The organism is Rathayibacter sp. AY2B9 (genome assembly GCF_002931595.1).
Taxonomy (GTDB): Bacteria; Actinomycetota; Actinomycetes; order Actinomycetales; family Microbacteriaceae; genus Rathayibacter.
The window spans coordinates 53,862-103,679 of the sequence record NZ_PSUB01000012.1 but is presented as its reverse complement, the minus strand read 5'-3'; the positions used below and the strand labels follow the sequence as shown (position 1 = coordinate 103,679).

Here is a 49,818-nt window from a genome sequence, read left to right as displayed (position 1 = left end):
TCCCCGGCGGCAAGGCGGTCTACCCGTCGAGCGTCGTCATGAACGCCGTGCCCGCGCAGGCCGCCGGAGTCGCCTCCATCGCCCTGGTCTCGCCGCCGCTCCGCCATCACTCGACCACCAGAAGGACACCGGCGGCCGCATGCCCCCGATCCCCCACCCGCTCGCCGCACCCTCCGAGGCGAACCGGCGATCCCTGTCAGCGGATCGTCGTAGCCGTACGCAGGACGCTCTTGAGAACCCGGCCACCCTCCCCAGCCGACCGCGCCGAGCCGGGCAAGGACCGGCTCGCCACAGACACAGCGAACCGGCGATCCGCGTGCCAGCGGATCGTCGTAGCCGGACGCACGACGCTCTCACGAACCCGGCCACCCTCCCCAGCCGACCGCGCCGAGCCGGGCAGGGACCGGCTCGGAATTCAATACAGACAGTTCGGCCCCAGCAGGCTCTTCAGCTCGCCGAAGAGGTCCGGGGTGATGCGCACGGGGAACGGCACCTCGAACACGCGGGCCGTGTCGCCCTTGATGAGCTTCAGGCGCACCTCGGTCTGGCCGGAGTGGCGGATGAGCACGTCGCTGAGCTGCGAGACCGTGTCGGTGGTCGCGCGCGATTCGGGCATCGAGACGGTGAGCGGTCCCGAGTCGCCGTCCTGGCTCATCTCGGGGGCGAACAGGCTGAACGCGTGCAGGTTCATCCCGTCGTCGCGCATGCTGACGCGGCCTCTGACGACGACGATGGAGTCGTTCGTGAGCGCCGGGGCGAACTCCTGGTACGCCTTCCCCATGAACATGCAGGTGATCTCGCCGCCGAAGTCCTCGACCTGGATCATCCCGTACTGGTTGCCGGACGCCTTGGCCATGCGGTGCTGGACGCTCGTGACGAGGCCCGCGACGACCACGGTCTCGCCGTCGGCGATCGTCTCCGAGATCAGCAGGTCGGCGATCGTGGTGCTGTAGTGCTTGGCGAGCTCGGTCTCGAGTCCGGCGAGCGGATGGTCGGACACGTAGAGCCCGAGCATGTCGCGCTCGAAGGCGAGCTTGTCGCGCTTGGCCCATTCGGGCCGCTCGGGCACCTGGATCGCGGCCTGCGGCTCGTCCCAGAGGCTGTCGAAGTCGAAGCCGACCTGGCCGTTCGCCTCGTTGCGCTTCTCCCCCACCGCCGCCTCGACGGCGTCCTCGTGCACCTCGACCAGGGCGCGGCGCGTCGAGCCGAGCGAGTCGAAGGCGCCGGCCTTGATGAGCGACTCGATGGTGCGCTTGTTGGTCACCTGCAGCGGCACCTTGCGGAGGAAGTCGTGGAACGTCTCGAAGCGGCCCTTCTCCTCGCGGGCGGCCCGGATGCCCTCGACGACGTTCATGCCGACGTTGCGGACGGCGCCGAGGCCGAAGCGGATGTCGGTGCCGACGGCGGTGAAGAAGCCGATCGACTCGTTGACGTCCGGCGGGAGCACCTTGATCCCCATCCGCCGGCACTCGTTGAGGTAGGCGGCCATCTTGTCCTTGGAGTCGCCCACGCTGGTGAGCAGCGCGGCCATGTACTCCGCGGGGTAGTGCGCCTTGAGGTACGCCGTCCAGTAGGAGACGACGCCGTACGCCGCCGAGTGCGCCTTGTTGAAGGCGTAGTCGGAGAAGGGCAGCAGGATGTCCCAGAGGGTCTTGACGGCCTCCATCGAGTAGCCGTTGGCGATCATGCCGCCCGAGAAGCCCTCGAACTGCTTGTCCAGCTCGGACTTCTTCTTCTTGCCCATCGCGCGCCGCAGCAGGTCGGCCTGCGCGAGCGTGAAGCCCGCGAGCTTCTGCGCGATCGACATGACCTGCTCCTGGTACACGATCAGGCCGTAGGTCCCTCCGAGCACCTCCGAGAGCGGCTCCTCGAGCTCCGGGTGGATCGGGGTGATCTCCTGCACGCCGTTCTTCCGCAGCGCGTAGTTGGTGTGGGAGTCGGCGCCCATCGGGCCCGGCCGGTAGAGCGCGAGGACTGCGGAGATGTCCTCGAAGTTGTCGGGCTTCATCAGTCGGAGAAGGCCGCGCATCGGGCCGCCGTCGAGCTGGAACACGCCGAGCGTGTCGCCGCGGGCGAGGAGGTCGTAGGCGGCCTGGTCGTCGAGCTCGAGGTCCTCGAGCACGAGGTCCTGTCCGCGGTTGGCGCGGATGTTGTCGAGGGCGTCGTCGATGATCGTGAGGTTCCGCAGCCCCAGGAAGTCCATCTTGATCAGCCCGAGCGACTCGCACGCGGGGTAGTCGAACTGCGTGACGATCTGGCCGTCCTGCTCCCGCTTCATGATCGGGATGATGTCCAGCAGCGGATCGCTGGACATGATGACGCCGGCCGCGTGCACGCCCCACTGGCGCTTGAGGTTCTCGAGCCCGAGCGCGGTGTCGAAGACCAGCTTGGCCTGCGGGTCCTCGGCGATGACGTTGCGCACGTCGAGCGCTTCCTTGTAGCGCGCGTGGGCGGGGTCGTTGATGCCGCTGAGCGGGATGTCCTTGCCCATGATCGCGGGCGGCATGGCCTTCGTGAGCTTCTCGCCCATCCCGAACGGGAAGCCGAGGACGCGCGAGGCGTCCTTGAGAGCCTGCTTCGCCTTGATGGTGCCGTAGGTGACGATCTGCGCGACGCGCTCGTCGCCGTACTTCTCGGTGACGTAGCGGATGACCTCGCCGCGGCGACGGTCGTCGAAGTCGACGTCGAAGTCGGGCATGGAGACGCGGTCGGGGTTGAGGAAGCGCTCGAAGATCAGGCCGTGCCGCAGCGGATCGAGGTCGGTGATCTTCATCGCGTAGGCCGCCATCGAGCCGGCACCGGAGCCGCGGCCGGGACCGACGCGGATCCCGTTGCGCTTGGACCAGTTGATGAAGTCGGCGACGACGAGGAAGTAGCCGGGGAAGCCCATCTGCAGGATGACGCGGGTCTCGTAGTCCGCCCGCTCGCGCACTTCCTGGGAGATGCCGTCCGGGTAGCGCTCGCGCAGTCCGGCCTCGACCTCCTTCACGAACCAGGTGTCCTCGGTCTCGCCCTCCGGCACCGGGAAGCGCGGCATGTAGTTCGCCGAGGTGTCGAACTGGACGTCGCAGCGCTCCGCGATGAGGAGCGTGTTGTCGCAGGCCTCGGGGTGGTCGCGGAAGACCTGGCGCATCTCGCGCGGCGACTTGAGGTAGAACTCGTCCGCGTCGAACTTGAAGCGCTTGGGGTCGTCGAGGGTGGTTCCGGACTGCACGCAGAGCAGCGCCGCGTGCGAGGTCGCGTCGTGCGCGTGCGTGTAGTGCAGGTCGTTGGTGGCGACCAACGGGAGGTCGAGGTCCTTCGCGAGCCGGATGACGTCGCCGATCACCCGCCGCTCGATGTCGAGGCCGTGATCCATGATCTCGGCGAAGAAGTTCTCCTTGCCGAAGATGTCGCGGTAGTCGGCGGCCGCCTGGCGGGCCTCCTTGTACTGGCCGAGGCGCAGGCGTGTCTGGACCTCGCCGCTCGGGCAGCCCGTGGTGCCGATCAGGCCCTCGGAGTACTGCGAGAGGATCTCGCGGTCCATGCGCGGCTTGAAGTAGTAGCCCTCGATCGACGCGCGCGAGGAGAGGCGGAAGAGGTTGTGCATGCCCGTCGTGGTCGAGCTGAGCAGCGTCATGTGGGTGTACGCACCGGAGCCGGACACGTCGTCCCCTCCGCCGTCGCCCCAGCGGATGCGGGTCTTGTCGGAGCGGTGCGTCCCCGGGGTGAGGTAGGCCTCGGTGCCGATGATCGGCTTGATCCCCGCCGCCGTCGCGGTGCGCCAGAAGTCGAAGGCGCCGAACACGTTCCCGTGGTCGGTCACGGCGATGGCCGGCATGCCCTCCTCGACCGCCGCGTCGATCAGCGGCTTCACCCGCGCTGCACCGTCGAGCATCGAGTACTCGCTGTGCACGTGGAGGTGGACGAAGGAATCGTTACTCGGCAAGGATGCGCCTCCGGCGGACTGCGGGCAGGGGAGGGATGGCCGGCGACCCGGGAGGGCCCGTGGACACGGCGGGAAGAAGTCTAACCGCGCCGGACGCGGGTCCGGCCGGGAGAGCGCGGATCACTCCCCGCGCAGCACTTCGAGGGCGTGCACCAGGTCGTCGGGGTACGACGCCTCGAACTGCACCCACTCCCCCGAGCCCGGGTGGGTGAAGCCGAGCCGGACTGCGTCGAGCCACTGGCGGGTGAGGCCGAGCCGCTTCGAGAGGGTCGGATCGGCGCCGTACATCGCGTCGCCGACGCACGGGTGGCGCTGGGCGGCCATGTGCACGCGGATCTGGTGGGTGCGGCCGGTCTCGAGGTGGATCTCGAGGAGGGAGGCGAACGGGAAGGCCTCGATCGTCTCGTAGTGGGTCACCGAGGGCTTGCCGTCGGCGCGGACCGCGAACTTCCAGTCCGAGGACGGGTGGCGGCCGAGCGGGGCGTCGATCGTGCCGGCGAGCGGGTCGGGGTGGCCCTGCACGACCGCGTGGTAGACCTTCTCGACCGTGCGGTCGTGGAACGCGCGCTTGAGGTGCGTGTAGGCGCGCTCGGACTTCGCGACGACCATGAGGCCGCTCGTGCCGGCGTCGAGCCGGTGCACGATGCCCGCGCGCTCGGCCGCACCGGAGGTCGACACGGTGAAGCCCGCGGCGGCGAGGGCGCCGAGCACCGTCGGTCCGTCCCAGCCCACGGCGGGGTGCGCGGCCACTCCGACGGGCTTGTCGATCACCACGATGTCGTCGTCGTCGTGCACGATGCCGAGGCCGGGGACCGCCATCGGCACGATCCGCGGCTCCTCGCGCGGGTTCCACTCGACGCTCAGCCAGGTGCCGGCGCGCACGCGGTCGCTCTTGTCGAGGACCCGTCCGTCGGCGCTCACTCCGCCCGCCTCGGCGACCTCGGCCGCGAAGGTGCGTGAGAAGCCGAGCAGCTTCGCGACGGCCGCGTCCACGCGGAGGCCGTCGAGCCCGTCCGGGACCGGCAGCTCTCGGGACTGCACCATCAGCGTCCGCCGGGGCGGTCGGCGTCGCGGGCCGCCTCCTCGACGGAGGAGGCCGCTGCGGGGGCGCCCGCTCCGGGGGCGGCGGGAGCGCCGTCCTCGGACGCGACCTGCTCGACGCGGCCCGCGCGCTCGCGGGTGCCGTCGAGGCCGACGCCCCGCACGCTCAGGAGGACGAACAGCGCCATCGCCGTGCAGATCGCGATGTCGGCGACGTTGTAGATCGCCGGGAGCAGCCACGGCGTGAAGAGGAAGTCGACGACGTGTCCGAGCCCGAAGGAGGGCTCTCGGAACAGCCGGTCGAAGAGGTTGCCGAGGGTGCCGCCGAGCAGCAGGCCGAAGAAGACGCCCCACGCGGTGGAGCGGATCCGGCGCGAGAACCAGATCACGGCGACGACGACGCACGCCGCGATGATCGAGAAGATCCAGGTCGACCCGCTCGCGAGGGAGAAGGCGGCACCCGGGTTCTTCACGTAGTGCAGGATCAGGACGTCGCCGAGGACGTGGACGTCCTCGCCCAGGGTCAGGTTCGTCGTGACCAGGAACTTCGCGGTCTGATCGATCGCGAAGACCGCGAGCGCGACGAGGCCGAGGGTGACGAGCACCCTCGGCCTGACGTCCGCTGCGGCGGGACTACGCCCCAAAACCAGACAGCGAGGACTCCGTCGACGCCGGCTGGGTGTCGAGGTCGCGGAGCTGGCCCTCGATGTAGCTCTTCAGCTTCTGGCGGTACTCGCGCTCGAAGGTGCGCAGCTCGTCGATGCGGTGCTCGACCGTCGCGCGCTCCTCCTCGAGCTTCGCGACCTGCTGGCGCTGCTTGGCCTCGGCCTCGGCGACGATGCGGGCGGCCGTGGCACGACCCTCGGCGACGAGCGCGTCGCGCTTCTCGGCACCCTCGCGCACGTGCTCCTCGTGGAGGCGGCGGGCGAGCTGCAGGAGTCCGCTGGAGCTCTCGGCCTCGTCGACCGGAGCCGACTGCGAGGAGCTGACGGGAGCGACGACCGGTGCGGGAGCCGGGGTGGGCTCGGGCTCGGGCTGCGGCTCCGGCTCGGGTGCCTCATCGACCACCGGGGCGGGAGCAGGAGTGCTCTCGCGCGGGGCGTCGGAGACTCGGGCGTCCGAGGGGCGGCTGTCGCCGGAGGAGAGGCGCTGACGAAGCTCCTCGTTCTCCTGGTTCAGGCGGCGGAGCTCCACGACGACCTCGTCGAGGAAGTCGTCGACCTCGTCCTGGTCGTATCCCTCACGGAACTTGGTCGGCTGGAACCGCTTGTTGACAACGTCTTCGGGAGTGAGCGCCATGGCTTTCCACCTTCGATTTCAAGTAGGTACACGTTTAACAACGCGCGACTAAAGCTAGCAACTTCAGGCGCACGGCGCAGTGCTGACACCGCGGGGAACGTCCGGACGTGCCAACGATACAGGGACGGTCAGGCGCGCTGGAGCCACGTGGCGATGTACATGCCCACGATGACGCAGAGCATGGTGAGGCTCCAGCCGAAATCGAGGGCGATCGGACCGATCGAGACCGGCTTGATCAGGCGTCGGAAGAAGCCGATCGGCGGGTCCGTGACGGTGTAGACGCCCTCCGCGGCGACGAGGCCGGCACCGCGGGGGCGCCAGTCGCGTCGGATCACGCGGACGAGGTCGAGCACGAACCGCGCCCACATCGCGAAGAAGTAGAGCAGCAGCACGAAGTACAGGACGCTCCCGAGGAGCGAGACGACGGAGGTCACCGGGGGCCAGGGCTCCCCGGGATCAGGACTTCGCGAAGAACGACGCGTCGGCGTCGCTCTCGGCGGAGGCGGAGTCGCCGGCGACGGTGATGTGCGACGGCGAGAGCAGGAAGACCTTGCTCGTCACGCGCTCGATGCGGCCGTAGAGGCCCTGCGAGAGTCCGCTCGCGAAGTCGATGAGGCGGCGGGCGTCCGCATCGCTCATCTGCGAGAGGTTGATGATCACGGGGATGCCGTCGCGGAAGTTCTCCGCGATGACCTGCGCGTCGCGGTACTGCTTCGGGTGGACGGTGAGGATCTCGTTCATCTCGGCGGGTGCCGTCGCCTTCGGGGTCTGGGGGGTGGGCTTGCGGAGCGGGGTGACCGTCGCGCGGGGCTGCTGCACCGGCTCGACGGGAGGGACGGGCTGCACCGGGGAGACCGGTGCGCGGTGGGCCGTCGCCGGGGCCGCCTCGACGGGCTCTGCGCGCTCGTACTCGACCTCTTCGTCGGCGAGTCCGAGGTAGACCATCGTCTTCTTCAGCGGGTTGGCCATGGGGTGTCCTCCGTGTCGTGTGTGCTCCCACAGGTGGGTCACCACGAGGTTAGGTGCGGGCGGGGCGTTCTCCGGTGATTGCCGATCCGATTCGCAGGTGTGTCGCACCCTCCGCGATCGCCTCGGCGAAGTCGTTCGACATGCCCGCCGAGATCGCCGTGGCGGAGGGCTCGACGGCGCGCACGCGGTCGGAGATCGACCGGAGCCGGGCGAAAGCCGGACGGGGCTCCTCGTCCAGCGGAGCGACCGCCATCACGCCGCGCAGCGTGAGGCCGGGCGCCCCGGCGAGAGCCTCGGCGAGGGGCTCGACGTCGGCGGGCGACGCTCCCCCGCGGTCGGGATCCTCGGTGAGGTTGACCTGCAGGAACACGTCGAGCGGCTCCTCCCCCGCCTCCAGCAGCGGGACGAGCGCGAGCCGGTCGACGGAGTGGACCGCGTCGGCGTAGCGCCGCACCTGGCGCGCCTTCTTGCTCTGGAGCTGCCCGATGAAGTGCCAGCGCGCAGCGGTCCCCGCCAGCTCGGCCGACTTCTCCTGCGCCTCCTGGTGCCGGTTCTCGCCGAAGTCGACGACGCCCAGCTCGAGGAGGTCGCGGAGCAGCGACACGGGGTGGAACTTGGTCACCACGATGGTCGTGATCGAGGACGCCTCGCGACCGGCCGAGCGGGTCGCGTCGGCGACCCGCTCGGAGACCTCGGCCCAGCGCGCGGCCAGCTCCGGATCCGGCACGACTACTTGAGGAAGTCGGGGATGTCCAGGTCGCTGTCGTCGTCGTCGAAGGACGGGTCGGCGACAGGGGCCGGGGCGGCGACGGGGGTGCTCGACCAGATCGAGCCGGCCGCAGGGGCGGCGGCGGGAGCCGGGACGGGCTCGGCGGCCGACTCGCTCGCCGAGCTCTGCTGCTGGCGCGGCTGGGCGATCGCGGCCTGAGCGGTCCCGCCCGGCTCTCCGCCGTCGAAGCCCGCGGCGATGACGGTGACGCGCACCTCGTCGCCGAGCGTGTCGTCGATCACGGCACCGAAGATGATGTTCGCCTCGGCGTGCACCGCCTCCTGGACGAGGCGCGCCGCGTCGTTGATCTCGAAGATGCCGAGGTTCGAGCCGCCCTGGATCGAGAGGAGCACGCCGTGCGCGCCGTCGATGCTGGCCTCGAGCAGCGGTGAGGCCACGGCCAGCTCGGCCGCCTTGATCGCGCGATCGGCGCCGCGCGACGAGCCGATGCCCATCAGCGCCGAGCCCGCGCCCTGCATGACCGACTTCACGTCGGCGAAGTCGAGGTTGATCAGGCCGGGCGTGGTGATCAGGTCGGTGATGCCCTGGACGCCGGCGAGGAGCACCTGGTCGGCGGTCGCGAAGGCCTCGAGCATCGAGATGCCGCGGTCGCTGATCTCGAGCAGGCGGTCGTTCGGAACGACGATGAGCGTGTCGACCTCGTTCTTCAGCGTCGCGACGCCGGCCTCGGCCTGCGTCTGCCGACGGCGTCCCTCGAACCCGAAGGGCTTGGTCACGACGCCGATGGTGAGGGCGCCGATCGACTTGGCGATCCGCGCGACGACGGGCGCGCCGCCGGTGCCGGTACCGCCGCCCTCGCCCGCGGTGACGAAGACCATGTCGGCCCCCGCGAGGACCTCCTCGATCTCCTCGGCGTGGTCCTCGGCGGCGCGGCGGCCGACCTCGGGGTCGGCGCCGGCGCCGAGTCCGCGGGTCAGCTCGCGGCCCACGTCGAGCTTGACGTCGGCGTCGCTGAGCAGGAGCGCCTGGGCGTCCGTGTTGATCGCGATGAATTCGACACCGCGCAGGCCGAGCTCGATCATGCGGTTGACGGCGTTGACGCCGCCACCGCCGATGCCGACGACCTTGATCACGGCGAGGTAGTTCTGGTTTGAAGTCACGTCTCCGGCCTCCGGGCTGAACCTTAAACCTGTAGTTGAGGCTTAAAGTTATGCTGAGTATGCATTTGGGGTTCGGCTCCGACGGTAGGCGGAGTCCGGTCGCGCTCCCAGCAGACACGCCCGCAACGCTCGAAAGAACGCGCGGAACCGCCGCCGGTCAGGGCCGGGGCGCCACGACGGCGGCCTGGGGCGAGGACACGTCGTAGGTGCCGACGACGGCGGGGTCGGTCGCGGCCATCAGCTTCTCGAGCACGACGGCCTTGAGCGCCGACTCATCCGACCCGCCCCAGACGACTTCCGTGCCGTTCTGCAGGGTGAGCGAGACGTCGTCGCCGGTCGTGGCCGTGGCGGCCGTCACCTGCGGAGCGAGCGACGCGGGCAGGGAGCGCAGCACCCGTGCGGTCGCGCGGAAGCCGGCTCCCGAGGCGTCACCGGACGCGGTGGTGAGGACCGGGTAGCCGGGCTGCGCCGAGTCCGCCGTCTCGATGACGACTCCGGCCGCGTCCACGAGCTCGAAGCGGCCCCCCGCCGCGATCACGCCGAGGGGCGTGCGCTCGACGATCGACACCACGAGGGTGCTCGGCGGCCGGGTCTGCACCGAGTAGCTCTGGATGAGCGGGGACGCGCCCAGCACGCGGCCGACCTCGTCCCGGTCCACCAGGGTGAGCGGGACGCCGAGCTGGTCGTCGAGCTCGCTCTGCAGGGCGGCGGCGTCGACGCGCTGGGTGCCCGAGATCTCGATCGTGCGCACGGCCATGAGCGGCGAGAAGGCCGCGACTCCGACGATCAGGGCGAGGGCGACGAACGACCCGGCCACGACCAGGGCGATCAGGCGGCGCCGACGCGCGCGCTTCGTGAAGCGGCGGACCTCCCCCCGCTCGTAGCGCCTCCGCTCGCGGGCGGCCCGGGAGACGGCCCGGTTCTCGGCACCGGGCAGGCGCAGGCCCGAGAGGGTGCGGCGGACCGCGCCCGCGCGCGACGGAGTGCGCTCGGCCGGCTCCGGGTCCACGCGGATCGCGGAGACGATCCGGATCGGCTCGGTGTCCGGCTCCGGCTCGCCGCCGCGCGTGGGGACGCTCCGACCGGGCGCCGGAGGGCGTCCGCCGTCGGGCCGCTTCACGGCCGCTCCCCCGCTTCGGGCGCGAGGACCGCGGTCATCGTGCGACCGGCGCGGCCTCGCTCGCGCCGAGCGACTCGAGCACCTGCGGGATGATCCGGTAGACGTCGCCGCAGCCGAGGGTGATGACGAAGTCGCCCTCGCGCGCGATGCCGGCCGCGAGGCGGGCCGCCTCCGCCCAGTCCGGGACGAACGAGACGTGCGACGGGTCGGCGAACTTCTCGCTGACCAGCGCTCCGGTCACTCCGGGCTCCGGATCCTCGCGCGCCCCGTAGACGTCGAGGACGATCGTCTCGTCGGCGTAGCGCTCGAGCGTCTCGGCGAACTCGCGGGCGAAGAGGCGGGTGCGGCTGTAGAGGTGCGGCTGGTGCACGGCGATGATGCGGCCCTCGCCGACCACGGTGCGCGCGGCGGAGAGGGCGGCGGCCACCTCGGTGGGGTGGTGGGCGTAGTCGTCGTAGACGCTGACTCCGCGGACCGCTCCGTGCAGCTCGAAGCGGCGCTCCGTGCCTCCGAACGCCGACACGGCCTCGAGCGAGGCGGCCGGATCGAAGCCCAGGCCCACCAGCACTGCGAACGCGCCGGCCGCGTTGATCGCGTTGTGCCGGCCGGGGATGCGGAGGCGGGCCGAGTAGCGCCTGCCCTCGTACTCGACCGAGAAGCCGACGGGGCCGACGAGGTCGAGGTCGACGACGCGGACGTCCGCCCCCTCGGCCTCGCCGAAGGTCAGCACCCGTCCGCCGTCCAGCCGCTCGGTGACGCGGACGGCGCCGGGGTCGTCGGAGGAGATGACGACGAGCTCGCTCGCGGAGGAGGCGAAGGTGACGAAGGCCTCCTCGAACGCCTCCAGCGATCCGTAGTGGTCGAGGTGGTCCGGGTCGACGTTCGTGATGAGGGCGACCGCGGTGTCGTAGAGGAGGAAGCTGCCGTCCGATTCGTCGGCCTCGACGACGAAGACCTCGCCGGAGCCGGCGGCGGAGGAGGTGCCGAGGCTCTCGATGATGCCGCCGTTGACGAAGCTGGGGTCGGCGTCGACGCCGAGCAGGCCGGTGACGATCATGCCGGTCGACGTGGTCTTGCCGTGCGCTCCGGCCACCGCGACCAGGCGCTTGCCGCGCACCAGCCAGGCGAGGGCCTGCGAGCGGTGCAGCACGGGCAGGCCGCGCTCCTTCGCGAGCAGGTACTCGGGATTGTCGGGCCACAGGGCGGAGGTGACGACGACCGCCTCGGCGTCCCCGAGGTTCGCCGCGTCGTGGCCGATGGCGACCGGGACGCCGAGCTCCCGCAGCTGCTCGATGGGGTGGGACTCGCGGACGTCGGAACCGGTGACCCGGTGCCCGGCGTGGTGGAACAGCCGGGCGATCCCGCTCATCCCGGAGCCGCCGATGCCGATGAAGTGGACCGAGCCGAGCTCGTCGGGGACGGTGATGCCGAGGTCGGGCTTGATCACGGGGCTCTCGCTTTCGGGTGGGTCGCGGCGGGCGGGAGGGGCCTCCCGCGGTGCGCCGGATCAGTGTAGACGGTGGGCGGGAGTGCTCTCCCGAGCCGCGCGGAGCGGGCTCAGCGCGGCTCGGAGAGGGTCGACTCGATCAGGTCGACGAGCCGCCCGGAGCCGTCGCGGACTCCCACGCGGGCGGCCCGGCGCGCCATCTCGTCGCGACGGGCGGTGTCGCCCAGGAGCGGTACGAGCTCCCGCTGGACCCAGCCGGGGAGGAAGGCGGCGTCCTCGACGAGGACCGCTCCCCCGGCGTCGACGACGCCGCGCGCGTTGTAGCGCTGCTCGCCGTTGCCGACCGGGTACGGGACGTAGACCGCGGGCAGGCCGAGGGCTGTCAGCTCGCTGACCGTCGCCGCCCCCGCGCGGGAGACGGCCACGTCCGCGGCGGACAGCGCGAGGTCCATCCGGTCGCAGTAGGCGAGGAGGTGGTAGCCGGCCACCCCCGGGTCCGTGATCTCGGCGCGGTCGCCCGTGATGTGGAGGACCTGGAAGCCGGTGGCGACGAGATCCCGGGCGGCGACATGCACCGTCGCGTTGATCCGTCGAGCGCCGAGGGAGCCGCCGGTCACCAGGAGGGTCTGCCGGGACGGGTCGAGGCCCAGCGCCGCCATCGCCTCGTCGCGGCGCGCGGCCCGGTCGAGCTCGGCGATCTCGCGGCGCAGCGGCATGCCGACGACCCGCGCGTGCGGCAGGGGCGTGCCCTCGAAGGCCACGCCGACCGAGCGGGTCGCGCGCGCGCCGAGGCGGTTGGCGAGCCCGGGGCGCGCGTTGGCCTCGTGGACGGTGAAGGGGACGCCGGCGCGGCGCGCCGCCAGGTAGGCGGGTGCTGCCGCGTACCCGCCGAAGCCGACCACCGCGTCGATCCGCCGGTCGCGGATCGTCCGGACGATGCCGGCGATGGTCGCACGGAAGGCTCCGGGGAACCGCAGCGCCGCCGCGTTCGGACGGCGTGGGAACGGCAGCCGCGGGATCACCGAGAGCTCGTAGCCGCGGAGGGGGACGAGGCGGGCCTCGAGCCCCTCGGCGGTGCCGAGCACGAGCACCTCGTCGTCCGGGTTCCGCCTGCGGATCTCGTCGGCCGTCGCGAGCAGCGGATTGACGTGGCCGGCGGTGCCGCCGCCGGCGAGGAGGTAGCGGGTCACTCCGCCGCCGCCTTCCTGCGGCGCAGCACGCCCGCGCCGGGCAGGGGCGCGGTCTGGGTGCGGGCGAAGGAGAGGACGACGCCGATGGCGAGGAGCGAGCTGAGCAGGGCGGTGCCTCCGGAGGAGATCAGCGGCAGCGGGACTCCCAGCACCGGAAGCACCCCCAGGACCACGCCGATGTTGACGAACGCCTGGCCGATCAGCCAGACCATGATCGCGCCGGTGCTGATCCGCACGAACGGATCGGAGGACGCGTGGATGACGCGGAAGAAGGCGACCGCGAGGACCACGAACAGCGCCAGGACGACGATCGCTCCGATCAGCCCGAGCTCCTCGCCGATGATGGCGAAGATGTAGTCGTTGTCCGCGGCGGGCAGCCAGGACCACTTGGCCTTGGAGTTGCCGAGGCCCACGCCGAAGATCCCGCCGGAGGCCATCGCCCAGGTGCCGTGCACCGGCTGCCAGCACGAGTTCTGGTACTCCTCGACGTTGGAGCAGTCGCCGAGGAAGGACATGATCCGGGTGAGGCGGTTGTCGCTGGAGACGGCGAACAGCACCGCTCCGATCGCGCCGACCACCACGATCGGCACGAGGACCTTCATCTGGACGTTCGCGTAGAAGAGCGCGGCGAGGACGATGCCCGCCATGATCACGACCGTGCCCAGGTCGCCTCCGATGAGGACCAGTCCGATCGCCGCGCCGCCGACGATCAGGACGGGGATGAGCGCGTCCTTCCAGTCCTTCGGCGACCGGTAGCGGCGGGCGAGCAGGAGCCCCAGCCAGAGGGCGAGCGCGAGCTTGATGATCTCGGAGGGCTGCATGCTGAAGGCGCCGAGGCGGATCCAGTTGCGGTTCCCGCCGACGGAGTCGCCGAGCGGTGTGAAGAGCACGAGGCACTGGAGGACGCAGCCGGCGATGAGCAGGATCGGCGTCACGCGCTTCCAGACGCCGAGGGGCAGCCGCGAGACCACCAGCATCATCGGGATCCCGAGGAGGGCGAACCCGCCCTGGCGCAGGAAGCCCCCGAAGGAGTCGTCGCTCGACACGTAGGAGGTGACCGACGAGGAGGAGAGCACCATCGTCAGTCCGAACAGCACCAGGAAGAGCGTGGTGCCGAAGAGGAGGTAGAAGTTCGGCGAGTGGGAGGCGAAGACCTTCGACAGGACGATCCGCGCGGAGCGGGCCCCGCTCCGGTCCTTCCCGCGCGGCTCACTGCGCGAGCGGCCCGCGGGGCGGCTCGTCGTCGGAGCGGTCATCGGCTCCCCCTCCCAGGTGTGTCGCCACGGCGGCCGCGAAGGAGCGGCCCCGAGCCGCGTAGTCGAGGAACTGGTCCATCGAGGCCGCGGCGGGTGCGAGCAGGACGACGTCCCCCGAGCGGGCGAGCGTCGCGGCCGCCTCGACGGCCGCCTGCATCACCGCACCAGTGTCGTCCGGCACCGCCTCGCTCACGGGGAGGGCGGGCGCGTGTCGTCGGAATGCCGCGAGCAGCGCCGAGCGGTCGGCGCCGATCACCACGGCGCCCCGCAGGCGGCCGACGTGCGCGGCCACGAGGGCGTCCACGTCGACGCCCTTGAGCAGCCCGCCGACGACCCAGACGACCGACGGGTACGCCCGCAGCGAGGCGTCGGCGGCGTGCGGGTTCGTGGCCTTGGAGTCGTTCACCCAGGTCACCCCGTCGCGCTCGGCGACGACCTGGATGCGGTGGGCGTCGAGCTCGAAGGACGCCAGCGCGGTGCGGACGGCCGCGACCTCGATCCCGCACGCTCGGGAGAGCGCTGCCGCGGCGAGCACGTTCTGGACGATGTGCGGAGCGGCGAGGTTCCGAGCGGCGAGCTCGTCCACGGTGGTGATCTCGAGGGCACTGGTGCGGCGGTCCTCGAGGAAGGCGCGGTCGCAGAGGATGCCGTCGACGATCCCGAAGTCGCTCGGGCCGGGCACGCCGAGGCCGAACCCGATCGCCCGGGCGCCCTCCACCACCTCGGCGTCGAGGACCATCTGCTCGGTCGCCGCGTCGGCGCGGTTGTACACGCAGGCGACGCGGGTGCCGGCGTAGACCTTGCCCTTGGCCGCGCGGTAGGCGTCGAACGAGCCGTGCCAGTCGAGGTGGTCGTCGGCGATGTTGAGGCACGCGCTCGCCATCGGCTCGATCGCGCCCAGGTAGTGCAGCTGGTAGCTCGAGAGCTCCACGACGAGGACGTCGAAGCCCTGCGGGTCGCGGACCGCGTCGAGCACGGGCACGCCGATGTTGCCGCACGGGGCGGCGCGGAGGCCGCCGGCCACGAGCATCGTCGCCGTGAGCTGGACGGTCGTGGTCTTCCCGTTGGTGCCGGTGACGGCCACCCAGTCGGCCGGAGTGCCGTCGGCGCGCACGACCTTGTCGCGGACACGCCAGGCGAGCTCGACGTCGCCCCACACGGGGATCCCGGACTCCGCCGCCCACACGAGGATCGGGTGCGTCGGCCGGAAGCCGGGCGACACCACGACCAGCTCCGGTGCGAACGCGTGCAGCTCCTCCGGAGCGGAGTCGAGGCGGTCGGCCCGGTGCAGGCGGGCGCCGATCACCTCGAGCAGGCGCTCGCGCTCCTCATCGGCGCGGTCGGCGAGGACCAGCACCTCGGAGCCGAGCTCGGTCAGGGTGTCGGCCACCGAGAACCCGGTGACGCCCAGGCCCAGCACGGCGACGCGCAGGCCGCGCCAGTCCGAGTGCCAGCTGCGGAGGGAGTCGGGACGGGCGGGATCGGTCATGCCAGCGACAGCCATTCCAGGTAGAAGAGCCCGACTCCGGCGGCGACGAAGATGCCGGCGATGATCCAGAACCGGACCACGACGGTGATCTCGGCCCAGCCCTTGAGCTCGAAGTGGTGGTGGAGCGGGCTCATCAGGAAGATGCGCTTGCCCCGGGTCAGCTTGAAGTAGATCCGCTGGAGGATGACCGAGCCGGTCACGATGACGAACAGGCCGCCGATGAGGATGACCAGCAGCTCGGTCCGGGTGAGGATCGCCAGGGCCGCGAGCGCGCCGCCGAGGCCGAGCGAGCCGGTGTCGCCCATGAAGATCTGCGCCGGCGAGGTGTTCCACCAGAGGAAGCCCACCAGGGCACCGGAGACGGCCGCCGCGATGATGGCCAGGTCGAACGGGTCGCTCACCTGGTAGCACTTGTCGACGACCTCGGGGTTGAGGTGCTGGTCGAAGCACCACTGGTTCGACTGCCAGAACCCGATGATGACGTAGGAGCCGATCGCGAGGATCGAGGACCCGGTCGCGAGTCCGTCGAGCCCGTCGGCGACGTTCACGCCGTTCGACGTGCTGGTGACGATGATGCAGATCCACAGCACGAACAGGCCGATGCCGATCCAGCCGAGGGAGGCGAAGTCGAACGGCAGGTCGCGGATGAACGAGATCGAGGTGGACGCGGGGGTGAGCCCGTTGGAGTCGCGGACCACGATCGCGATCACCGCGAAGGCCGCGGCGACGATGACCTGCCCGGCGATCTTCGCCCAGCCGCCGAGGCCGAGGCTGCGCTGGTTGCGGGTCTTCAGGAAGTCGTCGACGAAGCCGACGAGTCCGAGCCCGACCATCATGAAGAGCACCAGCAGGGCCGACGGCGCGATCGCCCGGTTGCCGAACAGCATCCCGAGGAAGTAGCCGACCACGGTGCCGATGATGATGACGATGCCGCCCATCGTCGCCGTACCGTGCTTGACGTGGTGCGACTTCGGTCCGTCCTCGCGGATGAACTGGCCCCACTGCAGGCGGTGGAAGAGGCGGATGAACAGGGGCGTCATCAGGAGCGTGAAGGCTCCCGAGAACGCGCCGGACAGGAGGAGTGCCCTCATCGGTGACGCTCCCCGAGACGGTCGGCGAGGAAGCGCAGCCCCGCGGAGTTGGACGACTTGACCAGCACGGTGTCGCCGGGTCGCAGGTAGTCCTCGAGGAGGTCGAATGCCTCGTCGGAGGTCTCCGCGAAGACGGACTCGCCGCTCCACGACCCCTCGCGCTCGGCCGCGACGTGGATCCGGCGGGCGCCTCGGCCCACCACCACGATCTGGGAGATGTTGAGGCGCACGGCCAGCAGGCCCACGCGCTCGTGCTCCTCGTCGGCCCACTCGCCGAGCTCGCTCATCTCTCCCAGGACGGCGACGGTGCGCCCCCCGGGCTTCGCGATCTGGGCGAGGGTGCGCAGGGCGGCCGCGGTGGAGTCGGGACTCGCGTTGTACGCGTCGTTGATGACGCGGACGTCCTCGCCGCCCAGGACCTCCATGCGGCCGCGCTCGGCGAGGGTGACGGTCGCGAGAGCCTCGACGATCGCGGGCAGCGCCACTCCGACAGAGAGCGCGGCGGCGGTCGCCGCGAGGGCGTTCATCACGTGGTGCTCGCCGAGGACGCGCAGCAGGAGCTCGGCGCGAGCGGCCTCGCGGCCCTCCCCCGCCGAGACCTCGATGGCGAAGCGGGTGCCGTCGGCGGTCGCGTCGATGTCGACGGCGCGGACGTCCGCGCTCTCGCCGCGGCCGAACCAGAGGACCCGGGCGGCGGTGCGGCCCGCCATCGAGGCGACCCGGCCGTCGTCGGCGTTCAGCACGGCGACGTCGTCGGCGGTGAGGTCGGCGACCATCTCTGTCTTGGCCTCGAGCGTGCGCTCGATCCCGCCGAACTCGCCGGCGTGCGCGAGGCCCACGGCGAGGACGACGCCGACGTCGGGCCTGGCCATCCGGACGAGGCGGCGGATCTCGCCGACCGCGCTCGCGCCCATCTCGGCGACGAGGAAGCGCGTCGACTCGGACACCTGGAGCATCGTGATCGGCGCGCCGACCTCGTTGTTGAAGGATCCGCGCGGAGCGACCGTCTCTCCGACCCGCTCGAGGACGGTGCGGAGGAGGTTCTTGGTCGTCGTCTTGCCGTTCGAGCCGGTGACGCCGATGACGGTGAGCCCGCCCTTCGCGCGGACGCGCCGGACGACCTCGGTCGCCAGCGCTCCGAGCGCCTCGACGGAGTCGTCGACGAGGACCTGCGGCACGTCGAGGTCGAGCGGGCGCTCCACGATGAGGAGCGCGGCACCGCGCTCGAGAGCGGCGGGAGCGAAGAGGTGGCCGTCGGTGTGCTCGCCGCGCTTGGCGACGAAGATCCCGCCGGGCGCGATCTCGCGGGAGTCGGTCTCGGTCGCTCCGTCGATCACGGTGGCGGCCGTGGCGGACGAGCCGGCCAGGTGGAGGCGTCCGGAGACGGCCTCGGCGATCTCGATGAGGGTGAGGGCGATCATCTACAGCCAGCCCGCCTCGCGCAGCGCGTGACGGACGTCGTCTCTGGCCGAATACGGCATGTGCACTCCTGCGATCTCCTGGTGGTCCTCGTGGCCGGGCCCGGCGTAGAGGATCGAGTCCCCTTCGCGCGCGAGGGCGACGGCGGCACGCACGGCGGCGCGCGGGTCGGCGATCTCGTGGATCTCCCGGTCGGGCACGGCGGCCCGGGCGCCCTGGAGGAGCGCGGCGCGGATGGCGGCCGGATCCTCCCAGCGCGGGTGGAAGTCGGTGACGACCACGACGTCGGCGAGGCGGGCGGCGATGGCGCCCATGTCGCTCCGCTTGGTCGTGTCGCGGTCCCCGTCCGCCCCGAACACCATGAACAGGCGGCCGGGCGTGATGGACCGCAGCGCCTCGAGCGCGTTCTGGAACGCGTCGGGGGTGTGGCCGTAGTCGACGTAGACGCGCGGTCCGCGCTCCCCCGAGACGAGCTCTGCGCGGCCCGGGATGTAGACGTCGAGACGGCTGTCCTCGAGCGCGTGCGCGACGGCGTCCAGGTCGAAGCCCGACTCCACCAGCATCACGATCGCCAGCGCGGCGTTGGACGCCATGTACCAGCCGATCAGCGAGACGGTGACGACGACGGAGCGGTTCTCGGGCCCCTCCAGGCGGAAGGTGGTGCTGTCGGGCGTCGCGTCCAGCACCGTCATCGACCAGTCGGCGGGCGTCGTCGGGGCGACTCCGACGACCGGCGAGCCGGCGAGTGTCGCGACGGGGATGCGGCTGCGCTCGGCGAGCTCGCGCCCCCAGGCGCTGTCGACCGTGACGACGCCGCGGCGTGCGCGCTCCGGCTCGAAGAGGTCGGCCTTGGCCTCGAAGTACTCGCGCAGATCGGAGTAGTCGTCGAGGTGGTCGTGGCTGAGGTTCGTGAAGCCGACGACGTCGAAGACGAGGCCGTCGATCCGGTGCCGCGTGAGCGCCTGCGCCGACACCTCGATGGAGACCGCGCGGACGGCGGACTCGCGCATCCGCGCGAGCAGGCCGTGCAGCTCGCTCGCCTCGGGAGTGGTCAGCGAGCTGACCACGGCGACGTCGCCGATCCGGCGCTCGGCGGTGGAGCTGAGGCCGGAGACGACTCCGAGCCGGCGCAGCAGCGCGTCGAGGATGTAGACGACGCTCGTCTTGCCGTTGGTCCCCGTCACGCCGAAGAGCGTCGGGACGTCCTCGCGGGTGCGGTGGATCCACGCGGCGACGTCGCCGAGGGCGGCCCGCGGGTCGGGGGTCACCAGCACGGGCAGGCCGCTGTCGGCGGCGAGCTCCGCTCCGGCCGGGTCGGTCAGCACGGCGACGGCTCCGGACGCCGCGGCGGCCGACGCGAAGGCCGCGCCATGGGCACGGCGTCCTGCGACACCGACGTAGAGGTCCCCGGACTCGACCTGGTTCGAGTCCAGCGTGACTCCGCTCACCTCGACGCCCTCGAGGCCGCGGACCGGGCCGAGGGAGAACTCGGCCACGAGCTGCGAGAGGCTCCGCGGCACGGGGTGCTCGGGGCGGAGGGAGGACTGCGGGCGAGGGTCGTGCACTGCCCGCTCTTTCTCTCGTTCTGGTGCGTGGATCGTGGTCCCGGCGGGGCTCACCACGTCGTCGGGTACTCGACGGGCGGCACCGTGGACGGCTCCACCCGGTTGGTCTTGAGCACCTGGGTCATGACCTGCTGGAAGACGGGAGCCGTCGCCTGGGACGTGTTCATCTTAACCGGATCGGCGATGGTGACCGTCACGACGTACTCCGGGTCCTCCGCCGGCGCGAGCCCGGCGAGCGAGACGGTGTAGCTCTTCGAGTAGCCGCCCTTCCCGTCGGGCTGCTGCGCGGTACCGGTCTTGGTGGCGATGTTGTAGCCGTCGACGTGGATGTCGTTCGCCAGCCAGCCCTCGTTGTAATGGGTCTGCAGCATGTCGACGACCTGCTTCGCGGCCGAGCTCGACACCACCTGGGTGCCCGTCGCATCGGGGACGTCCACGACGGAGCCGTCGGCCGTGGTGCAGCCGTCGATCAGCTGCGCTGGGAGCCGCACTCCGCCGTTGCCGAGCGTCTGGTAGATGCTCGCGACCTGCACTGCGGTCGCCGAGACGCCCTGGCCGAACATCGTCGTGTAGTTCGTCTGGTTGTCCCAGTCCTGGTAGTCGGCGAGCAGGCCGCCCTCCTCGCCGGGGAAGCCGCTCGTGGTGGGCGTGCCGAGACCGAACTTCTGCAGGTAGTCGTAGCGGGTCTGGGCCGACAGGCGGGAGCCGAGCATCGAGATGCCGACGTTCGACGAGTCCTTGAGGATGCCGGTCAGCGTGTAGTTCGTCGGGGTGTGCGCGAAGTCGTCGCTGAACGAGGCGCCGTCCTTCTCGAAGGAGTCCGGGACGACGACCTGGGTCGTCGGGCCCGCCTGGCCCTGGTCGATCAGCATCGCGGCCGTCATCGGCTTGAAGGTCGAGCCCGGCTCGAACGGCGCGCGGAAGGCGCGCGAGCTGCGGTCTGCGGAGGCGCTCGCCTCGACGTTGTTGGGGTCGACGGTCGGCGTCTCGGCCACGGCGAGCAGCTTGCCGGTCTTGACCTCCTGCACCACGACGATCCCGTAGCTGCCGCCGACCTCGGCGACGCGCTGCGAGAGGACCTGCTGGGAGTAGTACTGGAGGTCGGAGTCGATGGTGAGCTTCAGCGTCCCGCCGTCGACGGCCGGGGTCTCCGAGACGGTGCTGCCCGGGATCCGGACGTAGTCGGCGCTGCGCTCGTAGCTCTCGGACCCGTTCTGCCCCGCGAGGCAGGTGTTCTCCGCATACTCCATGCCCTCCTGGGCCGCTCCGTCCGCCCCGACGTAGCCGACGAGGTTGCCGGCCACCGCGCCGTTGGGGTAGCTGCGTCCCTGCTGGGTCTCGAAGTAGGTCCACGGGATGTCGAGCGCGACGAGCTTCTGGTAGGCCTCGAGGTCGAGCCCCTCCGAGAGGATAAGGTAGTTGGCCTTGGCGTCCTTCGCGAGCGCGGCGTCCACCGCTCCGGTGATCTGCTCGACCGACTGCCCGGTGATCGCGCCGATCTCGGAGGCGGCCTGCTGCACGCTGACCATGACCTTCTGGTCCTCGCCCAGCTCGCGCGGGAACTCGGCCACGTTCTTCGGCGAGGTCGTCAGCCGGTAGCGCGTGGTGGTGTCCGCGAGCACCGTCCCGGAGCGGTCCACGATGGGGCCGCGCTGGCCGTAGGTGACGACGCTGTTCGACTGGTTCTGGGCGGCCGCATCGGTGAGCTCGTTCGCCCGCACGATCTGGATGTCCACCAGCTTGCCGATGAAGAGTCCGACGACGGCGACGATGATGACGAACGTGACGGCCGTGCGGCGTCTGCTCGAGCGGTGGTGTCTCACTGCGGCGTTGTCCTTCTTGCTCCGGGCGGGCGGGCCGCCGTTCGTCGGGTCCGGATGGTCGTCGTGCGCCCCGCGGGGCGGGTGCCCGCACGGAGGCGGACCGCGACGCCGTGCGTCAGTGCGTGATGGGCGCGGGCAGCTCGCCCTGCAACGGTACGGCCGCGCCGTCGACAGCCGGGGAGGACGCGCTCGCGCCGGGCTGGAGAGCCGGGACGAGGGCGTTGGGCACGAGCGGCGCGGAGGCGGTGCCCGTGACTTCGCTCGACGCGGCGGAGGAGGGGTCGCCCAGCACGGCGCCGTCCGAGAGGCGGAGGTAGACCGGCGCGGTGTTGGCGACCATGCCCAGGCCCTGAGCGGCGGTGGCGAGGTTCTGCGGCGAGCTCAGCGTGTCGACGGCGTCCTGCTTCTCCGCGTTGCTGCGGGTGAGCGACTTCTGCTCGGTCTGCAGCGCCGAGATCTGGTAGGCCCCCTGCGAGAGGCCGACGCTCACCAGGAGCTGGACGACGATGATCGCGAAGAGGCCGGCGACGGCGACGATCCCGTAGACGAGCTTCGGGCGCGACTGCGCCTGACCGGCCGGGACGGCCTCGATGCGGGGGCGGGGCGCCTCCTCCTCGGGGCGTGCTCGGCGGGCGGTGTCGATGACGGCGGGGTCGATGACGGCGGTGGCGCTCATGCGGTGCTCCTGATCCTCTCGGCCGCGCGCAGACGCACGGGTGTCGCTCGGGGGTTGCGGGCCTTCTCGTCGTCGGAGGCGAGCTCGGCTCCGCGGATGACGAGTCGGAACTCGGGTCGGTGCTCCGGCAGCTCCATCGGGAGGCCGGCCGGGGCGGTGGAGGAGGACGCGGCCTGGAGCGCGCGCTTGACGATCCGGTCCTCGAGCGACTGGTACGCCTCGACGACGATCCGCCCGCCCTCGTTGATCCGGCCCAGCGCGGCGGGGATCGCCCGCTCAAGGACGGACAGCTCCTGGTTGACCTCGATCCGCAGCGCCTGGAAGACGCGCTTGGCGGGGTGGCCGTTCCGCTGGATCGCGACCGGGGTCGCCGCCTGGATGATCTCGACGAGACGGCCGGAGCGCTCCAGCGGAGCCTCGCGACGGGCCTCCACGATCTTCTTGGCGTAGCGCGCGGCGAGGCGCTCCTCGCCGTACTCGTGGAAGATGCGGCGCAGGGCGGTCTCGTCGTAGTCGGCGATGATGCTCGCCGCCGTGAGCGGGGCGGTCGAGTCCATCCGCATGTCCAGCGGCGCGTCCTTGGAGTAGGAGAACCCGCGCTCGGTCTCGTCGAGCTGGAGCGAGGAGACGCCGAGGTCGAAGAGCGCACCGTCGATCGTGTCGATGCCCAGCTCGTCGAGCACGTCGGGCAGCTCGTCGTAGACGGCGTGCACGAGGTCGATCCTGGAGGCGTGGGCGGAGAGCCGCTCCCCCGCGAGCTGCAGCGCCTCGGGGTCGCGGTCCAGGCCCACGAGGTGCAGGCCGGGGAAGCGCTCGAGCAGCGCGAGCGAGTGCCCGCCCATGCCGAGCGTCGCGTCGACGACGACCGCCCCGTCGCGCTCCAGCGCCGGAGCCAGGAGCTCGACGCAGCGCTCGAGCAGCACCGGGAGGTGCCGCTCCTCGGTCGGGCGCGGAGCGTCCTTCGGAGTGTTCTCTGCCATGGCGGTCCCGCCGTTCCCGTTCCTGTCGTCCGATCCCCATCCACCTCGCGTCCGGACACCGGGGAAGGTGCGTCCGGGCGCCGAGTGGCTGGGAGTCGCGCGACAGGACCTAGAACAGGCCGGGGATCACCTCCTCCTGGGTGTCGGAGAACACGGACTCCTGCTCCTGCAGGTAGGTCTCCCAGGCGCCCTGCGCCCAGATCTCGGCGCGGTTGCCCGCTCCGATGACGGTGAGGTCGCGGTCGAGGCCGGCATAGGCGCGCAGCGGAGCCGGGAGGGTCACGCGGTTCTGCTTGTCCGGCGTCTCGGCGCTCGCGCCCGAGAGGAATACCCGGAGGAAGTCCCGCGCCTGCTTGCTGGTCACCGGCGCCTGCCGGATCTTCTCGTGCATCACCTCGAACTCGGCCTGGCTGAACACGTACAGGCACCGCTCCTGGCCGCGCGTGACGACGACTCCGGAGGAGAGCTCGTCGCGGAACTTGGCGGGGAGGATCACGCGGCCCTTCTCGTCGAGCTTGGGGGAATAGGTGCCGAGGAACACGGACTGCCCCCCACTTCTTCCGGCCAAGGATGGTGTGTCCTCCACAGTACTCCACTTCCCCCCACTCACAACCCCGGCGCGGCGCGGGGCGCGCTGGAGAGGCCCCGGTCATCCGCGTGTTTCCGCGGAATCGCGACAGTGGGGCGAAGTGGAGGGGGAATGCCGCGGGAGGGAGGCCGCGGGCACGAAAAAAGGGCCGATCCGTGAGGATCGACCCTGTGGTGGAGCGGAGGGGAGGCTAGCCGCGCCCGTCTCCGCGGTTGTCCCACCTGTCGTTCAGACGGTCCATGAAGCCGGACCCCTGGCGGTTGCCCGAGCGGGGCTTCGACGGACGGCCGACGTCGGGCAGGCCGGGCTCGGCGGAGCCGCCGGCGGCCGGGCGCATGGCCACGATCACGCCGCCGAGCATGAAGGCGAACCCGAGGATGCCGACGAGGGGCTGGCGCACGACCACGCCCGCGACGAGCACGGCGAGACCGAGGATGCCGAGCAGGATGCCGAGCACGAGGGCCCGGTAGTTGGTGCCGCCGCGCCCCTTGCCGACCGCCGCCACGAAATCGGCGTCGTTCTGGTAGAGGTTCCGCTCCATCTCATCGAGGAGCCGTTGCTCGTGTTCCGAAAGCGGCATCGTGACCCCTTCAGGGTGCGGCGTCGACCCTTTCGGGGATCGGCACCGGAATAGGCGGCGTCTGGGCTCGACCGGTCGGGCGGCGCTTCAGTGTAGACCGAGCCCGACGCAGGCACCAGGCACCTTCGGTGCATAGGCTGGTCGGGTGAACCACAGCTCTCGACTGGTCGATCGCGTCCAGCTCCGAATCGATGAATTCCTCACCGGGCGCACGCCAATTCTGCGCTCCATAGGAGAGGACGTCTCCGCCCTCGGCGACCTTTCGCGGGACTTTCTCAGCGGGGGCAAGCGGTTCCGCGCGCGCTTCTGCGAGGCGGGCTGGAACGCGGTGTCGAGCACCTCGAGCGAGGCCCATCCGAGCGGCTCCGATCCGATCGCGAGGGTGGGCGCCGGGCTGGAGCTGTTCCACGCCGCCGCCCTCGTCCACGACGACGTGATCGACAACTCCGACACCCGCCGCGGCGCTCCCGCGGCCCACCGGCGCTTCTCCTCCTTCCACGCCGACGGCGGCTGGACCGGCGACCGCGACGAGTTCGGCCGCTCCTCCGCGATCCTCCTCGGCGACCTCCTCCTGGTCTGGTCGGACGAGATCTTCGCCGCGGCGGAGTGGTCGCTCGGGGATCGAGTCGCGGCCGAGCGCGCGCGCGCCGAGTTCAACCTGATGCGCACCGAGGTCACGCTGGGCCAGTACCTCGACATCCTCGAGGAGAGCGCATGGGTGCAGCACCCCGAGCACGAGCACCTGCAGCGGGCGGAGCGGGTGGTGGTCTACAAGAGCGCGAAGTACAGCATCGAGGCGCCGCTGGTGATCGGCGGCTCCCTCGCCGGCGGCGACGACGCGCAGCTGGACGCCCTGCGCCGCTTCGGGCTCCCGGTCGGGATCGCCTTCCAGCTGCGCGACGACGTCCTCGGGGTCTTCGGCGACCCGGCGGTGACGGGCAAGCCGGCCGGCGACGATCTGCGGGAGGGCAAGCGCACCGTGCTGCTCGGCCTCGCCCGAAGCGCGTGCTCGCCGGACGAGCGGGCCGAGCTCGACGCGGTCGTGGGCCGGAACGACGCCGACGCGGCGTCCATCGCGCGGGCGCAGGAGATCATCGCGGGCAGCGGCGCCCTCGAGCGGCTCGAGGAGCGCATCGACCAGGAGGTGGCCGCGGCGATCGCGGTCCTCCCCGACGCGCCGCTCCGCGCGGAGGGCGTGGCGGAGCTGCGCGAGCTGGCCGCCCAGGTCACGGTCCGCACCTCCTAGGAGCGGACCGGCGGGATCAGGCCAGGGCCTGGGCGACCCGCCGGACCTCGGCCTTGCGGCCGGCGCGGAGGGCGACGATCGGGCTCGTGCCCAGGCTCTCCTCGACCGTCAGCATCCAGTCGACCGCCTCGTCGTCGGTGAAGCCGGAGTCGGCGAGCAGGATCGCGGTGCCGCGGATCTCGCTCATCGGCTCCCCGTCGCGGAGGAAGAGGGCGGGGACCTTCAGCACGCCGTCGCGGCGGGTGCCGAGCAGGTGGCGCTCCTCGAGGAGGCGGCGGACCCGGCCGGCGCCGAGCCCGGTCAGCTCCACGAGGTCGGGGACGGTCAGCCACTCGAGCTCGGAATCGGTCGAGGTGGCGGGGGAAGCGGACGAGTCGGTCACGCGTCAAGACTGCCACGAGCCCGGAGGGCCGCCAACTGCGGGCGTCCGGAGAAGGAGTCGGGCCCGTCCTGCGCCGCCCGGGCGTCGCTCACCGGTTCCCCCGGGGGTCTTGCCTAGACTCGTCGCGTGACCACCAGCCAGCTCGACCCTCTCCTCGGCCGTCTCGTCGACGGCCGGTACGAGGTGCGCTCGAGGATCGCCCGCGGCGGCATGGCGACGGTCTACCTCGCGCACGATCAGCGCCTCGAGCGCCGCGTGGCGATGAAGGTCATGCACGGCCACCTCTCCGACGACGCGACGTTCAAGAACCGCTTCGTCCAGGAGGCGCGCTCCGCCGCCCGTCTCGCCCACCCGAACGTGGTCAGCGTCTTCGACCAGGGCCAGGACTCGGACATGGCCTACCTGGTGATGGAGTACCTCCCCGGGATCACCCTGCGCGACCTGCTCAAGGAGCGCGGCCGGCTGACCGCCCAGCAGGTCGTCGACATCATGCACTCCGTGCTCTCGGGTCTCGCCGCCGCGCACCGCGCCGGGATCCTCCACCGCGACCTCAAGCCCGAGAACGTGCTCCTCGCCGACGACGGCCGGATCAAGATCGGCGACTTCGGCCTCGCGCGCGCCGCCTCCGCCAACACCGCCTCCGGCCAGGCCCTCCTCGGCACGATCGCCTACCTCTCCCCCGAGCTGGTCACGCGGGGCACCGCCGACACCCGCAGCGACATCTACGCCATCGGGATCATGATCTACGAGATGCTCACCGGAGAGCAGCCCTTCACGGGCGAGCAGCCGATGCAGATCGCGTACCAGCACGCGAACGACTCCGTCCCGTACCCCAGCGCGACGGTCGCCTCCGTCCCCACCTCGCTCGACGAGCTCGTCCTCTGGGCGACCGAGCGCGACCCGGACATGCGGCCCCGCGACGCCGGCGTCATGCTCGCGCAGCTGCTCGAGGCCGAGCGGCTCATGGGCATCACACCGAGCGACCGCCGCGGCGACACGCAGGCGGTCACCCCGCTCCCGGCGCCCGTCGCCGATCCGGCGCCCGCGACGGCCGTCTTCGATCCGGCGGAGCCCGGGCAGACCTCGGTCTTCGACCCGGCGCCGGCGCCCGGAGCGGTGCTCGTGGTCGACGAGGACGACGACACCGTCGCCCGGCTCGCGAGCAGGCGCCGCGTCCGACGGCGTCGCGGCGTCCTGCTCACGGTGGTCGTGCTCCTCCTGGCGCTCATCGGCGGCGGGACGGCCTGGTGGTTCGGCGAGGGACCCGGCGCGATCGTGTCGATCCCGGACGTCGTCAGCCAGTCGCAGCAGGACGCGACGGCCCAGCTGCAGGCGCAGGGCTTCGAGGTGCAGCCGCAGGAGACGCCCGACCTCACCGTGCCCGCGGGGACGGTGGTGAGCTCCGATCCGCCCGGCGGGCAGGGGGTGCACAAGGGCTCCGTCATCACGCTGACCGTCTCGAGCGGGCCGCGCCAGCTGCCGGTCCCGTCGCTCGCCGGCCTCTCGGAGGCCGACGCTGCCGCCGCGGTGACGGGCGGCTCCTTCACCGTCGGCGACGTCTCGAAGATCTTCGACGCCGACGTCGACGCGGGTGTGGTCGTCTCCGCCTCGCTGCCTGACGGATCGGCGCTGCCCGAGACGATGTCCGAGACCAGCACCATCGCGATGGTGGTGAGTCTCGGACCGATCCCGAACGTCGTCGGCCTCTCGATCGACGACGCGACGGCGAAGGCGGAGGCGGCCGGTCTCGCCCTCGACCGCAGCGGCGAGGACTGGAGCGACACCGTGGCCGCGGGCGTCGTCCTCACGCAGGCGAACCCGGAGGCGCCCGCCGTGACCGGCGACACCGTCTCGGTCGTCGTGTCGAAGGGGCCCGAGCCCGTCGCCGTGCCGAACGTCGTGGGGATGAACCGCGACGAGGCGAAGGCGGCCCTCGAGGCGGCGGACCTGTCGTGGAGCTACTCCCTGACGACGCTCGGCCCGCTGATCGACGCGGCGCCGAACGAGCTGACCAAGGTCACGAACCAGTCCAACAAGGCCGGCGATCTCGTGCAGCGCGGCACGACGATCCAGCTGTCGATCACCATCACGACCTGACGCCGCCGGTCGAGCCCCTCGACGGGGACTCGACCGGCGGTCGGGGCCGGATCAGATCGCGCGGCCCCGGAGCTCCTCCGCCACGAGGAACGCGAGCTCGAGGGACTGCATGTGGTTGAGGCGCGGGTCGCAGACCGACTCGTACCGGGTGGCGAGCGTCGCCTCGTCGATGTGCTCCGAGCCGCCGAGGCACTCGGTGACGTCGTCGCCCGTGAGCTCGACGTGGATGCCGCCGGGGTGCGTCCCCGCGGCGCGGTGCGCCTCGAAGAAGCCCTTGACCTCGTCGACCACGTCGTCGAAGCGACGGGTCTTGTAGCCGGTCGGCGTCGTCAGGCCGTTGCCGTGCATCGGATCGGTCACCCACAGCGGCAGGGCGTCGCTCCGCTTGACGGCCTCGAGCAGCGGCGGGAGGGCGTCGCGGATCCTCCCGGCACCCATGCGGGTGATGAAGGTGAGGCGACCGGGCTCCCGCTCGGGGTCGAGCTTGTCGATCAGCTCGAGCATCGTCTCGGGCGTGGTCGACGGGCCGAGCTTCACGCCGATCGGGTTGCGCACCCGCGACAGGAAGTCGACGTGCGCGCCGTCGAGCTCGCGGGTGCGCTCGCCGATCCAGATGAAGTGGCTGGAGGTGTTGTACGGCGTGCCGGTCCGCGAGTCGATGCGCGTCATGGGGCGCTCGTAGTCCATCAGCAGGCCCTCGTGGCCGGTGTAGAACTCGGTGCGCTTCATGCCCTCGAAGTCGGCCCCGCACGCCACCATGAACTTGACCGCGCGGTCGATCTCGCGGGCCAGCTGCTCGTAGCGCTGGTTCTGCGGGTTCTCGGTGAAGCCCTTGTTCCAGTAGTGGACGAGGCGCAGGTCGGCGAATCCGCCCTGCGTGAAGGCGCGGATGAGGTTCAGCGTCGAGGCGGCGGTGTGGTAGCCCTGCACGATGCGGCGCGGGTCCGCGGCGCGGGACTCCGGGGTGAAGTCGTAGCCGTTGACGATGTCGCCGCGGTAGGCGGGCAGGGTCACGTCGCCGCGGGTCTCGAGGTCGCTCGAGCGCGGCTTCGCGAACTGGCCGGCCATCCGGCCCATCTTGATGACGGGCATGCTCGCGCCGTAGGTCAGGACGACGGCCATCTGCAGCACGGTCTTGACGCGGTTCCGGATCTGCTCGGCGGTCGCTCCGGCGAAGGTCTCGGCGCAGTCGCCGCCCTGCAGGAGGAACGCCTCGCCGCGGGCCGCGGCTCCGAGACGCTCGCGCAGCTGGTCCACCTCGCCGGCGAACACCAGCGGAGGGAGCGCGGCCACCTCGGCGGACGCCGCTCGCACGGCCTCCGCATCGGGCCACTGCGGCTGCTGCTTGATCTCGAGCTCGCGCCAATAGTCCAGGCCGGCGACCACGGAGGGGGCGGCGAGGACGTACGGTTCGTTCGGATCGATGACCACGAGGGTGTTCCCGGTTCTGACGGGCGCCAGCGGCGCGCGGAGGGCCGCCGTCCGGACGGACGGCAGCGGTTGACGAGCTTATCGCCTGGCAGGGCGCTCGGCCGGGAGGGGGCCCCGGCATCGAGCGGGCGCTCAGCGGGTGAGGGCCGCGCGCTTCTCCTTGACCGAGGTCGCGTAGACGTCGAGGTACTCCTGGCCGCTCAGGGCGAGGAGCTCGTACATGATCTCGTCGGTGATCGAGCGGAGGATGAACCGGTCGCCCTCCATGCCCTCGAAGCGGCTGAAGTCGAGCGGCTCCCCGAAGACGATGCCGATGCGGCCCAGCTTCGGCAGGCGCTTGCCGATGGGCATGATGCGCGCGGTGTCGATCATGGCGACCGGGATGACGGGCACGCGGGCCTCGAGGACCATGCGGGCGACTCCGGTGCGGCCGCGGTACATGCGGCCGTCGGGGCTGCGCGTGCCCTCGGGATAGATGCCCAGGGCGTGGCCGCCCGCGAGGACGCGGAGCCCCGTGTTGAGCGAGGCCTCCGATGCCTTGCCGCCGGAGCGGTCGATGGGCAGCATCCCCGTGGCGGTGAAGAACGTCCGCGTCGCCCAGCCCTTGAGGCCCTTGCCGGTGAAGTAGTCGCTCTTGGCGAGGAAGACCATGTTCCGCTCGATCACCAGCGGGAGGATCACGGAGTCGATGAAGGAGAGGTGGTTGCTCGCGAGGATCACGCCGCCGTTCTGCGGCACCTTGTCGGCACCGACCACCCACGGCCGGAAGATCGTCTTCAGGAGCGGGCCCGCGACGATGTGCTTCATGAACCAGTAGAACATCGGGCTCCTCGGCGGTGCGGCGGATCGGGTGCGGCGGGTGCCGCTAGAGGGAGCTCGCGTGCAGGCGCGCCAGGTCGGCGGCCCCCACGACTCCGGCGTCGTTGACGAGCTCCGCGATGCGGAACTCGGGCTCGGGGTGGTAGCCCCGGGCGGGGAGGTTGTCGAGGTAGGCCTGGCGGATGGGGTCCAGCAGGAGGTCGCCCGCCTGCGCCACTCCGCCGCCGATGACGAACATCTGCGGGTCGAGGACGGCGCTCAGGCTGGCCGCCGCCTCGCCCAGCCAGTGGCCGAGCTGTCGCAGCGCCGCGAGGGCGCCGAGGTCGCCGGCGGTGATCAGCTCGGAGATGAGGTGGCCGTTCAGCTCGCCGCCGTTGCGGGCGCGGGCGTCGGCGATGCCCTGGCCGATCCCGCCCGCGTCGGCCAGCTCGCCGGCGAAGCGCTGGAGCGCGCGGCCCGAGCCGTACTGCTCGATGCAGCCGCGGGCGCCGCAGCCGCAGGGCAGGCCTCCGGGGACGACGCGCATGTGCCCGATCTCGGCCGCGGCGCCGAAGCCGCCACGGAGGAGCCGGTCGTTGATGACGATCGCGCCACCCACTCCGGTGCCGATGGTGAGCATCAGCATGTCGCTGACGAGGCGGCCCGAGCCGTAGCGGAACTCGGCCCAGCCGGCGGCGTTCGCATCGTTCTCGATGATGATCGGCAGGTCGATGCGGGCCGAGAGCTTCTCGCGGAAGGGCTCGTTGCGCCAGTTGATGTTCGGGGCGTAGTAGACGATCGACTGCGAGGCGTCGATGAAGCCGGCGGCGGCGACTCCGACCGCGGAGACGTCTCCCGGGATCAGACCGGAGCGCAGATGCTCGACCATCTCGACCACGACGTCGACGATCAGCTCGGGGTGCCCGGCGGGCGTGGGCCGACGGTCCTCGCGGAGGATCCCCCCGAACTCGTCGACCAGGGCTCCGGCGATCTTCGTGCCGCCGATGTCGATCCCGATCGCGTGCACGCGAACCGCCTTCCCGTCGCCACCGGCGCGGCAGCGTCGGCGGGCCGCCCTGAGCGGCGGCCAGGACGAGTGTAGTGACCGCGAGCGCTCCGATGCGGCTCAGCGGCGAGACCCGGCGACGCGTGTCGGCCCTCCTCGCGGAGCCACCGCTGGATCGTTACCCTGAACGGATCCACAGCTTGCGCCGCGCCGGTAGGGTGGAGACGACGTTCATTCAGGTACCGAAGGAGTTGCCGTGGACCAGTTCGATTCCCCCCTGGTGGTTCCGGCCGATCCCCAGGCCAATACGACCGCCCTCCTGCTGGACCGCGTCCGCGAGACGCCCGATCGCCCGCTCTTCGGGTTGCCCGACGGCGACGGCTGGCGCGATGTGACGGCGCAGGAGTTCCTCGACCAGGTCACGGCCCTCGCGAAGGGCTTCGTCGCCGTCGGCCTCGAGCCGGGCGAGAAGGTCGGGCTGATCTGCAAGACGCGCTACGAGTGGACGCTGATCGACTTCGCCGTCTGGTTCGCCGGCGGGGTCCTCGTCCCGGTGTACGAGACCTCCTCCCCCGCGCAGGTGCAGTGGAACCTCGCCGACTCCGGCGCGCACGCCGTGATCGTCGAGACTCCCGAGCACTTCGCCCGCTTCGACGAGATCCGCGCCGACCTTCCCGAGGTCCGACTCGCCTGGCAGATCGGGCTGGGCGATCTGGACAAGCTCGTCGCGCGCGGCGTCGACGTGCCGGACGCCGAGATCGAGCGCCGCCGCTCGCTGGCGACCGGCACCGACATCGCGACGATCATCTACACCTCGGGCTCCACCGGCCGCCCCAAGGGCTGCATCATCCGGCACTCGAACTTCGTCGAGCTCAGCCGCAACTCGGCGGTCGCCCTGACGGAGCTGATCCACCAGCCCGGCGCGTCGACGCTGCTGTTCATCACCACGGCGCACGTGTTCGCCCGCTTCATCGCGATCCTCTGCGTGCACGGCGGGGTGAAGGTGGGGCACCAGGCCGACACCAGGCAGCTGCTCCCCTCGCTCGCGTCCTTCAAGCCGACGTTCCTCCTGGCCGTGCCGCGCGTGTTCGAGAAGGTCTACAACTCCGCCGAGCAGAAGGCCGAAGCCGGGGGAAAGGGGAAGATCTTCCGCCGCGCGGCCGACGTCGCCGTCGCCCACTCGATGGCGCTCGAGGCGGGCTCGGTGCCGCTCGCTCTGAAGCTGCAGTTCCTCCTCTTCGACCGGCTCGTCTACTCGAAGCTGCGCACCGCCATGGGCGGGAACGTCCGCTTCGCCGTGTCCGGCTCGGCGCCGCTGGGAGACCGGCTCGGGCACTTCTTCCACAGCCTCGGCATCAAGATCCTCGAGGGCTACGGCCTCACGGAGACGACGGCGCCCGCCACCGTCAACCGCACCGAGCGGTTCAAGATCGGCTCGGTGGGCCCGGCGATGCCCGGGGTCTCGATCCGGATCGCGGGCGACGGCGAGATCCAGGTGCGCGGCATCGACGTCTTCGGCGGCTACTGGAACAACGAGGCGGCGACGGCCGAGTCGTTCGACGGCGAGTGGTTCCGCACGGGCGACCTCGGAACTCTGGACGAGGACGGGTACCTGCGCGTCACCGGGCGGAAGAAGGAGATCATCGTCACCGCCGGCGGCAAGAACGTCGCTCCGGCGGCGCTGGAGGATCCGATCCGCGCGAACCCGCTGGTCGGCCAGGTCGTCGTCGTCGGCGATCAGCGCCCGTTCATCGCCGCTCTGGTCACGCTCGACTCCGAGATGCTGCCGACGTGGCTCGCCAACAACGGGCAGGACAAGGGCCTCTCACTCGAGGACGCGGCCGTGAACCCGGTCGTTCTGGCCGAGGTGCAGCGGGCCGTCGATGCGGCGAACGAGCGCGTGTCCCGCGCCGAGTCGATCCGGAAGTTCGTGATCCTCCCGACCGAGTTCACGGAGGCGAGCGGTCACCTGACTCCGAAGATGAGCATCAAGCGGAACGTCATCCTCGCCGACTTCGCCGACACCATCGCCGCCGTCTACTCCGCCGCCCCCGCCACCGAGGGCATCTCCCTCCGCTGACCCCGCGCTCTCCCCGCGTCACCAGCAGGCCGTCCCGATCGCAGCCGCCTCCGGGACAGCGCGCCCAGCTCTATCCCGTCGGCGGAACGCCCGACGCTCTCCTCGACGCGCCCCTGTCGCGGTGCCGACCGCGCCGGGCCGGGCAGGGACCAGATCCCCTCAACACAGCCGTATCCGGGAAAGCGCGTCCCAGCGCTTTCCCGTCGGCGGAACGCACGACGCTCCATGGAACGCGCCCACCTCGAAAAGCCGACCGCGCCGAGCCGGGCAAGGACCGGCTCCCCAAAACACAGCCGTATCCGGTGAAGCGCGTGCCAGCGCTTCACCGTCGGCGGAACGCACGACGCTCCATGGAACGCGCCCACCTCGAGCGGCCGACTGCGTGGAGCCGGGCAAGGACCGGCTCCCCACCAACACAGCCGTATCCGGAAAAGCGCGTCCCAGCGCTTCACCGTCGGCGGAACGCACGACGCTCCACAGAACGCGCCCACCCCGAAAAGCCGACCGCGCCGAGCCGGGCAGGGACCGGCTCCCCCTCGACACAGCCGTATCCGGGAAAGCGCGTCCCAGCGCTTTCCCGTCGGCGGAACGCACGACGCTCCACAGAACGCGCCCACCCCGAAAAGCCGACCGCGCCGAGCCGGGCAAGGACCGGCTCGGAATCCAACTCAGAACCAGTCGGATTCCCGGACGGCCTTCATGGCGGCGCGGCGGTCGTCCTTGGAGAGGCGGTCGAGGTAGAGGCGTCCGTCGAGGTGGTCGCATTCGTGCTGGAGGGCCTGGGCCATGAGGCCGTCGCCTTCGAGGACGATCTCGTTGCCGTCGAGGTCGGTACCGCGGACCTTCGCGTGCGGGTAGCGGATCGCGGGGTACCAGAGGTTCGGGACGGAGAGGCAGCCCTCGTCGACCGGTTGCGGGTCTCCGCTGAGCTCGATGATCTCGGGGTTGAGGATGTAGCCGATGACGCCGTCGACGTTGTAGCTGAAGGCGCGGAGGTTGACGCCGATCTGGGGGGCTGCGACGCCGGCGCGTCCGGGCGGGCGGACGCTGTCGACGAGGTCCTCGACGAGGCCGCGGACGCCGGCGTCGACCGTCTCGATGGTCGTGGACGGGGTCTTCAGCACCGGGTCCCCGAAGATGCGGATCTGGCGTTCGGTCATGTGGTGCGCTCCCTCAGGGCCTCCTCCGCGCTCAGGAGGGCGTTCTCGACGACTTCGCTCGCTGCGGGGTGCGGCCAGTACTGGCTGCGGGCGAGTCCGCGGATGCCGGTGCCGGCGCTGGCGGCCTGGACGAGCGGCTGAATGAGGATACTGGCCTGCGGCCCGATGATGTGCGCACCGAGGAGGGTGCCGTCGAGTCCGACGACCAGGAGGCAGGCGCTGGAGTCGTCCTCGAGCGCCCAGCCGAAGGCGGTGGAGCCGTACTCCTGGGTGACGGTGACGACGTCCAGGCCCTGGTCCCGCGCTTCGGCCGCGGTGAGCCCGAAGTGGGCGATCTGCGGGTGGGCGAAGATCGCGCCGGGCACCGGCGAGAGGGTGTCGGAGAGCATCTCGCCCGGGTGCAGGAGGTTGTGCGCCACGAGGCGCGCCTCGTGGTTGGCGACGTGCTTGAGCTGCCAGCGGGACGACACGTCGCCGAGGGCGAAGAGGCCGGGCACGGGGCGTCCGCCGGAGAGGACGCGCTGCTCGGGGTCGACGCTGATCCGGCCGTCCTCGTGCAGATCGATCCCGACGGAGGCGGCGGCGACCGTGTCGCTGTTGGGGTCGCGGCCGAGGGCGACGAGGAGCAGGTCGGTCTCGACCGTCGTGCCGTCGCTGAGGGCGACGCGAAGCCCGTCAGGGCGGGCGTCGACGCTCTCGGCGCTCACTCCGGTGAGCACCGTGTACCGCTCGGCGGCGATCCCGGTGAACCGGCGCGAGACGTCCTCGTCGAGGGCGCGGAGGAGGCGGTCGCCGCGGACGGCGACGGTCACGGCCGTGCCGAAGGAGGAGAAGACGTGGGCGAACTCGACGGCCACGGCGCCGCCGCCGAGGATCAGCATCCGCTCGGGGAGCTCGTCGAGCCGCATGACCGAGGAGGAGTCCTGGATGCGGGGGTCCGGCTCGTACGCGGCGAGGAGCGGCCTTGGCCGCGAGCCGGCGGCCACGACCACCTGCGGAGCACTGATGCGGGCACCGCTGGCGCTGACGAGGACGTGCGGGCGGTCGCCGTCTCCGAGCGACTCGAAGCCGAAGCTCTCGCGGAGGACGGTCACGTTCGGGGAGCGCTGATCGCGGTACTCGAAACCGCCCTCGCTGATCGCGTCGATCCGGCCGAACACACGGTCGCGCACCTCGGCCCACTCGGGGCGGCGGAGGCGGGAGTGGACGCCGATCGGGCCGCCCTGGTCGACGTCGGTGACCACGTCGGCGACGTGGACGAACATCTTGGTCGGGATGCAGCCGGCGTTGAGGCAGGTGCCGCCGAACCACTCCCCGTCGTCGAGGATCGCGACCCGCAGGCCGTCGAACTCCGGACCGACGATCGAGTTGCCGGAGCCGGCCCCGACGACGATCAGGTCGAAGGCGTCGGTGGACGCGTCGGGCCCGTCGGTGCGGTCCTGGTGCGCGGCGGACGCCGCCCCGGAGCCCCGGGGCTCAGACACGTCGGACCGGCATGCCCTCGACCACGAGCGCGGCGAGCAGGCGTGCGGCGTCCTTCGTGCCCTCGCGCAGCTGCTCCCACTTCACCACGGAGCCGGCGGCGAGCACCGGGTCGTAGGGGATGCGGACGATGTCGCGGACGCGGGAGCGGAAGTGCGACTCGATCTCCTCCAGCTTCACCAGGCTCGTGCCCTGCGTCGCCGTGTTGAGCGCGACGACCGCGTTGCGCACCAGGGCGCCGTAGCCGTTCGCGTCCAGCCAGGTGAGGGTCTCGGAGGCCAGGCGGGCCTCGTCGACGCTGCCGCCCGAGACGATCACCACCGTGTCGGCGCGCTGCAGCGTGGGCCGCATCACCGAGTGCACGATGCCCGTGCCGCAGTCGGTGAGCATGATCGAGTAGAAGCGCTCGACCAGGTCGGCGACCACGTTGTAGTCGTCCTCGTCGAAGGCCTCGGAGAGCTGCGGGTCGGTGTCGGAGGCGAGGACGTCGAGGCGGGTCTCGTCGCGGGAGACCATCGTCGAGAACTCGGTGAACCCGGTCACGCCGGCCGCGCGGTTCACGACGTCGCGGACGGTCGCCCGCGTCTGCTTGGGGACGCGCTCGGCCAGGGTGCCGCGGTCGGGGTTCGCGTCGACCGCGATGATGCGGTCCTCGCGCGCGTCGGCGAGGGCCATGCCCAGGAGCGTCGTGACCGTGGTCTTGCCGACGCCGCCCTTGCGGGTCATGACCGGGACGAAGCGGGTGCCGCCCTCGAACTGCCGACCGATCCGCTCGTCCATCGCCTTCCACGCCTTCACCTTCGCGGAGTCGCCGAGGTTGACCGTGTGGAAGGTCAGGCCGTAGAGGAAGCGGTGCCAGCCGCCCGTGGGAGCGGGACGGGTCTTGCGGTTGACCTCCAGGAGCCTGTCCGGGGTGAGCATCGACGCCGACTCGGGGACGGCGGCGCTCGGCGCGGACGGGGCGGGAGCGACGCTCGAGGACTCGGCGCGGAGGCGGTCGCGGCGCGTGGGGACGACGGCGGGCTCCCCCGCGGACTCGAACGCCGCGGGCTTCTCGGCGGACTCCGCTCGGGCGGGGATCCCCGCCGAGACCGGTCCGTTCGCGCCTGACGGGTGAGCGGGAGCCGGTGAGGGGGTCGGAGCAGGACTCGGCTCCGGGGGCACGAGAGCGTGCGAGCGCGAGGGCGGCAGGCCGAGGCGGCCGACGTCGATCGCGTCCTCGTCCTCGACCGGAGCGGGGGCGGTGGAGCGGCGCCGCGGGCCGGGCGGGGTGATCCGCACGCCGTCGGGCAGGAGGGTCGGAGCGGTGTCGCTCGCTCGCGGGGAGTACTGACCCGATTCCCGAGCCGCGTCCATGGCGGTCCGCGGCGTGGGACCGGTGCCGGTGTCGGGCTGTTCGTCGTTGCGCTCATCCATGCGAACGAGCCTCCTTCCGCTCAGGACGAGTGTACCGGCGGGCCCGGATCGCGCCGGGCGGCTTGGTCGGAGCGCGCTCCGACTGCTAGTGCGGCCCGCTTCCGGAGACGGCGCGGACGGCGCGTGCAGCGAACGGTTAGGTTCTGCCGCCCGGAGGAACGTAAAGTAGTCAGCCATGCATGTACTCAGCGTGAGCTCCCTCAAGGGCGGCGTCGGCAAGACCACGGTGACGCTCGGCCTTGCATCCGCGGCGTTCTCGAAGGGCCTGCGAACGCTGGTCGTCGACCTCGATCCCCAGTCCGACGTGTCGACCGGAATGGACATCAACGTCGCCGGCCACCTCAACATCGCCGACGTCCTGACGTCGCCGAAGGAGAAGATCGTCCGCTCGGCGATCGCCCCCTCCGGCTGGACCAAGGAGCACCACGGCACGATCGACGTGCTGATCGGCAGCCCCTCCGCGATCAACTTCGACGGGCCGCACCCCAGCATCCGCGACATCTGGAAGCTCGAGGAGGCCCTCGCTAGCGTCGAGGCCGACTACGACCTCGTGCTGATCGACTGCGCCCCCTCGCTCAACGCCCTGACCCGCACGGCCTGGGCCGCGAGCGACCGCGTCGCCGTCGTCACGGAGCCGGGCCTGTTCTCGGTGGCCGCCGCCGACCGGGCGCTCCGGGCGATCGAGGAGATCCGCCGCGGACTCAGCCCCCGCCTCCAGCCGCTGGGCATCATCGTCAACCGCGCCCGCGTCCAGTCGCTGGAGCACCAGTTCCGGATCAAGGAGCTGCGCGACATGTTCGGGCCGCTCGTCCTCAGCCCGCAGCTCCCGGAGCGCACCTCCCTCCAGCAGGCGCAGGGCGCGGCGAAGCCCGTCCACGTCTGGCCCGGGGAGAGCGCCCAGGAGATGGCGCACAACTTCGACCTGCTGCTCGACCGCGTCATCCGCACCGGACGCATCGGCGAGCAGGTCCCCGCCGCGACCTAGGGCCGGCGGGTCCGCCGGACCTCTCCGGCTCGAGGTCTCGGGACGCGGGCGATGCTCGATGCTCGAGGAATGCCAGGGACGGCGCCGGCGGACGCTCGGCGTCGGAGTTCAGCGCGGACTCTCGATGCGTGGGAGGAGCCCATCGTCGGATCCGCGGGGCGGGACACGGACGGAGCCCGTCATCGGACCAGCAGGGTGAGCGGGCGTGATCGGCGGGGAGCTCGCGTCCGGCGGACGGTTCACGCGGGCGGGGCCCGCCATTCGACCAGCACGGTGAGACTCGGGTGGCGCCCGTTGCTCGCACAGCGCGGCTGCAGGCGGGTCCGCTCCTGACCAGTTGAGCGCGCGGAGGAGACCCGGGAGTCCCCGGGGCCGCGGCCGACCCGCGAGCGGTGGGCGGTCAGCCGACGCGGCGGGAGGCGCGGCGCTGGGCGAGCTCGTCGCCAGGGTCGACCGACTGGTGGTCGAGCTCGACGAGGCTCGACTCGACCTCGCGGAGGACCTTGCCGACGGCGATGCCGAAGACGCCCTGGCCGCGGCTGAGCAGGTCGATGACCTCGTCGTTCGAGGTGCAGAGGTAGACGCTCGCGCCGTCGCTCATCAGGGTCGTCTGCGCGAGGTCGTCGACCCCGGACTCGCGGAGCTGGTTGACCGCCGTGCGGATCTGCTGGAGCGAGATCCCGGTGTCGAGCAGGCGCTTGACCAGCTTCAGCACGAGGATGTCGCGGAAGCCGTAGAGGCGCTGCGTTCCGGAGCCGGACGCGCCGCGCACGGTGGGCTCGACGAGCTCGGTCCGCGCCCAGTAGTCGAGCTGCCGGTAGGTGATCCCCGCGGCGCGCGCCGCGACGGCCCCGCGGTAGCCCGCGTCGGCGTCGAGCTCGGGCAGTCCGTCGGTGAACAGGACGAGGTCGCGCTGGCCGCTGACGTCGCGGCTGACTTCTCTCATCCCTGTGCCTCTCGGATCCGGACGCCGGATCCTCCGAACGCGCTCCCTACCGTACCGACCGGCGCAGGCCGAGTAAACGACATCGGCCTCGGCGCCGCGGCGTGTCGCACGGGCCGCCCGACGGCCGGCGGCGCGGCCCTCACGAGCGGGCGATCCGCGAGAGGGCGCTGCGCACCATCGCCCCGCGGATCGTGCCCAGCTGGGTCGCGAGCCCCACCGCGTTCTCGGCAGCGCCGGCGGAGCCGGACGCCTCTCCGCGGCGGGCGCTGGAGGCGACGACGCTCTCGATGAGCGACATCTCGCGCTCGACGGCGACGCGGAGCGGTCGGAGATGGCGGGGCTCGATACCGGATCGGCCGAGGTCGACGAGCGCCTTGAGCGTCGTCACGGCCTCGTCCCCGAACACGTCCCCGCCCCGCACGAGCCCGGCGGCGATGGCCTCCTGGACGAGAGCGGGCGTGGCACCGGACTCGGCCGCGAGGCCCTCGCGGGTCAACCGCGTGGCGGGGCCGAGGAGCGAGGCGCTCGGACCCCCGACACCGGCCGGCAGGGCGGGCTCGCGCCCGGCGTCGATGTCGTCGAGGTATCCGCGGATGACCTTGAGGGGGAGGTAGTGGTCGCGCTGCAGAGCGAGGATCATCCGGAGCCGCTCGACGTCGGAGCCCGAGAACTTGCGGTAGCCGGAGTCGGTGCGGGCCGGCGAGACGAGCCCCTGCTCCTCGAGGAAGCGCAGCTTGGACGGGGTGACGTCCGGGAACTCACTGGTCAGCCTGGCCAGCACCTGCCCGATGCTCAGCAGAGCGGCGGAGCCGGTGGGGAGGGCGCGCGCGGAGGAGCGGCCCACGGCTCACGCGTCCGGAGCGGCGACGAGGTCGGCGCGGGACGCGTAGAAGGTGAGTCGGAACTTGCCGACCTGCACCTCGGAGCCGTCGGTGAGGATCGCGGACTCGATCCGGACCCCGTCGAAGTAGGTGCCGTTCAGGGAGCCGAGGTCGTGGACCTCGAACGCCGTGCCGCGGCGGACGAACTCGGCGTGCCGGCGCGAGACCGTGACGTCGTCGAGGAAGATGCCCGCGTCGGGGTGACGGCCGACCGTCGTGGAGTCGGTGTCGAGGAGGAAGCGGGCGCCGGTGTTCGGTCCGCGGCGCACGACCAGCAGCGCGGATCCCGAGGGCAGAGCCCCGACGGCCTCGGCCTCCTCGCGGGACGCGCGGTTGTCGAGAGCGGCGAGCTGGGCGCCGATGTCGTCGGTGAACGTCAGAGTCGTCTCCGTCGACGGCTCACCGGGAACGGAATTGTGCTGGGCGGATGATGCTCCACCGACGGGCTCGACCAAGACGTACCTCCTATCAGGTCAGCGTATCCGAATCGTGACCCTCGTCGGACCCCTGAGCACCTGTGCGGACCCCCAGGACGAGGTCCCGCGTCTGGACGGCGTAGACGATCCCGGCCCACCAGTAGAGGAACGCGCCCCACAGCGCGAAGGCCCAGGCGATGGGGAGCGAGGCGGGCGCGAGGGCCGGGAACGCCTGCCCCAGCATGATCAGCGGGAGCGCGTAGAAGAGGCAGAAGGTCGCGAATTTCCCCAGGTGGTGCACGGGAAGCGGTCCGTAGCCGTTGTTCGCCAGGACGACCGCCAGGACCACGAGCATCAGGTCGCGGGCGAGCAGCACGGCGACCAGCCACCAGGGCACCAGTCCGCGGGCCGCGAGGCCCAGGACGGTGGCGAAGATGTAGAGCCGATCGGCGGCCGGATCGAGGACGCGGCCGAGGCGCGTCATCTGGTCGAAGCGGCGCGCGATCCAGCCGTCGAGGTAGTCGGTGAGGCTCGAGACCACGAGGGTCAGGAGCGCGAGCGCGTCCTCGTCGAGGACCACGAGCACGAGGAACACCGGCACCAGGGCGAGGCGCACCATGCTGAGGACGTTCGGGACCGTCCAGATCCGGTCCTCACCGGTGCGCGCCATGCGCCCAGCCTAGGCGGGGCGCACGGCGGCGTGGTCAGCGCTTGTCGCGCCAGACCCGCTCGAACGGCAGGCGCCAGGCGTGCGGCGCGATCAGCTGGTGGATGGCGTTCGGCCCCCAGGAGCCGGGCGCGTAGAGACGGACGGGCGGCGGATCCTGCAGGAGCGGCGCGGAGACCTCCCAGAGCCGCTCGATGCCCTCCGCGGTGGTGAACAGCGTGTGGTCTCCGCGCATCGCGTCGAGGATCAGGCGCTCGTAGGCCTCGAGCGCGTCGCCCGCGCGGTCGGTCTCCTGGAGCGCGAACTGCATGCTCAGCTTGTCGAGCCGCATGCCGGGACCGGGGCGCTTCCCGTAGAACGAGAGCGAGACCTTCGAGGCGTCCGCCAGGTCGAAGGTGAGGTGGTCCGGGCCGTGGGCACCGACTCCGGAGCCCTGCGGGAACATGCTCTTCGGGGGCTCGCGGAACGCGATCGAGATGATGCGCTGACCCTCGGCCATCCGCTTGCCGGTGCGGAGGTAGAACGGCACTCCCGCCCAGCGCCAGTTGTCGATCTCGCACTTCAGCGCGACGAACGTGTCGGTCTCGGAGTCGGCGGCGACGCCCGGCTCGTCGCGGTAGCCGATGTACTGGCCGCGCACCACGTTCTCGGGGTTCAGCGGACGCATCGAGCGGAAGACCTTGTTCTTCTCCTCGCTGATGGCCTGGGGCTCCAGCGCGGTCGGCGGCTCCATCGCCATGAACGCCAGCACCTGGAAGAGGTGGGTGACGACCATGTCCTTGTACGCGCCGGTGGACTCGTAGAACTCGGCGCGACGGTCGAGCGTGAGGCGCTCGGGGATGTCGATCTGGACGTGATCGATGAAGTTGCGGTTCCAGATGGGCTCGAAGAGGCCGTTGGCGAAGCGGAAGGCGAGGATGTTCTGCGCCGGCTCCTTGCCGAGGAAGTGGTCGATCCGGAAGATCTGCTCCTCGCTGAAGGTCTCGTGGAGCTCCGCGTTGAGGACGACCGCGCTCTCGAGGTCGACGCCGAACGGCTTCTCCATGATGATCCGCGAGCGCTCGACCAGCCCGGCCTCGGCGAGCATCCGCACGACGGAGAGAGCTGCCCTGGGCGGGACGCTGAGGTAGTGCAGCCGGCTCACGTCCGGGCCGAGGACCGCCTCGGCGTCGGTCACGGCGGCGGCCAGCGCGGCCGGACCGGCGGACTGCGGGACGTAGCGGAGCTTGGACGCGAACTCGTCCCACTGCGCCGGCGTCAGGGAGCGGCTCCCGAACTCGTCGTAGGCCAGCTTCGCGAAGGCGCGGAACGAGGCGTCGTCGTGCTCCTCGAGCGAGGTGCCGACGATCTGCAGGTCCGGTGCGAGGGAGGAGAGCGCGAGGTGGGCCATCCCCGGGATGAGCTTGCGCCGGGCCAGGTCGCCGACGGCGCCGAACAGCACGACGACATGGGGTGCCGCCTGCTCGGTCTGGACGGCGGGAGCGGGGGGTGCGGTTGTCACGGTCACCCCTCGATCATTCCAGTTCGGATCGTGACGCAGGCGTCATGTGCTCGATACGCACCGCCGCTAAGGTCTCTCCCGTGCATCCGTTCCCCGACGCGTCCGCCGCGACCGCAGCACCCGCCTCCGCCACCGCCCCCTCCTCCGCCGACGGGACGACCGCGCCTCCGCTCGACGAGAGGATCCGCGCCGACGTCCACCTGCTGGGCGAGCTGCTCGGCCAGGTGCTCCGCGAGTCGGGCGAGCCCTCCCTCTACGAGGACGTGGAGCGCCTGCGCGCGCTCACGATCAGCGCCTACGACAGCGGCGACGCCGCCGGGACCGCGGAGGCGGAGGAGTTCGTCGCCTCGCTCACGCTCGAGCGCGCCGAGGAGGTCGCCCGGGCGTTCACCTGCTACTTCCACCTCGTCAACGTGGCGGAGGAGTTCCACCGCGTCCGCGTGCTGCGCCGGCGCGAGGCCGACGCCGGCGCGCAGTCGCCCGAGGACTCGATCCTCGCCTCGATGCGCCGGCTGACCGGCGAGCTCGGGGAGGACGAGGCGTTCGCGCGCCTGTCCCGGCTGGAGTTCCGCCCGGTCCTCACGGCGCACCCGACCGAGGCGCGCCGCCGCGCGGTGGCCTCGACCATCCGCCGCATCAGCGACCTGCTCGAGCAGCGAGACGACCCGCGCATGGGCGGCGTCGTGCTGGTGGAGATCCGCCGCAGGCTGCTGGCCGAGGTCGACACGCTGTGGCGCACCGCTCCGCTGCGCGAGTCCAAGCCCACTCCCCTCGACGAGGTGCGCACCGCGATGAGCGTCTTCGACGAGTCGCTGTTCTCGGTGCTCCCCCGCGTCTACCGCCGCCTCGACGACGCCCTGCTCGGCGAGGGCTCGGGCACCCGGGCACCGGTCGCACCGGCCTTCGTCCGCCTGGGCACCTGGATCGGCGGCGACCGCGACGGCAATCCCTTCGTCACCGCCGAGACGACCCTCGCGGCGGTGGACATCGCCTCCGAGCACGTCCTCATGGGCCTCGAGCGGGTCGCCCGCCGCGTGGGCCGCGCGCTGACCCTCGACGCGTCGACCACTCCCCCGTCGGCCGCCGTCGAGGCGCTCTGGGCCTCCTGCGTCGAGCGGGCTCCCGAGCTCGCCGCCGACATCGCCGAGCGCTCGCCCAACGAGGCGCACCGCCGCGTCCTGCTCTTCGCGGCCGAGCGCCTGGCCGCGACCCGCTCCGAGGGGCCGCTGGCCTACTCCGCCGCCGCCGAGCTGCTGGCCGAGCTGCGCACCCTCCAGGAGTCCCTGGTCGAGGCCGAGGACGTCCGCGCCGCCTTCGGCGACCTCCAGGACTTCGTCTGGCAGCTCGAGACCTTCGGCTTCCACCTCGCCGAGATCGAGGTGCGCCAGCACTCGAAGGTGCACCGCGAGACGATCGCCGCGATCCGCGCCGGCGAGGAGCTCGACGAGCGCGGCCTCGAGGTCCTGTCGGTGTTCCGGGCGATCGCGAAGGTCCAGGAGCGCTTCGGCACCGACGCGGCGAGGCGGTACATCGTCTCCTTCACGCAGTCGGCCGACGACCTGCGGACGGTCTTCGAACTGGCCGAGGCGGCGACCGACGGCAAGCCGCCGATCATCGACGCGGTCCCGCTCTTCGAGACCTTCGCCGACCTCGACGCCTCGACCGACATCCTCGCCGAGATGATCCGCCTCCCCCAGGTGCAGGCGCGCCTCGCGGCCACCGGCAACCGGCTCGAGGTGATGCTCGGCTACTCCGACTCGTCGAAGGACGTCGGACCGGTCTCGGCGACGCTCGCGCTCTACGACGCGCAGGCGCGCATCGCGCAGTGGGCGGCCGACGAGGGCATCGTGCTCACGCTGTTCCACGGTCGCGGCGGAGCGCTCGGCCGCGGCGGCGGGCCGGCCAACCGGGCCGTCCTCGCGCAGCCGCCCGGATCGGTGGACGGCCGCTTCAAGCTGACGGAGCAGGGCGAGGTCATCTTCGCCCGCTACGGCAACCCGGACATCGCCACCCGGCACATTGAGCAGGTGGCGGGAGCGACGCTGCTCGCCTCCTCCCCCGCGGTCGGCGAGCGCAACGCGGGCGCCGCGGAGCGCTTCGCCGAGGTGGCGGCGACGATGGACCGCGAGTCGCGCCGCCGCTTCTTCGAGCTCGTGAAGGCCGACGGCTTCGCGCCGTGGTTCGCCCGGGTCACCCCGCAGGAGGAGGTGGGCCTGCTCGCCCTCGGCTCGCGTCCGGCCCGCCGCGGCCTCTCCGTCGAGTCGCTCGAGGACCTGCGAGCGATCCCGTGGGTCTTCGCCTGGACCCAGGCCCGCGTCAACCTGACCGGCTGGTTCGGGCTGGGCAGCGCGCTCGAGGCCGTCGGTGACCTCGACCTGCTCCGCGAGGCCTACGCCTCCTGGCCGCTTTTCACGACGATGGTCGACAACGTCGAGATGTCGCTCGCGAAGACCGACGAGGGCATCGCCCGCCGGTACCTCGCCCTCGACTCCCGCGACGACCTCGCCGGACTCGTGCTCGACGAGATGGCGCTCACCCGCCGGTGGGTGCTCTCGATCACCGGCGAGGAGAGCCTGCTCACGGGCCACCGCGTGCTCGGCCGTGCCGTGCGCCTGCGCACCCCGTACGTCAACGCGCTCTCGCTCCTGCAGCTGCGCGCACTGAAGGCGCTCCGCACCGACCCGGGCGGATCCGGGACGGAGCAGAACCAGCGGCTGCTCCTGCTCGCGGTCAACGGAGTCGCGGCGGGTCTGCAGAACACCGGCTGATCGCGGCTCGGAACGACGGAACCCCCGGCGGCCTCACGGCTGCCGGGGGTTCTCGTGCGTCTGCGGGCGCCTCCCGCCTGCGGAGCGGATCGAGGCGCCGGGCGGATCAGGCCTGCGGAGCGGCGCCGGCCTCCTGAGCGGCCTTCGCCTCCTCGTACTGGCGGCGCACCTCGACCATGTCGAGGCCGCGGACCTGCTCGATCAGGTTGTCGAGCGCGGGGGCGGGCAGGGCGCCGGGCTGAGCCATCAGCGGGATGCCGTCGCGGTACACCACGAGGGTGGGGATGGAGGAGATGCCGTAGCTCGCGGCGAGCTGCTGCTGGTCCTCCGTGTCGACCTTCGCGAACGTGATGTCGGCGTTCTTCTCGCTCGTGGCCTCGAAGACCGGAGCGAACTGCTTGCACGGGCCGCACCAGTCGGCCCAGAAGTCGATGAGGACGATGCCGTCGGCGATCGTCTGGTCGTGGGAGTCGAGGGTCATCGCAGTCGTAGCCATGGGGGATGCAACCGGGTGCCCCCGCGGCCTATTCCCGGGCGGGATCGAGGAGGTCGAGCAGCGACCGCGGACCGACCACGGCGGCCCCGAGCGCCTCGACGCGGGCGGCCAGCCCCCGGTCGGCCGTCACGACGACCGCGGTCTCGAGCGCGCCGACCAGCTCGACGATCGCGTCGTCGCCCGAGCCGTCGGCCGCGTGGACCGTCAGCCGCTCCATGAGAGCGCCCGGCTCCGGACGGGCGGCGCGCGCCGCTCCCTCGAGCACCACGGCGATGCGCGGCCAGACCGTGTCGGCGTCGATCCCCAGGAGACGGCCGGGGACGCCGGCCTCCGCGAGGCGGGCCAGGGAGGCGAGGAGGCGCTCCGCGGCGCCGGCTCGGTCGCGCCACCAGCCGTCGGGGCGTGAGCCGACCACGTTGGCGGCGTCCACGACGAGCACCGGGATCGAGGAGCCGAGCGCGCGCAGGCCCGGCCAGGCCGCTCCGAAGCCCGGGTGCAGCGGCAGGGAGTCGACCTCGTCGGGGGCGACCCAGCGCAGCTCGGTGCTCTCGGCGTCGCTGATGCGGGGAGTGAAGTGCTCGCGGGACTCGGCCAGGACTGTGGAGTAGCTCCACGGTCCGATCACGACGACGCTGGAGAGCACGGGCAGGATCAGGTCGGCGGGGACGCCCGCCTCCTCCTCCGACTCCCGGAGGGCCGCCTCGAAGGCCGTCTCCTCGGGGTGACGGGCGCCGCCGGGCAGCCCCCAGGTGTCCCCGAAGTGGCTCCAGCTGACGCGGTGCTGGAGCAGGACGCGTCCCGACGGATCGCGCAGGAGGAGGCCGGCGGCGCCGAAGCGCCCCCAGAAGCGGCGTCCGTCGCCGATCTCGACCCAGCCGTCGCCGAGCGACGCGTCGAAGGGGTGGCGCGGGAGCACGGCGTCCGCGCCGGGGTCCTCGCTGGTCATGCCCTCCAGCCTCCCACACCGCGCCCGCCGCGCCCGACCCCGACGGGCTGGCAGAATCGGACGATGCGCCGCTCGAGACCCCTCCGCCTCGCGACGCTCGCCTGGCTCGCGCTGATCGCCCTGATCACGCTGACGCCCGCGCCCTACCCGGCCGGGGAGCCCAACGCGCTGATCCGCGGGATCATCGCCTTCCTCGCTTCCACGCCGCTCACCGGCTGGTTCGACTTCGACGTGGCGGAGTTCACCGCGAACGTGCTGCTCTTCGTGCCGCTCGGTGCGCTGATCGCCGCGCAGCTGCCGGCGGGTCGCCGCCTGTGGGCCGCCGCCATCGGGCTCGCCGTGTCGGCGGCCGTCGAGACAGCGCAGCTGCTGTGGCTGCCGACCCGCGTCTCCGACGTGCAGGACCTCGTCTCGAACGGCAGCGGCTCCCTGATCGGCGCCCTGCTGACGATCGCGCTGCTCCGCTTCTCCCCCCGCCGCCGCTCCCGGAAGGACCGCACCGCCCATGCCCGCTGAGACCCTCGTCGTCCTCGACCGACCCTCCCTCGACGCCGAGGCGCACTCGCCGGGAGGACCCGCGTACCGCATCGATCCGAGCGGGCGCGGCGATCTGGACGTCACCGACCTCGGCTTCACCCGCGGCGACGGCGTGTTCGAGACGATCAACCTGGTCGACGGACGGCTCCAGGCGCTCGACGCGCACCTGGACCGCTTCGAGCGCTCGGCCCGGATGCTCGACCTGCCCCGGCCGGACCGGCCCGCCTGGCTCGAGGCGATCGGAGCGGCGGTGGCCGCGCACCCGCCCGTCGCCGAGGCGATGGTGAAGACGATCCTGACCCGCGGCGTCGAGGGCGGCGGGCGGCCCACCGGCGTCGTCTTCGTCCAGACCAGCCCGGACTTCGGCCCGGCCCGCCGCGACGGCGTGCGCGTGGTGCTCCTGGACCGCGGGCTGCGCTCGGACGTGCAGTCGACGTCCCCCTGGCTGCTCGCCGGCGCGAAGACGCTCTCGTACGCGGTGAATCGTGCGGCCGCGCGGGAGGCCGCCCGGCGCGGTGCCGACGACGCCCTGTTCGTGTCGAGCGACGGCTACCTGCTCGAGGGGCCGACCTCGAACCTCGTGCTGCTGACGGGCGGGGAGCTCGTGACTCCTCCGCCGAGCCTCGGGCTGCTGCCCGGCACCACGCAGGCCGACCTGTTCGCGCTCGCGCCGGGCCTCGGCCTCGGGACGGCGGTGCGTCCGCTGCGCTCGGGCGATCTGGAGGCGGCGGACGCGGCGTGGCTGGTCTCGAGCGCGCGCAACGCCGCTCCCGTCCGCGCCGTCGACGGGACCGACCGCCGCGTCGACGCCGACCTCTCGGCCCGGATCAACGCCGCGCTGCTCGCCCGCTGAGACTCCGATCCTCCCCCGTGGGACGCCCCGCGCCGAGCGCGGACGGCGTCCCGGAGGAGAGAGGGCTCAGGAGAGGCCGTCGACGTCCGCGGGGCCGCGGCTGATCAGTCCGCCGCGGACGTGCTCGACGGTGTGGTCGAGCTGCACCGGATCGCGCTCGTCCGCCGCCTCGTCGTTGATCACGGCCGAGACGATGCCGCGCCAGTCGGTGCCCTCGGCCACGGCGTCCTCGGAGCCGACGCGGCGCGTGACGAACACGGCCTCCGACTCCTCGCCCGCGTGCGAGATGACGGCGAGGACGCCGACGGTGCGACCGCCCGGGTGCTCGATCCGCCACTCCTCGTGCCCGGACGGGACGAGCGAGAACTCCAGGCCCGCGTGCGGGAAGCCGGTGGGGCGCAGCTCGGACGGGGATCCGCTCTGCGGAGGCGCGCCGCGGGTGGGGACCCCGGTACCCTCGCCGCTCGTCGTGCTCATGCCGACGTCGCCGCGGGTTCCGCCGGCTCCGGAGCTGTCGTTCGCCGCGACCATGCGGTCGTCGCCGCTCCGCAGCGCGTCGTCCGCTCCGGTGTAGATGCTGTCGTCTCGGTTCATGGGAACCTCCTTGTCGGCGGCCAGTGTAGGACCGCGGGGTGGGTGGCGAGCGGGCGCCGTTCGTAGACTGGGGGGATGCAGATCCCGGTGACCGGTGCCGTGCGGGTGGACGCGTGGCTCTGGGCGGTGCGCATCTACAAGACGCGCTCCGCCGCGACGACCGCGGCTCGGGCCGGCCACATCCGCGTCAACGGCGAGCGGGCCAAGGCGGCGCAGACCGTGCGCGTCGGCGACGAGGTCCGCGCCCGGATCGGCGGCTTCGACCGGGAGCTGATCGTCCGCGGACTCGTGGTCAAGCGGGTCGGTGCGCCGGTGGCCGCCGAGTGCATGGAGGACCGGACACCCCCGCCGCCACCCCGGGAGTCCGCGCCGGGCGTGATCGTCCGTGACCGCGGAGCGGGCCGCCCGACCAAGCGCGACCGGCGCGACATCGAGCGCCTCCGCGGATTCTGACCGCGCGACCCGCCAGCGGCCTCAGGGGGCGAGTGCGCGCAGGCGCTCCAGGAGCCCCTCCGCCGCCTCGTCGAGGAACCGCTGCTGCAGCTCGTCGCCGACCTGGACGAGGGCGATGTCGGTGAAGCCCGCCTCGATGTAGGGCACGAAGCTCTGGGCGAGCTCGTCGAGATCGGGGCCGCAGGCGATCTGCTCGGCGACGTCCTCCGGGCGCACGAACTGGCTCGCTCCGGCGAAGCCGGCGGGGGTCGGCAGATCGGAGTTGACCGCCCAGCCGCCGGCGAACCAGCGGAACTGCTCGTGGGCCAGCGCCACTCCCTGCTCC

The 49,818-nt window shown here is 71.9% G+C and carries 45 protein-coding genes and 1 pseudogene (1 of these 46 cut by a window edge); 9 read left to right on the top strand and 37 right to left on the bottom strand.

The features are described 5' to 3' along the window. A pseudogene (locus C5C25_RS12260) lies at nt 1-140 on the top strand (histidinol dehydrogenase); the annotation flags it as partial. A 275-nt stretch (nt 141-415) separates the two neighbouring features. Here the strand turns inward: C5C25_RS12260 and dnaE are convergent. From dnaE to C5C25_RS12155, 21 genes are all read right to left on the bottom strand, one after another. Further along, the gene (gene dnaE / locus C5C25_RS12255; RefSeq protein ID WP_374955573.1) at nt 416-3,877 is read right to left on the bottom strand and encodes a DNA polymerase III subunit alpha; all 3,462 of its coding nucleotides are present in this window, start codon (nt 3,875-3,877) and stop codon (nt 416-418) included. 171 nt (nt 3,878-4,048) lie between these two features. Continuing rightward, nucleotides 4,049-4,969: an RluA family pseudouridine synthase gene (locus tag C5C25_RS12250; protein ID WP_104250769.1), complete on the bottom strand. Its 921-nt coding sequence runs from the start codon at nt 4,967-4,969 to the stop codon at nt 4,049-4,051. 2 nt (nt 4,970-4,971) lie between these two features. After that, complete coding sequence (gene lspA / locus C5C25_RS12245; RefSeq protein ID WP_104250762.1) at nt 4,972-5,574, bottom strand: signal peptidase II; 603 nt, start codon at nt 5,572-5,574, stop codon at nt 4,972-4,974. 28 nt (nt 5,575-5,602) lie between these two features. Next, entirely contained in the window at nt 5,603-6,268 is a 666-nt protein-coding gene (locus C5C25_RS12240; RefSeq protein ID WP_104222600.1) for a DivIVA domain-containing protein, read from the bottom strand. A 128-nt stretch (nt 6,269-6,396) separates the two neighbouring features. Then, entirely contained in the window at nt 6,397-6,702 is a 306-nt protein-coding gene (locus C5C25_RS12235; RefSeq protein ID WP_258059242.1) for a YggT family protein, read from the bottom strand. 22 nt (nt 6,703-6,724) lie between these two features. Then, complete coding sequence (locus tag C5C25_RS12230; protein WP_104222599.1) at nt 6,725-7,237, bottom strand: cell division protein SepF; 513 nt, start codon at nt 7,235-7,237, stop codon at nt 6,725-6,727. A 49-nt stretch (nt 7,238-7,286) separates the two neighbouring features. Beyond that, nucleotides 7,287-7,964, bottom strand: a complete 678-nt coding sequence (locus C5C25_RS12225) for a YggS family pyridoxal phosphate-dependent enzyme (RefSeq protein WP_104250761.1) — start codon at nt 7,962-7,964, stop codon at nt 7,287-7,289. Nucleotides 7,965-7,966: 2 nt separating this feature from the next. Continuing rightward, nucleotides 7,967-9,127, bottom strand: coding sequence for a cell division protein FtsZ (gene ftsZ / locus C5C25_RS12220; protein WP_104222597.1), 1,161 nt, complete (start codon nt 9,125-9,127; stop codon nt 7,967-7,969). Between the two features lie 157 nt (nt 9,128-9,284). Then, nucleotides 9,285-10,247 carry a cell division protein FtsQ/DivIB gene (locus C5C25_RS12215; RefSeq protein ID WP_104250760.1) on the bottom strand — a complete coding sequence of 321 codons (963 nt, stop codon included), beginning with the start codon at nt 10,245-10,247 and terminating at the stop codon, nt 9,285-9,287. Between the two features lie 34 nt (nt 10,248-10,281). Beyond that, nucleotides 10,282-11,694 (bottom strand): UDP-N-acetylmuramate--L-alanine ligase, encoded by a 1,413-nt coding sequence (murC, locus tag C5C25_RS12210; protein ID WP_104250759.1) that lies wholly within the window; start codon nt 11,692-11,694, stop codon nt 10,282-10,284. A 110-nt stretch (nt 11,695-11,804) separates the two neighbouring features. Beyond that, the gene (murG, locus tag C5C25_RS12205) at nt 11,805-12,884 is read right to left on the bottom strand and encodes an undecaprenyldiphospho-muramoylpentapeptide beta-N-acetylglucosaminyltransferase (protein ID WP_104250758.1); all 1,080 of its coding nucleotides are present in this window, start codon (nt 12,882-12,884) and stop codon (nt 11,805-11,807) included. Next, complete coding sequence (gene ftsW, locus C5C25_RS12200; RefSeq protein WP_104250757.1) at nt 12,881-14,140, bottom strand: putative lipid II flippase FtsW; 1,260 nt, start codon at nt 14,138-14,140, stop codon at nt 12,881-12,883. The genes murG and ftsW overlap by 4 nt, the downstream gene beginning before the upstream one ends. Then, nucleotides 14,094-15,629: a UDP-N-acetylmuramoyl-L-alanine--D-glutamate ligase gene (gene murD / locus C5C25_RS12195; protein WP_104250756.1), complete on the bottom strand. Its 1,536-nt coding sequence runs from the start codon at nt 15,627-15,629 to the stop codon at nt 14,094-14,096. Before murD ends, ftsW begins: the two co-directional genes overlap by 47 nt. Then, entirely contained in the window at nt 15,626-16,720 is a 1,095-nt protein-coding gene (gene mraY, locus C5C25_RS12190) for a phospho-N-acetylmuramoyl-pentapeptide-transferase (RefSeq protein ID WP_104250755.1), read from the bottom strand. The genes murD and mraY overlap by 4 nt, the downstream gene beginning before the upstream one ends. Next, a complete protein-coding gene (gene murF / locus C5C25_RS12185) occupies nt 16,717-18,141 on the bottom strand; it encodes a UDP-N-acetylmuramoyl-tripeptide--D-alanyl-D-alanine ligase (RefSeq protein ID WP_104250754.1) in 1,425 nt (474 codons plus the stop codon). The genes mraY and murF overlap by 4 nt, the downstream gene beginning before the upstream one ends. After that, entirely contained in the window at nt 18,142-19,704 is a 1,563-nt protein-coding gene (locus C5C25_RS12180) for a Mur ligase family protein (protein ID WP_104222589.1), read from the bottom strand. It abuts the gene before it with no gap. Nucleotides 19,705-19,754: 50 nt separating this feature from the next. After that, entirely contained in the window at nt 19,755-21,527 is a 1,773-nt protein-coding gene (locus tag C5C25_RS12175) for a penicillin-binding protein 2 (RefSeq protein WP_258069406.1), read from the bottom strand. A 115-nt stretch (nt 21,528-21,642) separates the two neighbouring features. Further along, entirely contained in the window at nt 21,643-22,203 is a 561-nt protein-coding gene (locus tag C5C25_RS12170) for a hypothetical protein (protein ID WP_104250753.1), read from the bottom strand. Then, nucleotides 22,200-23,183 (bottom strand): 16S rRNA (cytosine(1402)-N(4))-methyltransferase RsmH, encoded by a 984-nt coding sequence (gene rsmH / locus C5C25_RS12165; protein WP_104250752.1) that lies wholly within the window; start codon nt 23,181-23,183, stop codon nt 22,200-22,202. The genes C5C25_RS12170 and rsmH overlap by 4 nt, the downstream gene beginning before the upstream one ends. 109 nt (nt 23,184-23,292) lie before the next feature. Continuing rightward, nucleotides 23,293-23,724, bottom strand: coding sequence for a division/cell wall cluster transcriptional repressor MraZ (gene mraZ, locus C5C25_RS12160; protein ID WP_104222586.1), 432 nt, complete (start codon nt 23,722-23,724; stop codon nt 23,293-23,295). A 238-nt stretch (nt 23,725-23,962) separates the two neighbouring features. Further along, nucleotides 23,963-24,352 carry a DUF3040 domain-containing protein gene (locus tag C5C25_RS12155; RefSeq protein WP_104222585.1) on the bottom strand — a complete coding sequence of 130 codons (390 nt, stop codon included), beginning with the start codon at nt 24,350-24,352 and terminating at the stop codon, nt 23,963-23,965. 145 nt (nt 24,353-24,497) lie between these two features. Here C5C25_RS12155 and C5C25_RS12150 point away from each other — a divergent pair, with 145 nt between their 5' ends. Continuing rightward, a complete protein-coding gene (locus C5C25_RS12150; protein WP_104250751.1) occupies nt 24,498-25,598 on the top strand; it encodes a polyprenyl synthetase family protein in 1,101 nt (366 codons plus the stop codon). 16 nt (nt 25,599-25,614) lie between these two features. Here the strand turns inward: C5C25_RS12150 and C5C25_RS12145 are convergent, their stop codons facing one another. After that, nucleotides 25,615-25,980, bottom strand: a complete 366-nt coding sequence (locus tag C5C25_RS12145) for an Rv2175c family DNA-binding protein (RefSeq protein ID WP_104222583.1) — start codon at nt 25,978-25,980, stop codon at nt 25,615-25,617. 126 nt (nt 25,981-26,106) lie between these two features. On the opposite strand from C5C25_RS12145, the gene pknB reads away from it, so the two are divergent. Continuing rightward, nucleotides 26,107-28,077 (top strand): Stk1 family PASTA domain-containing Ser/Thr kinase, encoded by a 1,971-nt coding sequence (gene pknB, locus C5C25_RS12140; protein WP_104250750.1) that lies wholly within the window; start codon nt 26,107-26,109, stop codon nt 28,075-28,077. Nucleotides 28,078-28,128: 51 nt separating this feature from the next. On the opposite strand, the gene C5C25_RS12135 is transcribed toward pknB, so the two are convergent. The 3 genes from C5C25_RS12135 to C5C25_RS12125 all read right to left on the bottom strand — a co-directional run bounded on the left by C5C25_RS12135 (nt 28,129) and on the right by C5C25_RS12125 (nt 31,333). Then, nucleotides 28,129-29,463, bottom strand: a complete 1,335-nt coding sequence (locus C5C25_RS12135; RefSeq protein ID WP_104222617.1) for a class II 3-deoxy-7-phosphoheptulonate synthase — start codon at nt 29,461-29,463, stop codon at nt 28,129-28,131. 177 nt (nt 29,464-29,640) lie between these two features. Beyond that, on the bottom strand, nt 29,641-30,330 hold the full coding sequence (locus tag C5C25_RS12130) for a 1-acyl-sn-glycerol-3-phosphate acyltransferase (protein ID WP_104222581.1): 690 nt from the start codon (nt 30,328-30,330) through the stop codon (nt 29,641-29,643). Between the two features lie 43 nt (nt 30,331-30,373). Continuing rightward, nucleotides 30,374-31,333 (bottom strand): ROK family glucokinase, encoded by a 960-nt coding sequence (locus C5C25_RS12125; protein WP_104250749.1) that lies wholly within the window; start codon nt 31,331-31,333, stop codon nt 30,374-30,376. 235 nt (nt 31,334-31,568) lie between these two features. Between C5C25_RS12125 and C5C25_RS12120 the strand changes: the two genes are divergently transcribed. Beyond that, entirely contained in the window at nt 31,569-33,392 is a 1,824-nt protein-coding gene (locus tag C5C25_RS12120) for a long-chain fatty acid--CoA ligase (protein ID WP_104250748.1), read from the top strand. Between the two features lie 668 nt (nt 33,393-34,060). Here C5C25_RS12120 and def read toward each other — a convergent pair. The 3 genes from def to C5C25_RS12105 are packed head-to-tail and all read right to left on the bottom strand — an operon-like array spanning nt 34,061 to nt 37,450. Further along, on the bottom strand, nt 34,061-34,552 hold the full coding sequence (def, locus tag C5C25_RS12115; RefSeq protein ID WP_104250747.1) for a peptide deformylase: 492 nt from the start codon (nt 34,550-34,552) through the stop codon (nt 34,061-34,063). Next, entirely contained in the window at nt 34,549-36,036 is a 1,488-nt protein-coding gene (locus tag C5C25_RS12110) for a mycothione reductase (RefSeq protein ID WP_104250746.1), read from the bottom strand. The genes def and C5C25_RS12110 overlap by 4 nt, the downstream gene beginning before the upstream one ends. After that, entirely contained in the window at nt 36,029-37,450 is a 1,422-nt protein-coding gene (locus C5C25_RS12105; protein WP_258069405.1) for a MinD/ParA family protein, read from the bottom strand. Before C5C25_RS12105 ends, C5C25_RS12110 begins: the two co-directional genes overlap by 8 nt. A gap of 175 nt (nt 37,451-37,625) precedes the next feature. On the opposite strand from C5C25_RS12105, the gene C5C25_RS12100 reads away from it, so the two are divergent. Next, nucleotides 37,626-38,435, top strand: a complete 810-nt coding sequence (locus tag C5C25_RS12100; protein WP_104222576.1) for a ParA family protein — start codon at nt 37,626-37,628, stop codon at nt 38,433-38,435. Nucleotides 38,436-38,835: 400 nt separating this feature from the next. Here the strand turns inward: C5C25_RS12100 and C5C25_RS12095 are convergent, their stop codons facing one another. The 5 genes from C5C25_RS12095 to zwf all read right to left on the bottom strand — a co-directional run bounded on the left by C5C25_RS12095 (nt 38,836) and on the right by zwf (nt 42,846). Then, nucleotides 38,836-39,381 (bottom strand): MerR family transcriptional regulator, encoded by a 546-nt coding sequence (locus tag C5C25_RS12095; RefSeq protein WP_104222575.1) that lies wholly within the window; start codon nt 39,379-39,381, stop codon nt 38,836-38,838. 139 nt (nt 39,382-39,520) lie between these two features. Next, nucleotides 39,521-40,225 carry a MerR family transcriptional regulator gene (locus C5C25_RS12090; RefSeq protein ID WP_104222574.1) on the bottom strand — a complete coding sequence of 235 codons (705 nt, stop codon included), beginning with the start codon at nt 40,223-40,225 and terminating at the stop codon, nt 39,521-39,523. Between the two features lie 3 nt (nt 40,226-40,228). Beyond that, complete coding sequence (locus C5C25_RS12085; protein WP_104222573.1) at nt 40,229-40,717, bottom strand: FHA domain-containing protein; 489 nt, start codon at nt 40,715-40,717, stop codon at nt 40,229-40,231. 13 nt (nt 40,718-40,730) lie between these two features. Further along, nucleotides 40,731-41,348, bottom strand: coding sequence for a CDP-alcohol phosphatidyltransferase family protein (locus C5C25_RS12080; RefSeq protein WP_104250745.1), 618 nt, complete (start codon nt 41,346-41,348; stop codon nt 40,731-40,733). Nucleotides 41,349-41,382: 34 nt separating this feature from the next. Continuing rightward, nucleotides 41,383-42,846, bottom strand: coding sequence for a glucose-6-phosphate dehydrogenase (zwf, locus tag C5C25_RS12075; RefSeq protein ID WP_104225448.1), 1,464 nt, complete (start codon nt 42,844-42,846; stop codon nt 41,383-41,385). Between the two features lie 44 nt (nt 42,847-42,890). Between zwf and C5C25_RS12070 the strand changes: the two genes are divergently transcribed. Further along, nucleotides 42,891-45,614 carry a phosphoenolpyruvate carboxylase gene (locus C5C25_RS12070; protein WP_104250744.1) on the top strand — a complete coding sequence of 908 codons (2,724 nt, stop codon included), beginning with the start codon at nt 42,891-42,893 and terminating at the stop codon, nt 45,612-45,614. A gap of 106 nt (nt 45,615-45,720) precedes the next feature. Here C5C25_RS12070 and trxA read toward each other — a convergent pair whose 3' ends face one another. Both trxA and C5C25_RS12060 read right to left on the bottom strand, forming a co-directional pair. After that, entirely contained in the window at nt 45,721-46,110 is a 390-nt protein-coding gene (gene trxA, locus C5C25_RS12065) for a thioredoxin (protein WP_104225382.1), read from the bottom strand. Nucleotides 46,111-46,138: 28 nt separating this feature from the next. Next, on the bottom strand, nt 46,139-47,056 hold the full coding sequence (locus C5C25_RS12060) for an NUDIX domain-containing protein (protein WP_104250743.1): 918 nt from the start codon (nt 47,054-47,056) through the stop codon (nt 46,139-46,141). A 63-nt stretch (nt 47,057-47,119) separates the two neighbouring features. Here C5C25_RS12060 and C5C25_RS12055 point away from each other — a divergent pair, with 63 nt between their 5' ends. Next, nucleotides 47,120-47,572, top strand: a complete 453-nt coding sequence (locus tag C5C25_RS12055) for a VanZ family protein (protein WP_104225384.1) — start codon at nt 47,120-47,122, stop codon at nt 47,570-47,572. Beyond that, the gene (locus C5C25_RS12050) at nt 47,562-48,446 is read left to right on the top strand and encodes an aminotransferase class IV (protein WP_104250742.1); all 885 of its coding nucleotides are present in this window, start codon (nt 47,562-47,564) and stop codon (nt 48,444-48,446) included. Before C5C25_RS12055 ends, C5C25_RS12050 begins: the two co-directional genes overlap by 11 nt. 66 nt (nt 48,447-48,512) lie before the next feature. Here C5C25_RS12050 and C5C25_RS12045 read toward each other — a convergent pair whose 3' ends face one another. Then, on the bottom strand, nt 48,513-49,040 hold the full coding sequence (locus C5C25_RS12045) for a hypothetical protein (RefSeq protein ID WP_104250741.1): 528 nt from the start codon (nt 49,038-49,040) through the stop codon (nt 48,513-48,515). 75 nt (nt 49,041-49,115) lie between these two features. Here C5C25_RS12045 and C5C25_RS12040 point away from each other — a divergent pair, with 75 nt between their 5' ends. After that, nucleotides 49,116-49,493 (top strand): RNA-binding S4 domain-containing protein, encoded by a 378-nt coding sequence (locus C5C25_RS12040; RefSeq protein WP_181027140.1) that lies wholly within the window; start codon nt 49,116-49,118, stop codon nt 49,491-49,493. A gap of 21 nt (nt 49,494-49,514) precedes the next feature. Here the strand turns inward: C5C25_RS12040 and C5C25_RS12035 are convergent, their stop codons facing one another. Then, nucleotides 49,515-49,818: the 3' portion of a TIGR03557 family F420-dependent LLM class oxidoreductase gene (locus C5C25_RS12035; RefSeq protein ID WP_104250740.1), read on the bottom strand. 677 nt of this gene lie beyond the right edge of the window; the window shows 304 of its 981 coding nt (coding positions 678-981); its start codon lies off the right edge, out of view — the gene reads right to left on this strand; its stop codon occupies nt 49,515-49,517.

Excerpts from the sequence above, each read along its gene's own strand:
- murF (WP_104250754.1), bottom strand. The coding sequence starts at position 18,141 with ATGATCGCCCTCACCCTCATCGAGATCGCCGAGGCCGTCTCCGGACGC.
- C5C25_RS12170 (WP_104250753.1), bottom strand. The coding sequence starts at position 22,203 with ATGAGCGCCACCGCCGTCATCGACCCCGCCGTCATCGACACCGCCCGC.
- ftsW (WP_104250757.1), bottom strand. The coding sequence starts at position 14,140 with ATGACCGCTCCGACGACGAGCCGCCCCGCGGGCCGCTCGCGCAGTGAG.
- C5C25_RS12045 (WP_104250741.1), bottom strand. The coding sequence starts at position 49,040 with ATGAACCGAGACGACAGCATCTACACCGGAGCGGACGACGCGCTGCGG.
- C5C25_RS12240 (WP_104222600.1), bottom strand. The coding sequence starts at position 6,268 with ATGGCGCTCACTCCCGAAGACGTTGTCAACAAGCGGTTCCAGCCGACC.
- C5C25_RS12130 (WP_104222581.1), bottom strand. The coding sequence starts at position 30,330 with ATGTTCTACTGGTTCATGAAGCACATCGTCGCGGGCCCGCTCCTGAAG.
- C5C25_RS12080 (WP_104250745.1), bottom strand. The coding sequence starts at position 41,348 with ATGGCGCGCACCGGTGAGGACCGGATCTGGACGGTCCCGAACGTCCTC.
- C5C25_RS12230 (WP_104222599.1), bottom strand. The coding sequence starts at position 7,237 with ATGGCCAACCCGCTGAAGAAGACGATGGTCTACCTCGGACTCGCCGAC.
- C5C25_RS12105 (WP_258069405.1), bottom strand. The coding sequence starts at position 37,450 with ATGGATGAGCGCAACGACGAACAGCCCGACACCGGCACCGGTCCCACG.
- def (WP_104250747.1), bottom strand. The coding sequence starts at position 34,552 with ATGACCGAACGCCAGATCCGCATCTTCGGGGACCCGGTGCTGAAGACC.
- C5C25_RS12100 (WP_104222576.1), top strand. The coding sequence starts at position 37,626 with ATGCATGTACTCAGCGTGAGCTCCCTCAAGGGCGGCGTCGGCAAGACC.
- C5C25_RS12155 (WP_104222585.1), bottom strand. The coding sequence starts at position 24,352 with ATGCCGCTTTCGGAACACGAGCAACGGCTCCTCGATGAGATGGAGCGG.
- dnaE (WP_374955573.1), bottom strand. The coding sequence starts at position 3,877 with ATGCTCGACGGTGCAGCGCGGGTGAAGCCGCTGATCGACGCGGCGGTC.
- rsmH (WP_104250752.1), bottom strand. The coding sequence starts at position 23,183 with ATGGCAGAGAACACTCCGAAGGACGCTCCGCGCCCGACCGAGGAGCGG.
- C5C25_RS12055 (WP_104225384.1), top strand. The coding sequence starts at position 47,120 with ATGCGCCGCTCGAGACCCCTCCGCCTCGCGACGCTCGCCTGGCTCGCG.
- C5C25_RS12040 (WP_181027140.1), top strand. The coding sequence starts at position 49,116 with ATGCAGATCCCGGTGACCGGTGCCGTGCGGGTGGACGCGTGGCTCTGG.
- mraY (WP_104250755.1), bottom strand. The coding sequence starts at position 16,720 with ATGAGGGCACTCCTCCTGTCCGGCGCGTTCTCGGGAGCCTTCACGCTC.
- C5C25_RS12060 (WP_104250743.1), bottom strand. The coding sequence starts at position 47,056 with ATGACCAGCGAGGACCCCGGCGCGGACGCCGTGCTCCCGCGCCACCCC.
- trxA (WP_104225382.1), bottom strand. The coding sequence starts at position 46,110 with ATGGCTACGACTGCGATGACCCTCGACTCCCACGACCAGACGATCGCC.
- C5C25_RS12070 (WP_104250744.1), top strand. The coding sequence starts at position 42,891 with ATGTGCTCGATACGCACCGCCGCTAAGGTCTCTCCCGTGCATCCGTTC.
- murD (WP_104250756.1), bottom strand. The coding sequence starts at position 15,629 with ATGACCGATCCCGCCCGTCCCGACTCCCTCCGCAGCTGGCACTCGGAC.
- C5C25_RS12095 (WP_104222575.1), bottom strand. The coding sequence starts at position 39,381 with ATGAGAGAAGTCAGCCGCGACGTCAGCGGCCAGCGCGACCTCGTCCTG.
- C5C25_RS12050 (WP_104250742.1), top strand. The coding sequence starts at position 47,562 with ATGCCCGCTGAGACCCTCGTCGTCCTCGACCGACCCTCCCTCGACGCC.